The organism is Enterobacter sp. BIDMC 30 (assembly GCF_000534355.1).
GTDB lineage: Bacteria > Pseudomonadota > Gammaproteobacteria > Enterobacterales > Enterobacteriaceae > Enterobacter > Enterobacter ludwigii.
Genome location: NZ_KI973169.1, coordinates 1,773,501 through 1,831,171, shown reverse-complemented (window position 1 = coordinate 1,831,171; position 57,671 = coordinate 1,773,501). Strand labels below are relative to the sequence as shown.

Here is a 57,671-nt window from a genome sequence, read left to right as displayed (position 1 = left end):
CTTGGGCATGTCGATATGCTGGGCGCGCTGAATATTGCTTTTCTGCCATTCCTGTTTGTCTTCTTCGCCTCCGAGTTTTTCTCCACCATGGGAACAACGCTGGCGGTGGGCGGGGAAGCAGGGCTGCTGGATGAAGAAGGCAATATGCCAAACATTAACCGCCCGTTTATGGTGGACTCCATTGCCGCCGCGATTGGCCCGTGGGTAGGCATTCCTGCCGCCACGGCGCTGATTGAATCGTCCGCAGCCGCGGAAGCCGGCGGCAAAACCGGCATGACCGCGCTGGCCGCGGCGGTAATGTTCCTGCTGATGCTGCTGTTTACCCCTGTGGCGCTGATGATCCCGAAAGAAGCCACGGCGCCCGCCCTGATCCTCATCGGGCTGAATATGTTTAGCGGTCTACGTAAGGTTGATTTGGCGAACTTCACCGACGGCTTGCCGGTGTTGATGATGGTGATGATTACGCTGATTGCCAACAGTTTCGGGACCGGTATTGCGGGCGGGCTGCTGTTTTATATCGTTATCAAAGCGATAGCCGGGAAATGGCGCGATATCCCCGTCGGTCTTTGGATCCTCGCCATTCCCCTGGTGTATTACTTCGCCACGCTGGTGAAGCACTAACCCTCACGCCTCTTTTCCTTCGGGGTATAGCCGTAGTCGAAATGGCTATACCCCGCGCTGTAATACAGCGCCGCAGATTTCACGATATCATTGAGAATGGCACCGTTCACCTGCACACCCATCTGCTGCAGACGCTTTACACAGTTTTCCGTCTCTTTCACGTTGGTTTTACCAAAGCGGGCAACCAATAACGTGGTTGCGGCCACTCTGGCAATCAGCACCGCATCGGTCACGGCCAGCACCGGCGGTGTATCAACGATAACAACGTCATAGTGTGCGTTCATCCCCGACATCACCTCCTGGAAGCGTTCTCCCATGAGCAGCTCCACGGGACGTAACGGCTGGGGACCACAGGTCAGAACATCAAAGCCCGCCTTATCAACGCGCTGGATCGCCTCCTGCCACGCCACATTTCCCTCAAGGACAGCGGATAATCCGTGATGGTTGTTCAGCTTAAAGAGATTATGCACATAGCCTTTACGCATATCCGCATCGATAAAGAGCACCCGCTTTCCGGCCTGAGCCGCTATTGATGCCAGTGACGTGCTGACCAGCGTTTTGCCGCAATTCTGTGTGGGGCCCGTAATCACCACGATCTGGTTTGAGGCGTCCATCATCGTGAAGTGCAGGCTGGTACGCAGTCCGCGCATCGCTTCAACAAACATATCCGCTGGCCGGTCTGTGGGCAGGAAGGGGATATCCGAAGTTTTGTGTTTCCCGTGGGGCGCCAAAAAGTGCTTTCGGCGCAAATGCGTTTTTTTCCACAGCCAGACCGAGCGCGGCAGCGTCGCCAGAACCGGCATCCCCTGCTCTTCTATTTGCTCTGACGAGGTGATCCCTCGCCGACAGGCAGTACGAACCAACACCCAACCCATGGAGACCATCAGCCCTAGCAGCACACCAGGCAGAATAATAAGCGCTTTACGGGGCTTTATTGGCTCAGGTTGCGTAACCGCGGTATCAATGATCCGCACGTTGCCGATAGCGCTGGAGCGTGAAATGTTCAGTTCCTGTTGGCGTGTCAGCAGCTGCAGGTAAATGGTACGCCCGGACTCGACATCACGGCTAAGGCGCAACACTTCCTGCTGGGTAGAAGGCATAGATGAAACCCGGCTGTTCAGGCGCGCGCGTCCCTCTTCGAGCGTTTGTCGCTTCTCCCGTAATGCGCGATAGGTCGGGTGATCCTTTTTGAAAAGCTGAGAAACCTCTGCCTCACGAAAAGTCAGTTCGTTGAGCTGATTTTCCACGTTAACGACCTGATCCAGTACGGACTTCGCCTCAAGGGATAAGTCGACGGAATCGCGCTTCGCCCGATAGGCATTCAGTCGTGCTTCGGCCTCATCCAGTTCGTGACGGACCTTAGGCAACTGCTCCTGTAAAAACGCCAGACTTCGGGAATCCTGTGCCTCCTGGCGCGCAATATTCTGGCTGAGATAATTTTCAGCAATCGTATTGAGCACCACCGCTATCCTGTCCGGGTCTTCACCCGTCAGCGTCAGGGTGATCATACCGCTCTGTTTACCGGATTCCGCGACAAAGAGTCTCTTCTGCAGCGCGTTAATTGCCTCAAGCCTGGTGAAGGCATGAAGGGTAAATTGGGTCCCCGGCTCCGCGCTGAGCGAGGTCACCAGAAGCGTGATCCCGTCTTTCACCAGCCGTTTGCCAACCCTACCGTCAGCCTTAAGCGTCTCCCCTTCCAGGCGATACCGGCCCTGCCCCAGCACGGTCAGGACAACCGCTTGCGGTTTCCCCTCCTGCTGGGGCAGGTTAAGCTCACCTATCGTCATGTTGCCCGGTTTGCTGCCTCCTAGACGTTCCCAGAGGCGCCCCACAACCGGGAGAACGCGCTGTTTTACCTGATATGTCAGCCCCAGATTATCAACGGTTCCCCCCAGGATCATGCGCGATTTAAGCAGCAACAGTTCAGGTTCAGCGTCGGGTGAAAGGTCAGACCCAAACTGGCTTAAGCTTTTAAGCAACGAGTTGTCCTGCTTTGCTTCTATCTGTACCAGGGCATCCGCCTGGTAGACCGGCGTGGCGCTAAACGCGTAGAGCCCCGCGCACACCGTAAACAGGAGCGTGACCAGCCCGATTAGCATGCGGTGATCAATCATCTCAGCAAGTAGCTGCATAAGATCGATTTCATTACTGTGCGGTGCGGCAGCACCGTATTTGTCTGATGTATGAGAAGACATTAACGCTTCATTCCTTTTTGACCCACACGACGAGCCCATTCCTGACTGGCTTTTACCAGCTGCCCGAAAACATATTCAAACGCTTCACGACTTTTGCGGTAAGGATCGGGAATGTCCCTGTTTTCCAGCCATTGGCCAAACAGCAGCGATTTTCCGCGACATTCGGGCGACACAGCGGCAATAAAACGCAGGTGCTCCGGCTCCATCACCAGAATCAAATCGGAGGTTTGCAACATGCTGCGCGTCATCTTGCGTGCCACGTGCCCCTCCAGCGAAACGCCGTAACACCGGGCCACCTCCCGTGCAGTTGCATCCGCCGGGCGTCCTTCAAATCCGTAAATCCCAGCCGATGTCACGAGTCTGCCGGGCAGCTGTTGTCGCAACAGCCGCTCCCCCATCGGCGAACGGCAAATATTGCCGGTGCAAACCACTAAGATTGAGTTAAACATTATTGCGGCCATGAACGAATGAAGCGGACGGTTTCGGTCAGGTCATGGACACCGCTGATGGTGGGTACCAGCTGCGTGATCACGCGATTCCAGCGTGACAAGGGCGCGGTGGTGACGTAGACAATGTCATACGGTTCAAGCTGGAATTCCGTCCCCAGTACCATCGCGGAGGCATCCTTCGCATTGAGCTGATAGATATTGGCAATTTTGTCCGTCGCCCCTTTTTTCGCTACCGAGCGAATAACAAAAATCCCGGTTGCATCGGCCATATTCTGATCCAGCCCGCCTGCATTCCCCAGGGCTTCCGCCAGGGTCATTCCGCTACGATCCATCTTCAACGTGCTCTGCTTCACCACCTCGCCCATCACGAACACTTTTAAGGCATCGTTACGCGGAACAAAGAGGATATCGCCCGGATACAGCAGCTTATTCTGGCTTAAATCACCATGCTGCATCAGCGCATAGAGCGAAAGGCGCGCGTCCTGGCCATTATGCGTGAGGACCACGTTACGCCAGTCGGCATCCGCGGAAAGCCCACCTGCGGCGTTGACCGCGTCCATTACCGTCAACGGAATATTGGTTATCGGTTGCTGGCCTGATTTTGCCACCTCTCCTGTCACATAGGCTTTTTGTGAGCGGAAAGACGCCACGCTGACATCCACCTGCGGGCTCTCAATGACCTTCTCCAGTTGCGCGGTGATTGCTTCACGCACCTGCGCGACCGTTTTGCCTGCAACATGCAGTTTTCCGACGTAGGGATAGAAGAGCGTTCCATCCGCATTCACCCAGTTACCCGCGTCACTCGCGGTACGATACTGCCCTGCGGGCGTGGTTAATTCCGGATGATCCCAGACGGTGACCGTCAGGATGTCGCCGGTGCCTATGCGGTATTCCCAGTTTTTGACCTGCTCATCCAGAGTAGGATTTGCCTGAGATTTGAGGACAGGCGGTCGCAATTTTTCAACGAGCGCCGGGGTCAGGGGATAAATTTCCACGTGTTGATCGAGCTGATAATTCGCTTCTCCGTCAGCCATGACTTTTTTCCCGGTAATGCTGAGATCCTGACCTGGCGAAAATACGCAACCAGTTAACTGGCCGACTGAAAGAAATAAAAGTGAAAATAGCGTTGTATTTTTCATTTATATAAAAAGTTCTTTTATTGTTGTGTTTGTTGTTAAACAGATAAAAAATAAATTCATTTACATTAAAATTTTCAACGGGTTATTGTTTTAGCGGACGTATTACAAAAAACAGACAACGTTTCCCTTCATGGCGATAAAAAAGCAAAATCGTTCCCATTCTTTTGAAAAAAATGGAAAGAGATTGATGTCATACGGAGGCGATATTAAATGTTCTTACGTGGGAAAGCATGCGTTGAACAGTCCATTTGCGAAGTGAGAAGGTATTTTCAGAATTGATTAATGAAATAATAAATATTGGAAATATCAAATTCGGGAGATATTGACTGTAGTGATACTGCGCGCGTCATTACGACTACACAAAACCGTCCACTTTTGTTACATTTTTTTTCAAACACACCATGCTTTGGTACTTAAAATGGACTGTCTGCCTCGCGTTCCATGAACCCGCAGACGAAAAGTATCTGTAACGATATCACTGGAGAAAAAATGGCTAAGCGTAAATTGCTGCTTCTGGGTGTATTACTGTCTCTGGCGGGTTCCGCGTTTTCTGCCCCGCAAACCGCCGCTGCGCCATCAGGCATTAAAGCCTATGAGGAACAAGAGTTCATCGCTGATTTCACCAAATTCAAGATTGGCGACACCGCACCGGCGCAGTATCAAACGCCTGAGTACACCATTAAACAGTACCAGCTGCGTAACCTGCCGGCCCCGGATGCGGGTACCCACTGGACCTATATGGGCGAGAACTACGTCCTGATTGGCGATGCAGATGGCAAAATCTACAAAGCCTACAATGGAGATATCTTCTATCACCGCTAATGACATTTTAATCCGGCCCTGGCAGGAGAGCGATCGCCCCTTTTTGCGAACACTCTATCTCCACGCGCGGCGCGAGGCCTGGCCATGGCTGGACGGTTCCGAGTGGCAGCTTGAAGACTTTGACGCGGCAACCCGCGACGAAGTGATTTGGGTGGCCGTTCAGGACGGGCATCGACTGGGTTTTGCTTCGGTGTGGACGAACGACAATTTCCTGCACAATCTGTTTGTCGATCCGCAGTATCAAGGTCTGGGCGTCGGTCATTCGCTCCTTGAACAGGTGCAAAACGCGTTCACCAGTACGGGTTCGCTGAAGTGTCTGGTAAAGAATGACCGGGCTGTTGCCTTTTACCAGCGCCATGGCTGGCATATTGAAGCGAAGGGTGACTCGCCGGAAGGTGAGTACTTTTTAATGCATTACGTACAGCGTTAAACGCGGGTGACGCTTCGCTGAGCCGGCCTACAACACGTTATTTCCGTAGGCCGGGTCAGGCGCAAACGCCGCCCGGCAATTCAGACTAAAGCACTCACACCGCGCGAAACGCAATTTCACTCGGGATGACTTCGCCCTGCCAGTAAAGCTGCGCCGCAACGCGCCCCGCCAGCTGTCGATACATCTCTGCAAATTCACTGTCCGGACGGCTGACGACCGTCGGCTTCCCGCTGTCCAGATCTTCACGCAGCGAGATGTGCAGCGGCATCTGCCCAAGCAGTTGGGTGTGATACTGCGCAGCCAGTTTTTCTGCCCCACCGGTGCCAAAGATAGGCTCATGGTGTCCGCAGTTGCTGCAGATATGCATACTCATGTTCTCGACAATACCCAGCACCGGCACGTCCACTTTCTCGAACATCACGATGCCTTTTTTGGCGTCGATCAGCGCGATATCCTGCGGGGTGGTCACCACGACCGCTCCCGTGACCGGAATGTTTTGCGCCAGCGTCAGCTGAATGTCACCGGTGCCCGGCGGCATATCCAGCACCAGATAATCCAGATCGGGCCACATTGTCTCCTGCAGCATCTGCATCAGCGCTTTGCTGGCCATCGGGCCACGCCACACCATGGCGTTATCGTCAGTCACCAGATAACCAATGGAGTTGGTTGCCAGACCGTGGGCCATGATCGGTGCCATGTGCGTGCCATCCGGCGAGGTTGGGCGCTGGTTTTCCGCGCCCAGCATGTTAGGCACAGACGGTCCGTAAATATCGGCGTCCAGAATACCGACTTTCGCCCCTTCGGCTGCCAGCGCGAGCGCCAGGTTTACCGCCGTGGAGGATTTACCCACCCCACCCTTGCCTGAACTGACGGCAATGATGTTTTTCACGCCGTTCACGCCCGGGTGGTTTTTCACACGCTTGAGGGTGGCGATGCTGTGGGTCAGCTTCCAGTCAATGGCTTTCGCGCCGGTAATGCGCAACAGCTCAGAGCTGGTTTGCTCTTTCAGCGCGTCAAACGCGCTGGTCCAGACGAAGGGCATCTGCAACTCGATGTGCAGCGTATCGTCCAGCCATGCGACATGGTGTAACGCTTTCAGCGTGGTGAGATTGTGCTTCAGGGTTGGATGCTGAAAGTTAGCCAGCGTCCCGGCGACCATTGCTCTTAAGGCTTCCGGTGATTTGGCCTGGGATTGAGAACTCATCCCGACTCCTTTGTTCTTGTGAATAAGACCTTAGATGAACAAGTTTACCTGAAAGGCCGTGGTTTGTGCTTACTTAATAATGCCCCTTTTGGTAATATCAAAAACCCTTTTCACAGTTAAAAGAAGTAATGCCTACTATGACTCAAGTCGCGAAGAAAATTCTGGTAACGTGCGCACTGCCGTACGCCAACGGCTCAATCCACCTCGGCCACATGCTGGAGCATATCCAGGCTGATGTCTGGGTCCGTTACCAGCGAATGCGCGGCCACGAGGTTAACTTCATCTGTGCGGACGATGCCCACGGCACGCCGATCATGCTGAAAGCGCAGCAGTTGGGGATCTCCCCAGAGCAGATGATTGCCGAAATGAGTCAGGAGCATCAGACCGATTTTGCGGGCTTTGACATCAGCTATGACAACTATCACTCCACGCACAGCGACGAAAACCGTGAGCTGTCGGAGCTGATCTACTCTCGCCTGAAAGAGAACGGTTTTATTAAAAACCGCACCATCTCTCAGCTGTACGATCCGGAAAAAGGCATGTTCCTGCCGGACCGCTTTGTCAAAGGTACCTGCCCGAAATGTAAATCACCGGATCAGTATGGCGATAACTGCGAAGTGTGCGGCGCAACCTACAGCCCGACCGAGCTTATCGATCCGAAATCTGTTGTTTCGGGTGCCACACCGGTAATGCGTGATTCCGAGCACTTCTTCTTCGACCTGCCGTCCTTCAGCGAAATGCTGCAGGCGTGGACCCGCAGCGGCGCGCTGCAGGAGCAAGTCGCGAATAAAATGCAGGAGTGGTTCGAATCCGGTCTGCAGCAGTGGGATATCTCCCGCGATGCACCGTACTTCGGTTTCGAAATTCCGAACGCACCGGGTAAATACTTCTACGTCTGGCTGGATGCGCCAATCGGGTACATGGGTTCCTTCAAGAACCTGTGCGACAAGCGCGGCGACACCGTCAGCTTTGACGAATACTGGAAGAAAGATTCCGACGCCGAGCTGTATCACTTTATCGGCAAAGACATTGTTTACTTCCACAGCCTGTTCTGGCCGGCGATGCTGGAAGGCAGTAACTTCCGTAAACCAACCAACCTGTTTGTGCACGGCTATGTGACGGTCAACGGCGCGAAGATGTCCAAATCTCGCGGTACGTTCATTAAAGCCAGCACCTGGCTGAACCACTTCGACGCGGACAGCCTGCGTTATTACTACACGGCGAAGCTCTCTTCCCGCATCGACGATATCGACCTGAACCTGGAAGATTTCGTGCAGCGCGTGAACGCCGACATCGTCAACAAAGTCGTGAACCTGGCTTCCCGTAACGCAGGCTTTATCGCCAAGCGTTTCGACGGCGTGCTGTCTGCCGAACTGGCCGATCCTGAGCTGTACAAAACCTTCACCGACGCCGCCGCGGCGGTTGGCGAAGCCTGGGAAAGCCGTGAGTTCGGTAAAGCAATTCGTGAAATCATGGCGCTGGCTGACGTGGCTAACCGCTACGTTGACGAGCAGGCTCCGTGGGTTGTCGCGAAACAGGAAGGCCGCGACGCCGACCTGCAGGCGATCTGCACCATGGGCCTGAACATGTTCCGCGTGCTGATGACCTGGCTGAAGCCGGTACTGCCACAGCTGGCCTCCCGCGCTGAAGCGTTCCTCAACACCGAGCTGACCTGGGATGCTATCCAGCAGCCGCTGCTCGGTCACAAGGTGAATACCTTCAAGGCGCTGTACAACCGCATCGAGATGAAGCAGGTAGAATCCCTGGTGGAAGCGTCTAAAGAAGAGGTGAAGGCTGCCGCTGCGCCGGTGACCGGCCCGCTGGCAGACGATCCGATTCAGGAGACCATTACCTTTGATGATTTCGCCAAGGTCGATCTGCGTGTCGCACTGATTGAAAACGCGGAATTTGTCGAAGGCTCGGACAAACTGCTGCGCCTGACGCTGGATCTGGGCGGTGAGAAGCGTAACGTCTTCTCCGGAATCCGTTCTGCCTATCCTGATCCGCAGGTGCTGATTGGCCGTCAGACCGTGATGGTCGCCAACCTGGCACCGCGCAAAATGCGCTTCGGCATCTCGGAAGGCATGGTGATGGCGGCAGGTCCTGGCGGGAAAGATATCTTCCTGTTAAGCCCTGATGAAGGCGCCAAACCAGGTCAGCAGGTGAAATAATAAAAAAGCCGGAGATAATCTCCGGCTTTTTTTTGCCTCTTCATCCTTCACGCCCCGGTACCACTCACGGCTTAGCGTGATGCACCCGGTGAGTCAGTCCGCGTAAAAAATAACGCAAAAACTGGTCGCCGCACTCGCGGTAGTTCTTATGGTCCGGCGCACGCATCATGGCGGTGATCTCCGGCATCGACACGCGGTGCTTCTGCTCTGTCATAATCGCCAGAATGTCGTCTGTTTTCAGTGAAAACGCGATACGCAGCTTTTTCAGCACCGTGTTGTTATTCACCCGACGCTCAAGCGCCAGTTCTGGTGCTGAGTCATCTTTCCCGCGCTTGTCGTAGATGAGGCCGTTCAGGAAGCCAGACAGGATAATGTCAGGGCAGCGAACAAACCCCTCTTCATCCTCTTTTGTCATCCAGGTGTCGAAACCGGCAGAGGTGGACTCCATGCCAGCAAGCGCAAGAATGCGCACCATATCGTTATTGTTTGCTTTCAGGGTGTAGCGCAGGCTACGGAGAATATCATTACTGAGCATGGGTGCCTTTAACTTAACTGTCGATGATGCAATGGGGCGCAGTGTACCAGTTTTACAGGCCGATCGCCTCTTTCAAACTCTTAAGGTAGCGGCGACTGACGGGGACGGTTTGCCCGGCACGCAGCACCAGCTCTGCCTGTCCGTTGTCTTCCAGCCGGATCTCTTTCAGGTGCGCCATGTTCACCAGATACTGGCGATGGCAACGAACGAGCGGCGTTCGGCTCTCCAGCGTCCGCAGCGTCAGCTCGGTAAAGCCTTCGTTCCCCTCCGCGCTGGTAACAAATACGCCGCTCAAACGGCTGCTGACAAACGCCACATCGTCCATCTGCAGAAGGTAAATCCGACTGTGGCCGGTGCACGGGATAAACTTCAGCGGCTGCTGGTTTTCCGGCAACAGCGTGACATCCTGCACGGTGCGCTCCTGGCGCAAACGGCTGAGGGTCTTTTCAAGACGCTTCTCTTCAATCGGTTTCAGTAAATAATCGAATGCGTGCTCCTCAAAGGCTTTGACGGCGTATTCATCGAAGGCGGTCAAAAACACAATGTAGGGGCGATGCTCCGGGTCGAGCATTCCGACCATCTCCAGGCCGCTAATTCGGGGCATCTGAATGTCGAGGAACAGCACGTCCGGGCGCAGTTTGTGCACGGCGCCAATGGCCTCAATGGCGTTTGCGCACTCCCCCACAATCTCAATGTCAGGCTGCTCCTGCAACAGAACGCGCAGGTTTTCCCGTGCTAACGGCTCATCATCCACAATCAGCACTCTTAGCATGCGTTTTCCTCCAGCGGCAGTCGTAACGTAATACGGGTGAATCGGTCGGGCTCGCAGGCCACGGTAATGCCACAGTCATCACCAAAGTGCGCGCGCAGGCGTTTATCCACCAGGCTCATCCCTAATCCGCCTGAGGTGGAAGGCACGTAAAGCCCGGCGTTATCTTCAATATCCAGCACCAGATGATGGTTAAAGCGGCTGGCGGAAATGGTGATCTCCCCAATCCCCAACAGCTGTGACGTACCGTGTTTTATGGCGTTTTCCACAATAGGCTGCAGGGTAAAGGCCGGAAGATGCTGATACGCCAGCTCATCCGGGACGGATAACGAGACCTGCAGACGAGTCTGGAAGCGAGCCTGCTCAATCTGCAGATAGGCATTAACGTGTTCTATTTCATCGGCCAGGGTCACAATCTCGGACGGACGTTTAAGGTTTTTGCGGAAAAACGTCGACAGGAACTGAACCAGCTGCGCGGCCTGATCGCTGTCGCGGCGGATCACCGCTTTGAGCGTATTAAGCGCATTGAACAGGAAATGCGGATTCACCTGAGCGTGCAGGAGTTTAATTTCGGATTGCGTCAGCAACGCTTTCTGACGCTCATACTGCCCGGCGAGGATCTGCGCGGAGAGTAGCTGAGCGATGCCCTCTCCCAGCGTACGGTTGATAGAGCTGAACAGACGGTTTTTCGCTTCATAAAGCTTGATGGTGCCCATTACCCGCTGGTTTTCCCCGCGCAGCGGAATGACCAGCGTGGAGCCCAGTTTACACTGCGGGTGCAGCGAACAGCGGTAAGGAACTTCGTTGCCGTCGGCATACACCACTTCGCCGGTTTCAATGGCGCGCAGCGTATAGGCGGAGGAGATCGATTTCCCGGGCAGATGGTGGTCGTCGCCCGTGCCGGTAAAAGCCAGCAACCGTTCACGGTCGGTTATCGCCACCGCGCCGATATCCAGCTCCTTATAAAGCACCTGCGCCACCTTCATGCTGTTCTCTTCGTTAAAGCCCTGACGCAGGATCCCCTCCGTCGAGGCGGCGACCTTCAGGGCCGTCGCGGAAAACGCCGAGGTGTACTTCTCAAACATGGCGCGCTTGTCGAGCAAAATACGCATAAACAGCGCAGCACCGACGGTATTCGTCACCATCATCGGGGCGGCGATATTGCTCACCAGATGGAGCGCATCGTCAAACGGCCGGGCAATCAGCAAGATGATGGCCATTTGCGCCATTTCAGCGACAAAGGTGATCGCCCCGGCGGTGAGCGGGCTAAAGACTTTATCCGGACGACCGCGCTTAATCATGTAGCTGTGAACCAGTCCGCCGAGCAGCCCTTCGACGATCGTTGAGATCATACAGCTTAGCGCCGTCATGCCGCCCATCGAATACCGATGCAGGCCACCGGTTAACCCGACCAGCCCACCGACCACAGGGCCGCCAAGCAGCCCTCCCATCACGGCACCGATGGCTCGCGTATTGGCAATGGAGTCTTCGATATGGAGACCAAAATAGGTTCCCATAATGCAGAAAATAGAGAAGGTCACGTAGCAGAGCAGCTTGTGCGGCAGGCGTACGGTAACTTGCATCAGCGGAATGAACAGACGCGTTTTACTCATCAACCAGGCGATGACAAGAAACACGCACATCTGCTGAAGCAACAGCAGCACCAGATTAAACTCGTACATACTCAAAACCGCACACCCTCAAAACGCGTAACATACACTGCTGGCGGTAAACTTTCTTTGAAGCGCGGCAAAAAAGCTGCAATTCGTGCCCGGCATCACACCTTTTGCCGAACCTAACGCCTGCTTCGCATTATTCGTGCAAAAAACAACCATTTCTTCCTGGTTCAGTAAACAGGGACTACAGTTAAGCTGGGGACGCGTAAGCCAGGGGGCGAATATGGCGCTTTACACAATCGGTGAAGTGGCACTCCTTTGTGATATCAATCCCGTCACGCTACGGGCATGGCAGCGACGGTATGGATTACTCAAACCGCAGAGAACGGACGGAGGCCATCGTCTCTTCAACGATGCCGATATCGACCGGATCCGCGAGATCAAAAGCTGGATCGATAACGGTGTGCAGGTTGGCAAAGTGAAATCCCTGCTCAGCCATGACGATCCTGACACGCAGCTTCTCTGGCGCGAACAACAGGAAACGTTGCTGCGCCTTCTGCAGGCGGGCAATCTGCAGCGCTTGCGTGCATGGATAAAAGAGCAAGGGCGCGATTATCCCGCGCAAACGCTGATCACGCATCTTTTCATCCCGCTCCGTCGACGCCTGCAGTGCCAGCAGACCACCCTGCAGGCGCTGCTGAGTATGCTCGACGGCGTCCTGATCAACTATATTGCCGTCTGCCTTGCCTCGGCGAAGAACAAGCACGGAAAAGACGCGCTGGTGGTCGGCTGGAACGTGCACGATACTACTCGTCTGTGGCTGGAGGCCTGGATTGCCACCCAGAATGGCTGGCGCGTTGACGTCCTTGTGCACTCGCTGGCGCAATTTCGCCCTGAATTGTTCGACGGCCAGACCCTGCTGGTCTGGTGCGGAGAAGTGCCTTCCGCCTCGCAGCAACAGCTGATGACGGAATGGCGTGAACATGGCTACCCGGTTTACTCGCTTGGCCCGGAAGAGCCGTAACGGCATTTAATGGTTCATTAACAGCTGCGCTTCACCGTATAATTGTTCCGTTAACAACAGGAGCACATGATGAAGGCAACCAAACTGGCCGTAATTACCCTTTTTGTTCTGATGGCCGTAAGCGGTATCGGTGGCGTGATGCTGGCCGGGTATTCGTTTATTGTTCGTGGCGGTGTCGGCTGAGATACTGCGCCAGACGCTCAAAAACGCGATCGACGACGATTGCCGCCAGCGCGACCAGCAACGCCCCCTGCACAATATAGGCCGTATTGAACCCGCTTAAGCCGATGATAATCGGCGTTCCCAGGGTATTGGCTCCCACCGTCGACGCAATGGTCGCCGTCCCGATATTGATGATCACCGACGTACGGATCCCCGCAAGGATGACCGGTGCCGCCAGGGGGAGTTCAACTTTGCGCAGCCGCTCTGCGCGACTCATCCCCATCCCTTCAGCAACGCTCAGTACCGACGCAGGTACCGCCGCAATACCGGCCAGTGTACCCTGCAGAATGGGCAACACACCGTATAAAATCAGCGCAATGATGGCAGGTTGCTGACCAAAGCCCATCACCGGCACTGCAATCGCCAGCACCGCCACCGGCGGAAACGTTTGGCCAATCGCCGCAATGGTCTCCACCAGCGGGCGAAACTCCCGGCCCGCGGGGCGCGTGACCGCGATGCCCGCCCCCACGCCCAGTACAATAGCGACGGCACTTGAGAGCACCACCAGCCAGAGATGGGCCAGGGCGAGATTAATAAAACTCTCCTGCTGATACACCGGGCGCGGCAAGTCGGGGAAGAGCGTGCTAAACAGCGCCGCGCTGTGCGGCATCAGAAACAGCAAAGCGACAAAGAGCACGACCAGCCAGAACAGCGGATCACGAAGTGCCTTCACGTGTCACCTCCCCTGCCAGCAGATCGCGAAAATGCAGGGTGCCACTTGGCGCGCCCCGGGCATCCGCAACGGGCAACACTTCACACTGACGGGCAACAAACGCCGAAAGCGCATCCCGCAAGCTCATCTGTTCCTGCAGAGGCTCGCCACGCACCGTCGCGTCCTGTCGACGCATATAGTCGCTGACCGTACGCAGCGAGAGCAGCCTGACGCCCAGCTCGCTGCGGCCAAAAAACTCACGCACAAAATCGTTTTTCGGCCAGGTCAGCAGCTCAAGCGGCGTCCCCTGCTGCACCACCTCGCCATGGTCCATCAGCACCAGATGGTCAGCCAGACGCAGCGCCTCATCGATATCGTGCGTCACAAGAATGATTGTTCGCCCCAGAATGCGATGAATGCGGGTCATTTCCGCCTGCAGTGCGGCGCGCGTGACCGGATCCAGCGCGCCGAAGGGTTCATCCATCAGTAACACCTGCGGATTGGCCGCCAGCGCACGCGCCACGCCCACCCGCTGCTGCTGGCCTCCGGAAAGCTGGTGCGGGTAGCGGTCACGCAGCGCAGGTTCTAACCCGAGCAGAGACATCAGTTCATCAACCCGGTCGGCAGTTTTTGCCCGCGACCATTTCTCCAGCTGTAGCACGGTGGCGATGTTCTGCGCGACCGTCCAGTGCGGAAACAGGCCGATAGACTGGATGGCATACCCCATACGACGACGCAGTTCCAGCACAGGCAGGCTGCGGATCTCCTCTCCGGCAAAGCGGATCAGACCGCTGTCGTGCTCAACCAGGCGGTTAATCATCTTCAGGGTGGTGGATTTTCCCGATCCCGATGTGCCAATCAGCACGGAAAATGCGCCCTCGGCAAAATTCAGGTTGAGATGGCTTGCCGCCGGACGACCCGCAAAGGTTTTACTGACATCGTGAAATTCAATCATTGGCTCTTCTCCTGAGCAGCGCGAGCCATAAGGCAAACAGCGCGTCGATGACAACCGCCAGCGCAATCGTGGGCACCACGCCCAATAACACCAGGTCCAGGGCGCTACTCAACAGCCCCTGGAAAACCAGCGCGCCAAAGCCGCCCGCGCCAATCAGCGCCGCAATCACCGCCATACCAACGGTTTGCACCGCCACCACCCGCAGGCTGCGCAGCAGCAGGGGCAAAGCCAGCGGCAGCTGGATCTTCCAGAAACATTGTCTCGCGCTCATCCCCATTGCATGGGCACTTTCCAGCACGTCCGGCGCGACCTGGCTCAGCCCGGCCACCACGCCGCGCACCAGCGGCAGCAGCGCATAGAGCACCAGCGCGATAAGGGCTGGCGTTAAACCGGTTCCGGCGATCCCCATCGTTCCCAGCACCGGGAACGACTTCACCAGCCCGGCCAGCGGAGCAATCAACAGGCCAAACAGAGCGACGGACGGGATGGTCTGAATCACATTCAGTACGGCAAACACCCCACCCTGACGTGAAGGGTGGCGATAGCACCACATACCCAGCGGTATGCCGAGCAGTAAGGCCGGGATCAGGGTGCCGAAGAGGATCGTGAGGTGTTGCGCCAGGGCGTCATTAAACACCTCCTGACGGTTGGCGTACTCTTTTAACAGCGAGAGATTATTCAGCTCACCGCTAAACAGCAGCAGCAATGGAATACACCATATCTGGGCATTGAGTATCCAGCGCCAGACGGATGTTGATATAAGACGGCGAATAGCATCGCTGCAGGCCAGCAGACACAGCGCCAGCCAGAGCCACAAACCGCTACCCACAGAAGTTCTTGCCAGCGGATTTTCCGCCGAGGTCATGTGCGTTGCTGCAAGTCCGCCTCCCCAGAATAAGACGATAAACAGCCCTTCACAAAGGAGCAGCGTCAGCCACTGGGCCGTGCGTCCTTGCCAGAGCGACAACGCAACCCATGCGCCCAGCGCCGCCACCAGCAACCACGGCGTAAATGACCAGACCTGCCAGAGCGAGCGACTCTCCCCCGACATCAGGCGATTCGGGGCCACATTCACAAACGGTAACGCGACCGCCGCGATGGCCACACAGGCCAACAGCAGCAGTACGCGGTTATGACATTTTATTGGCACAGCCCTGTCCTGTTACTTCACAAGCCCTTGTTGTTTCAGGAAATCGGCGGCCACTTTTTTGGCATCCAGTCCCTCAACGGCAATGCTGGCATTCAGCTGTTGCAGCGTTTTTGCATCCAGCTTTTCGAAGACCGGTTTGAGCCATTCAGCAATATCCGGGTACGCTTTAAGTACCGCTTCCCGCACGACAGGTGCCGGGGCGTAAATCGGCTGGACGCCTTTTGGATCGGTTAAGGTTTGCAGGCCAAGCGCCGCGACCGGGCCGTCGGTGCCGTAAGCCATCGCCGCATTAACGCCCGACGTTTGCTGCGCAGCGGCTTTGATGGTCACCGCGGTATCACCGCCCGCCAGAGAGAGCAGCTGGGCCTGATCCAGTTTGAAATCATAGGCTTTTTCAAACGCCGGCAGTGCATCCGGACGCTCAATAAACTCAGCGGAAGCCGCAAGCTTAAAGTCACCCTTCTCTTTCAGGTAGCGACTCAAATCCGCAAGCGAGGTCAGCTTTCCTTTCTCCGCCACGTCCTTGCGCACCGCGATGGTCCAGGTATTGTTGGCCGGCGCCGGCGTCAGCCAGACCAGCTTATTTTGCTCAGCGTCGAGTTTTTTGACTTTTTCATACCCGGCTTTGGCATTTTTCCACGCCGGATCGTTTTCATCTTTGAAGAAGAACGCGCCGTTGCCGGTGTATTCCGGGTAGATATCCAGCTCGCCGGAGGTAATCGCGCCGCGTACCACAGGCGTGGTTCCCAGCTGGACTTTATTGACGGTTTTAACACCGTGGCTTTCCAGTACCTGCAGAATAATGTTACCGAGCAACGCACCTTCGGTATCTATCTTGGAACCCACTTTTACCGGTTCTGCCGCCTGTAATGGCAGACTCAGCGCCGCCAGTAACACCGCTGAACCCAACATCCCCTTTGCAATCGTCATTCCACTGTCCTCATTTTTTTGCTGCCTTTTTCAGAGGCTTGAGAGAAAAGCGTAGCTTAAAACGGCGGAATTAACCGTCAAAATGCCTTTTTAACATAAGGTAAGACGCATCCCCCGCAAAGCGGGGGATGCAAGGGAGGGAAATGTCAGAGCAGCTCGAACTCGCCTTTATTAACGCGGGCGGAATCGACCCCGATAAAGACGTTAAACTTGCCGGGCTCCGCATCATATTTCATCTGCTGGTTCCAGAACTTCAGCGCATCCACGTCGATGGGGAAGCTGATGGTTTTGGTTTCGCCCGGCTTCAGGTTGACCTTCTCGAAGCCACGCAGCTGTTTCACCGGACGGCTCATGGAGGCGGTCACATCCTGGACGTACATCTGAATGACCGTTGCCCCTTCGCGTTTACCGGTGTTGCTCACCTCGACGCTTGCGGTAACTTTGCCGTCACGCTTCAGGGTCGGCGCAGACATTTTGACGTCAGAAACCTTGAAGGTGGTGTAGCTCAGACCGTAACCAAACGGATACAGCGGGCCGTTCGCTTCATCGAAGTAACGGGAGGTGTACTTATTCGGTTTGTCGGCGTTGTACGGACGGCCGGTATTCAGGTGGCTGTAGTAAACCGGGATCTGCCCGACCGAGCGCGGGAAGGACATTGGCAGCTTGCCTGACGGGTTGTAATCGCCAAACAGCACGTCGGCAATCGCGTTACCGCCTTCAGTACCGGCGAACCAGGTTTCCAGGATCGCGTCGGCCTGCTGGTCTTCTTTGACCAGCGCCAGCGGACGACCGTTCATCAGCACCAGCACCAGCGGCTTGCCGGTCGCCTTCAGAGCGGCAATCAGATCGCGCTGGCTTTGCGGAATGGTGATGTCGGTACGGCTGGAGGCCTCATGCGCCATCCCCTGCGCTTCACCCACTACCGCGACAACCACGTCAGATTGCTTAGCGGTGTTCACCGCTTCATCAATCATCTCTTTCGGCGAACGCGGATCGACCTTCACCGCCTCTTCGTACTGATTGAGGAAGGTGACAATGTCTTTATCGTTGGTGACGTTCGCCCCTTTGGCGTAAACCACTTTCGCGTTCTCACCCACGGCGTTCTTGATACCGGTCAGCACCGTGACGGACTGATCGGCCACCCCCGCTGCAGACCAGCTCCCCATCACGTCGCGCTTGCTGTCAGCCAGCGGGCCCACCACGGCAATGGTGCCGGATTTCTTCAGCGGCAGCGTGTCGAGGCGGTTTTTCAGCAGCACCAGGCTTTCGCGTGCCACATCGCGGGCCTCTTTGCGGTGCAGACGGCTTTCCGCGTTGGTGTCTACCGGGTCAGAATCTTTCGGCCCCAGGTGGCTGTACGGGTCGTTAAACAGCCCCATATCATATTTCACGTTCAGCACGTGGCGCGTGGCGTCATCCAGCTCCGCCATGGTCACCTTACCGCTCTTCACCAGCCCCGGCAGGTATTTACTGTAGTACTCGTCGCTCATGCTCATGTTGATGCCGGACTTGAGCGCCACGCGTACCGCATCTTCCGGATCGGAGGCGGTACCGTGCTTAATGAGCTCTTTAATGGCGCCGTGGTCAGAGACGGTGATGCCCTTAAAGCCCCACTGGTCACGCAGAACGTCTTTCAGCAGCCACGAATCGGAGGTCGCCGGCGTGCCGTTGAGGGAGTTCAGCGCCACCATCACCGCGCCGCTGCCGGCATCCAGCCCCGCTTTGTACGGTGGCATGTAGTCGTTGAACAGCCGCTGCGGGCTCATATCCACGGTGTTGTACTCTTTACCCCCTTCCACGGCGCCATAGGCCGCGAAGTGTTTGACGCTGGTCATCACCGCGTAGCGATCTGCCGGGCTCTTGCCCTGCATCGCTTCCACCATGGTTTTCCCCATCGTGGCTGTTAAATAGGTATCTTCACCGAACCCTTCTGAGCCGCGGCCCCAGCGCGGATCGCGGGAGACGTCCACCATCGGTGCCCAGGTCATATTCAGGCCATCATCCGCCGCTTCATAGGCAGAAACGCGCCCCACGGTTTTCACCGCATCAAGGTTAAAGGACGATGCCAGACCAAGGCTAATCGGGAAGACGGTACGCTGACCGTGCACCACGTCATAGGCGAAGAACAGCGGAATTTTCAGGCGGCTGAGTTCCATCACCTGATCCTGCATTTTGCGGATATCCGGGCGGGTGACGGTGTTAAAAATAGCCCCGACCTGCCCGTCTTTGATCATCTCGCGGATGGCCTCTTTCGGGTTATCCGGGCCGACGCTGATAAGACGCAACTGGCCAATTTTCTCATCGACCGTCATTTTCTTGAGCAATTCCGTGACAAACGCGTCCCGGGCTTCAGGCGTGAGCGGGTGATTGCCAAACAAATCCTCTGCCAGCGCAGGTTGCAGCGCCAGGCTGACGGCGACACCTACAGAACATAGCCATTTCATGTCGTTTTACTCTCTCATCAATAACCGCCGGAAGAACTCGGCCAGACCGTGCGAAAAGCGCAGTGTGCCACAAACCCTCAGATCGTTGCAGGGTTATTCTCTGATTTTTCTCGTGAATACTCGACCGCTTAACAGTTAATCGCGCTATGCTTTACAGCGAGAAATTTGCCCCACCACAAGGAGTGGAAGATGTCTTCTGTTCGAACTCACGATAACACGACGTTTATTAACGAACTGTCGCGCCTGGTTGGCTCCTCTCACCTGCTTACCGACCCGGCAAAAACCGCCCGCTACCGTAAGGGCTTTCGTTCCGGTCAGGGCGAGGCGCTGGCGGTGGTGTTTCCCGGCACGCTGCTTGAACTCTGGCGCGTCCTGAGCGCCTGCGTGGCCGCCGACAAAATTATTCTCATGCAGGCGGCTAACACGGGCCTGACTGAAGGCTCAACGCCGAACGGCAACGATTACGATCGTGACATCGTGATCATCAGCACCCTGCGTCTCGACAAACTGCATCTGCTGGATAAAGGCGAGCAGGTGCTCGCGTTCCCTGGCACGACGCTCTACTCCCTTGAAAAAGCGCTTAAGCCGCTGGGACGCGAACCGCATTCGGTCATTGGCTCATCCTGTATTGGCGCCTCCGTGATCGGCGGGATCTGCAATAACTCCGGCGGTTCGCTGGTGCAGCGCGGCCCGGCTTACACCGAGATGTCACTTTTTGCCCGTATCGACGAAAACGGCAAGCTGACCCTGGTCAACCATCTGGGCATTGATCTTGGCGTTACGCCGGAGCAGATCCTGAGTAAGCTCGACGACGATCGGGTGAAAGATGAAGACGTCCAGCACGACGGTCGTCATGCTCACGACCACGATTACATCACCCGCGTGCGGGACATCGAAGCGGATACCCCGGCACGTTACAACGCCGACCCTGACCGCCTGTTTGAATCTTCGGGCTGTGCGGGCAAGCTGGCTGTTTTTGCCGTGCGCCTCGACACCTTCCCGGCCGAGAAAAAACAGCAGGTGTTCTACATCGGCACCAATCAGCCGGACGTGCTGACCGAGATCCGTCGTCATATTCTGGGCGAGTTCGCTCACCTGCCGGTGGCGGGCGAGTACATGCACCGTGATATTTATGACATCGCGGAACGCTACGGCAAAGATACGTTCCTGATGATCGACAAGCTCGGCACCGATAAAATGCCGTTCTTCTTCACCATTAAGGGCCGTACCGACGCGATGCTGGAAAAAGTGCCGCTGTTTAAACCCCACTTTACCGACCGCTTTATGCAGAAACTGGGCAACGTCTTCCCGTCACATCTGCCGGAGCGGATGAAAACCTGGCGCGATAAGTACGAGCATCACCTGCTGCTGAAAATGGCCGGGGACGGAATTGCCGAAGCGCAAACCTGGCTTAGTGAATTCTTCAAAACTGCCGAAGGCGATTTCTTTGCCTGTACCCCTGAAGAGGGCAGCAAAGCCTTCCTGCACCGTTTCGCCGCTGCGGGTGCCGCCATTCGTTATCAGGCGGTGCATTCAGACGAGGTGGAAGACATTCTGGCGCTGGATATCGCCCTTCGCCGCAACGATACCGAGTGGTTTGAACACCTGCCGCCGGAAATCGACAGCAAGCTGGTCCACAAGCTCTATTACGGCCACTTTATGTGCTACGTCTTCCACCAGGATTACATCGTTAAGAAAGGGGTCGATGCGCACGCGCTGAAAGAGCAGATGCTCGCGCTGCTGCACGCGCGAGGCGCACAATATCCTGCGGAACATAACGTGGGGCATCTTTATAAGGCTCCTGACGCACTTAAGCAGTTTTATCGCGAGAATGACCCCACAAACAGCATGAACCCCGGCATTGGTAAAACAACGCGGAATAAATACTGGAAAGAGAGTCCTGACGCGGAGCAGCCCGTGACGCAAGCGTCTGATTAATTCCCACAGCCAAATTTGAGAGATTGTTAAGCGCGCCTTAATCGTACTAGAGTAGCGTTCTGTCGCCGGAGAAACGTTTCTCCGGCATCTGTTACGAGGAGCAGGCACATCATGTCGGCTGTTGATATTTTATCCGAAACCGAAGTGGAAGTGCGCGATGCCCTTCCCGACGATGTGCATGCTATCGCCGCTATCTACGCCTGGCATGTGCTTCACGGGCGCGCATCCTTTGAAGAAGTTCCCCCCACCATTGATGAAATGCGTCAGCGAATGAAAAGCGTAGACGAGAACGGCTTACCGTGGCTTGTCGCGCTGTATCGCGGCATCGTCGTAGGCTACTGCTACGCGACACCTTACCGTCCGCGCCATGCCTATCGTTACACTCTGGAAGAGTCGATTTACGTGGATGCGAGTACTACCGGTCGTGGTTTTGGCTCCGTCCTGATGGATGCGCTGATCGCCCGCTGCGAGCAAGGACCGTGGCGGCAGATGATTGCCGTTGTGGGGGATGGCAACAACAATGCCGGCTCGTTACGGCTGCATAAGAAATACGGCTTCGAAATCGTCGGTCAGTTACGCAGCGTCGGGTATAAGAAAGGTGACTGGCGGGATACGGTGATCATGCAGCGCTCACTCAATGACGGAGACTGGACGCTGCCGGAGTAAGGCGCAGCGAGGTCTGTTGCCCTCTCCCGCGGGAGAGGGCGAAAACACAGTCATTAGCAATCCGGCTCAGTCGTTCTGGGCGGTTGCCATCTGCTCTGCTTTCTGCTTTTTGTAGGTCAACGCCGCGGCCGGTACCGGCTGCACTTTCCCCGTCTCAATCCAGGTACGCAGTCGGCTTGCATCCGCGAAGTGGGTGTATTTACCAAAGGCATCCATCACCACCAGCGCCACCGGTTTACCGTTGAATACGGTACGCATCACCAGGCAGTGTCCCGCCGCGTTAGTAAACCCGGTTTTCGTTAACTGAATATTCCAGTTATCCCGGTACACCAGATGGTTAGTATTACGGAACGGCAGCGAATAGGCCGGGTTAGCAAAGGTCGCCATCTCTTCACGGGTCGTACTGAGCTGACCAATCAGCGGGTACTGTTTGCTGGCAATCAGCAGTTTTGTCAGGTCGCGGGCCGTGGAGACGTTGTGAATCGACAGGCCAGTCGGCTCGACGTAACGGGTATTGGTCATCCCCAGCGATTTGGCTTTTGCGTTCATCGCACGAATAAATGCGTCGTAGCCACCCGGATAGTGGTGGGCCAGGCTCGCCGCTGCGCGGTTTTCAGAAGACATCAGCGCCAGCAGCAGCATATTTTTACGGCTGATTTCGCTGTTCAGTCGCACGCGGGAGTAGATCCCTTTCATCTCCGGCGTATGGCTGATATCCACTTTCAGTTTTTCGTCCAGCGGCAGATGTGCATCAAGCACCACCATCGCGGTCATTAATTTGGTAATCGAAGCGATCGGGCGTACCAGATCCGGATGGCTGGCGTAAATCACCTTATTGGTGTTGAGATCAACAATCATCGCACTGCCGGAAGCGATTTGCGGCTGGGCAGCAGCGGTGGTCACGGCGGGCGTTTTGGCGATCGCTGGCGCGGCAGCGGACGCTCCCAGCAACAGGGCCAGGCTAAGTAAAGAGACTCGGAATTTCAGCATGGTGAGACTTCTGATAATTATTCACGCACGTTATGACGTACACCGCCTGTGTCGATGGAGAAACGCAGGCTGGCTTCGGCATCATAGCGGTCACCGGGCTTTGTCGCCAGAGGATAATCGTGAACAGATGCTGCATTGCTGGCATTTACGCCAGCAATGCAGTGAGCCTAGAAGAGACGGTATCCATAACCCCACAGAATAACCGTCAGAGCCAGTAGCGCTTCCAGCACCAGCACGCCGATGGCGAGCGTTGAACTGGAGAAGCTCAGGCCCTCTTCTTTATTGATATTAAGGAAGGTTGGTACCCCCAGATACAGCAGATAACCGGTGTAAAAGAGGGCAATAGTACCGATCAGCGCGCACAACCAGACCAGTGGGTACAGCGCCACAATACCGCTTAAGAACAGCGGCGTCGCGACATACCCGGCGAAAACCATACAGTGTGCCAGCGATGGACGTTGCGGATAGTTACGCGCCATCCAGTGAATGACACGCCCCATGACAGCCACACCCGCCAGCATCAGGCCATAAAAGAGAATGGCCAGTGAAAGACCAGTAAACCAGGAAAGCTGAACCACGGTGCCATCACCAAAGTTCCAGCCGATTTGTGTTGTGCCAATAAACGCGCAGATTACAGGCACCGCCGCCATCAGCAGCACATGATGCGTGTAATGATGCGAGACCGTTTCGTTCTCCGTTTTGATGACATGCATTTCACGATCGGGATGGGAGAAAAGTCCCCAGACATGGTTCATAACGCCCCCTTGTTGTCGGCCCGTCAGCGATATCTTAAGTATAATGCAGGCCTGAGATTATTTTATGTACAGTGGGAAATTTCCGTTGATTGCCCCGTTATTGATTCATGGGGTATATGATTAACCGAGGCATAATAAGGGAGATGACATTGACGTAATGGATATCAACAGTCTTATTGAACACTATGGATACGCTGCACTGGTCGTTGGCAGCGTGGCGGAAGGAGAAACCATCACGCTGCTCGGCGGGGTGGCCGCGCATCAGGGGTTACTCAAATTCCCACTCGTTGTTGCCGCAGTCGCACTCGGCGGGATGATTGGCGATCAGCTGCTCTACTTTCTGGGACTGCGCTTTGGCCCCACGCTTTTGAAGCGCTTTTCAAAGCACCGCAAGAAAATTCACCGTGCCCAACGGCTTATCCAGCGTCACCCTTACCTGTTCGTGATTGGCACCCGTTTTATGTACGGCTTTCGGATTATCGGCCCAATACTGATTGGCGCCAGCCATTTACCGCCGAAAATTTTCCTGCCGCTGAACATCCTTGGCGCGATTGCCTGGGCCCTGATCTTTACCACGCTCGGTTATGTGGGTGGAGAAGTGATTGGTCCGTGGCTGCATAATGTTGACCAGCATCTGAAGCACTGGGCATGGGTTATCCTGATTGTCGTGGTGGTAATTGCGGTCCGGCTGTGGCTGAAGCATCGGGAAAAGACGCGGGATGAAGAGTAAGTGCAATGGCGCCCTCTCGCACAAAGAGAGGGCGAAAAGTTTCTACCCGGCGGGCTTAAATTGCGGATTTGCCAGCATAAAACCGCCGTCGACAATAAATGATTGCCCGGTAGCATAGCTGGCGTCACCGTCACACAGCCACGCCACCAGGCTGGCAATCTCTTTGGTATGCCCCGGCCGCGCGAGCGGGATCGCGGGCATCGAACCGGCCTTCACTTCACTGTCGTCCATATCATTCATTGGCGTGGCAATGGCACCTGGCGCAACGGCATTCACCAGGATGTTATGCTCGACCAGCTCCAGCGCCATGGATTTGGTTAATCCGCCCAGGGCATGCTTGGCCGCCGTATACGCACTGGCATCCGGTAAAGGCGTGTGTTCATGCACCGAGGTAATGTTCACAATTCGCCCCCCTTCTCCCTGCTTCACCATCTGACGCGCAGCGATCTGTGAACAGAGAAACGCGCCATCCACGTCAACGGTAAAAATCCCCCGCCACTCCTCAAACGGCATGTCGAGAAACGGCGCTTTGGTCATCGCCCCGGCATTGTTGACCAGCACGTCCAGCCGACCAAAGCGCGTAATTAACGTTTCAATGGCCTGCGCCCCCTGCGGGAGAGTGCTTAAATCAAGTTGAACCGCCTCTGCACGCCGCCCCTTCGCCTCGACTTCGCGGCAGGTTTCCAGCGCACCTTTTTCGTCAGAATGCCAGGTGACGCCGATATCAAACCCTCGTTCAGCCAGCATCAAGGCCGTGGTTTTCCCAATCCCGGAATCCGATGCGGTAACAATCGCGACTTTGGTCATACTCACCTCCAGAAAAGCTGCAAAGAGGTAAGTATAGATAATCGCGCTTTTTAGCCCTGATGATAGCCGCCCCCCAGCGCCGAGGTCAGCTGCAGCGTGGCGTCAACGTACTGGCCTTTGAGCATCACCCCGGTGAGCTGCTCCCTGAGGGCCGGTATTCTGGCCTCACTCACGCGGGAGCCGGCGATAATGCCGGCGCGAAAGCGGGCCTGAGCCAGTGCAACAACGCGGGCAGCCTCTTTTTCGACACGCTGCTGGTGCTGGTTTTTGGCGGTCAGTGTTTCGACTTCGCTGGCCGTGCGCGCCACCTGATTCACCGCATCCACCACCGCTTTGTTATAACGCGCGACGGAGAGATTGTTCTGCGCCTGGGCAATATCCAGTTCGGCGTTTAGCCTGCCGCTGTCGAAAATGGGCAGCGTCAGACCGGCGGTAACGCCCATCTGCTGCGCAGAAGAGCGGAACAAATCGCTCAGGTGCAGGGCATCCTGCTGTAAGAAAGCCATCAGATTCACATCGGGATAGAAGGCTGCTCTGGCGGCCTCAACGTCACTCATGGAGGCCTCGATATACCAGCGAGCCTCCTGCAAATCCGGTCGACGTGCCAGCAGTTCATACCCCAGCGTAGCCGGGAGCGAGGCTTCTACCGTGGGTAAGGCGTGGCGTGTAAGCGTCACTGAGGGGGTGTTCGTCAGGGCGCTCAGACGCGCCTCAACGGCTTTCATTTTTCCGTTCACTTCTGCCAGTTGCTCGTCAGTTTTGCTGGCGTTGATGTCGGTCTCGACGCCCTCAACGGAAGAGGTGATCCCATGCTGATACAGTTCGCGGTCGGCTGCAATAATCGTGTCCTGCTGGTGTTTAATCTCCGTGAGAACATCCCCCACCGCAGCCTGGGTTTGCCACGCCCAGTAAAGACGCGCCACGCTGCTGGCAAGCAGTTGCCGGGTTTGCTCAAGCTCCGCTTTTTGCGCGTTTACCCGGCCAATTCGGGCTTCAACCCGTGCACGATTTTTCCCCCACAAATCGAGATCCCAGCCCGCGCTCAGACCAAAAGTACCGTTGGTGTACCACGGTCCGGTGGTTCCCGCCGCCGGATCGGTTATCGCAAAGGGCCCCATCAACCCTTCGGCCGACATTTTTTGCCGTTCAGCATCCGCTGAGAAATCAATTTCCGGCCCCCCGGCGGCCAGGGTGGCTTTTGCCTGCGCTTCCGCCAGCGTGATGCGCTGACGGGCAATTTGCATATCCGGCGCATCGTTCAGCGCCTTCGCAATCAGCGAATTGAGTTCAGGATCGTTATACGTTTTCCACCATGCATCTTTCGGCCACGCGGTATGGCTCAGCGTAGTATTCACCGCAGCCGTTGTTGATTGCATATTTACAGGGGAAACCGAGGCATGTTCCGGCGCGCAGGCCACCAGAATAAAAACCAGGGGAATACTCAGAGATAAAGGTTTCATTACGCCATTCACGCGAAAAATAAAGGCGCAACTTACGCCAGACGTCGCTCTTTTTTTTAGTAACGCGTGGCAACCCGTAATTTGTCATACATTTTCATATTCGGAAAATTATTCATCATAAGAATGAATTAAATGAGTGAATTCATCTTCATTATAAATTCACTGCTACACTTACTTTCGACAAACAGACGCAGGAGAAGCGAATGAAAATATTACTGTGGGTTATTTTAATTATATTTCTGATAGGGCTGCTGGTGGTGACCGGTGTATTCAAGATGATTTTCTGATTTCATTGCCCGGCTCAGCGCCGGGCACATTCCGTTACCTGGACTGAATCACCCGTGCAATATCAGCGGAAGTCTGCAGCGTGCGGATCTCCTGAAATAACCCCAGCGCTTCACTGTACTCTTTGCGTAAATAACTGAGCCACTGCTTAATTCGCGCGACGTGATATAACCCGGTATCACCCTGTTTTTCGAGGCGGCTGTATTTTTTCAGTAGCGTGACCACATCAGCCCACGGCATACGTGGTTCGTTATATTTAATCACCCGGCTGAGGTTTGGTACGTTAAGCGCGCCGCGGCCAATCATCACCGCATCGCAGCCAGTCTCTTTCAGGCACGCCTGCGCGCTTTCGTAATCCCAGATTTCCCCGTTGGCAATAACGGGAATGGTGAGTCTTTTGCGGATCTCGCCAATCGCCTGCCAGTTAATACGTTCGGCTTTATAGCCATCTTCTTTGGTGCGGCCATGCACCACCAGCTCAGTGGCCCCGGCCTGCTGCACGGCATCGGCAATCTCAAATTGCCGCGCGTCGCTGTCCCATCCCAGACGCACCTTTACCGTCACCGGCAGATGCGACGGTACAGCCTCACGCATGGCTTTTGCGCCACGGTAAATCAGCTCCGGATCTTTCAGCAAGGTGGCGCCGCCGCCGCTGCCATTCACCAGTTTTGATGGGCAACCGCAGTTGAGGTCAACCCCAAAGGAACCAAGCTCTACGGCACGGGCCGCGTTCTCCGCCAGCCATTCGGGATACTGACCCAGTAGCTGAATGCGCACCAGCGTGCCGGAAGAGGTGCGGCTTTGATGATGCAGTTCCGGGCAAAGGCGATAGAATGATTTTACTGGCAACAACATATCGACCACGCGCAAAAACTCCGTCACGCAGAGATCGTAGTCGTTCACCTCGGTCAGAAGCTCGCGCACGAGGGAGTCGAGCACGCCTTCCATTGGGGCCAGTAAAACACGCATAGCAGTACCTGTGAAAAAAGACGCGCTATAGTAGCCGCTCTCCCGGCATGAGGAAAGCCCGGTGGTTGACCCGGTGAGGTTATACCAGACGTTCCATTTCGGAATGTCTGGTATGCTCAAAATTCATGATGTGATCCGTGGCACATTTTTAGGTTTAATTGTATGATGAATGCGTTTCATCAAGGACTTTCACCATGAGAAAATCATTGAACATTATCTGGCAATATCTTCGCGCATTCGTCCTGATTTACGCCTGCCTGTATGCCGGAATCTTTATCGCATCCCTGCTTCCCATCACCATTCCCGGCAGCATCATCGGAATGTTGATCCTCTTTGTTTTGCTGGCATTGCAAATTCTGCCTGCCAGATGGGTTAACCCTGGCTGCTTTGTCCTTATTCGCTATATGGCGCTGCTGTTCGTGCCTATCGGCGTCGGGGTTATGCAGTATTTTGATTTGCTCCAGGCGCAGTTCGGACCCATTGTGGTCTCCTGCGCGGTCAGTACGCTGGTGGTTTTCCTGGTAGTAAGCTGGAGTTCGCATCTGGTGCATGGCGAACGTAAAGTGGTTGGGCAGAAAGGAACAAAACAATGATGGCCAATATCTGGTGGTCGCTGCCGTTAACGCTGGCAGTGTTCTTCGCCGCACGCAAACTCGCCGCGCGTTTCAAAATGCCGTTGCTTAATCCGCTGCTGGTGGCGATGGTGGTGATTATCCCGTTCCTTCTTCTCACCGGCATTCCTTATGAACGCTACTTTGCCGGCAGCAAAATTTTGAACGACCTTCTGCAGCCCGCCGTGGTGGCGCTGGCCTTTCCTTTATATGAGCAATTGCACCAGATCCGCGCCCGCTGGAAATCCATCATTACCATCTGTTTTGTCGGGAGCCTGGTAGCGATGATCACCGGCACCTCGGTGGCGCTGTTGATGGGCGCGTCTCCGCAAATTGCGGCCTCTATTCTGCCTAAGTCGGTCACCACGCCTATCGCGATGGCCGTGGGCGGCAGCCTGGGGGGGATTCCGGCCATCAGCGCCATGTGTGTGATATTCGTGGGGATCCTCGGCGCGGTCTTTGGACATACCCTGCTGAATGCGATGCGTATCCATACCAAAGCGGCACGAGGTCTGGCGATGGGTACCGCGTCGCACGCCCTGGGCACCGCGCGCTGCGCTGAACTGGATTATCAGGAAGGGGCGTTTAGCTCACTCGCACTGGTGATCTGCGGGATTATCACCTCCCTGCTCGCACCGTTTATTTTCCCGCTGATTGTGGCGGTCATGGGTTAAAATTTGCGATGCGTCGCGCAAATTTCATTTTGTTTTCATAAGTTGCATACATAATGAGAAGTGGATCACATATAAAGCCCCAGCGGCTCCGTAAACTACCGATCCATTAACCTTTATGAGGCAAACGCCATGCATCCACGTTTTCAAGCTGCTTTCGCCCAGCTTGCAGAGAATGTGCAATCAGCTCTGGCCCCGATTCTGGCGGATGAGCATTTCCCGGCCCTGCTGACGGCTGAACACGTCACGGCACTGAAAGAAGCCACAGGGCTGGACGACGACGCGCTGGCCTTCGCGCTGCTGCCGCTGGCGGCAGCCTGCGCCCGCGCCGATCTCTCTCATTTCAACGTCGGTGCGATTGCACGCGGCGTAAGTGGAACCTGGTACTTCGGTGGCAACATGGAGTTCCTGGGCGCGACCATGCAGCAGACCGTTCACGCGGAACAAAGCGCCATCAGCCACGCCTGGCTGCGCGGTGAACAAGCGCTGAGCGCCATTACCGTTAACTACACCCCTTGCGGCCACTGCCGCCAGTTCATGAACGAGCTGAACAGCGGGCTGGAGTTACGCATCAATCTGCCAGGCCGTGCGCCGCATACCCTCGGGGATTACCTGCCTGACGCGTTTGGTCCGAAAGATCTCGACATCAAAACGCTGCTGATGGATGAACAGGATCACGGTTTTGCCCTTTCCGGCGATGCGCTGAGCGAAGCCGCGATTCGTGCGGCGAACAAGAGTCACACGCCATACAGTCACTCCCCAAGCGGTGTGGCGCTGCAGTGTCGTGATGGTCGCATCTTCACCGGAAGCTATGCCGAAAACGCCGCCTTTAACCCGACGCTGCCACCGCTTCAGGGCGCCCTGAATTTGCTGAGCCTCAATGGCTATGACTACCCGGACATTCAGCGCGCTATTCTGGCAGAGAAAGCCGACGCGCCGTTGATCCAGTGGGATGCCACCGCCGCAACGCTGAAAGCGCTCGGCTGCTCAACTATTGACCGTGTTTTGCTTGCGTAATGCCTCCGGCGGGCAGAAATGCCCGCCGCTTTGCTGAAAAACCCCTCAGTTGATTCGCTGTTTCTTGCGCTAACCAGGCGGGTAAAGTAGCCTGAGTTAAATTTCACCTTCGGTACGAGCCATCTGCATGTTAAAGCGCGCTTTTTACAGCCTGTCTGTCCTGGTCGGCATACTGCTGTTGATCGTGCTGGGTCTTGATCGCTGGATGAGCTGGAAAACGGCTCCGTATATCTTTGACGACCTGCAGGACCTGCCCTATCGTCAGGTCGGCGTTGTGCTGGGTACCGCCAAGTATTACCGCACCGGGGTGATTAATCAGTATTACCGTTACCGCATTCAGGGCGCGCTGAACGCGTATAACAGCGGCAAAGTGAATTACCTGCTGCTGAGCGGCGATAATGCGCTGCAAAGCTATAACGAACCGGTCACCATGCGCAAAGACCTGATTGCCGCCGGCGTCGATCCGGCCGATATCGTGCTCGACTACGCCGGGTTCCGTACTCTGGATTCCATCGTGCGTACGCGCAAGGTGTTCGACACCAACGATTTCATCATCATCACCCAACGCTTCCACTGCGAACGGGCGCTGTTTATCGCGCTGCATATGGGTATTCAGGCGCAGTGCTACGCCGTGCCGTCGCCAAAAGATATGCTGAGCGTCCGCGTACGTGAGTTTGGCGCGCGTTTTGGCGCTCTGGCCGATCTGTACATCTTCAAACGTGAACCACGCTTTTTAGGCCCGCTGGTACCCATTCCGGCGATGCATGAAGTGCCAGAAGATGCGCAGGGCTACCCGGCCGTCACGCCAGAACAACTGCTTGATATGCAGAAAAAAGAGAAAAAATAGCCTCGCCTTTATACTTTCTTTATACCGGGCGTAACGCTTTTTATCCCGCCTTTACGCCGCCCCTTTTAAGCTGAGTTCACTGCCGCTACGGCTTCATTGAAGAATGACTATGAACTCAATAATGAATGCGTTTTTCCTGAAAAATATCCGCCCCTATTTTAACTTCCCGGGTTTATCACTCCCGACGGCACTCAATGCTGGCCTCTGGCTTGATGACAAACTTGATGCCATGCAGCACAACGTCTCGCTGGAAGTGGCGGATTACCTGGAACGTTACCCGCAGACAAAACATATTGACGTTTACCTGAACGACATCAATGGCATTATGCGCGGCAAGCGGCTCTCGGTGGAAAGCATGCTGAATCTGGAAAAAGGCTGTTACTTCCCCCTCTCCGTCTACTCCATGGACCAAAAAGGCAAAATAGCCGCCCCGCTTGATGATGAGCCCGACCGGCTCTGCGTTCCCGTCGGCGGTTCCCTGCGCCCCTGTTCGCAAGACCCTCAGCATAACGCGCAGATCCTGCTGACCATGAAAGAGAGCGACGGCAAACCGTGCCCGCTTGAGCCAAGGGTGATATTGCAAAACGTTCTGGCTCGTTTCCATCAGCACGGGCTCTTCCCGGTGATTGCCCCGGAAATTGAGTTTTACCTGACCGGACGCGGCACGCAGGATCCACAAAATCAGGGCTGCTTTCATATGGATACCTCAACGGCACACGCGGCGCTGTTTGACGAGCTGGAGCAGCTGGCGCACCTGCAGCGTATCCCCCTGACCGGGATCGTGGCCGAGGCCGAATCTGGCCAGTTCGAGTTAAACCTGAAGCATAGCCATCGCGTCGTTGAAGTCTGCGATAACGTGCTGGCCCTGCGACGCCTGACCCGCTACGTTGCGGAGAAACAGGGTCTGCAGGCCAGCTTTATGGCCAAACCGTTCAGCCAGCAGTCCGGCAGCGGTTTGCACTTCCATTTCAGCCTGAACGATATTCATGGCGAAAACGTATTCGCATCTCCGGTGGAAGCGCTGAACAGCATGATGCGCCTCTGCATCGCTGGCCAGCTGGCGCTGATGCCCGCCTCCATCGCCATTCTCGCCCCTGGCGTTAACGCATTCCGCCGCCTGCGTAAAAACCTCACGGAACCGCTATTTAACTCCTGGGGCTATAATACCCGCTCCGCCGCGCTGCGTATTCCCTGCTCCGATGACCATAACCGGCGTATTGAGTACCGGCTGGCCGGGGCTGATGCTAACCCGTATCTGGTGGCGGCAACGCTTCTGAGCGGAATGCTGTACGGGCTGGAAAATTTTGACGAGCAGGATTTACCTGAACCTCAGCAGGACGGGCCGGATCTGCCGCTGTTTCAGCAGGAGGCGATCGAGACATTTGCACGCTGTCAGTATCTTACCGACAGCCTGGGAGAGGCTTTTTCTCAACAGTGGGTTGCCTGCAAGCTCTCTGAGCTCGACTGGTTCGAGAGCATTGTCACCCGGGAGGAGTCGAGTCTGGCGTGAAGCACAAAAAAGCCCGCTCGATGAGCGGGCCAGGTAATGCCAGAGGCGATTATTTTTTACGCGCGTATTTGAGTGAATCCAGGGCGACCGCAAAGATGATGATGCCGCCTTTGATGATGTACTGCCAGTACGGGTTCACACCGATGTAGGTCAGACCGTAGTTGATTACGGTAAAGATGATGACACCGGTTACCACGCCGAACACGGTACCCACGCCGCCACTAAAGGAGACGCCGCCGACCACACAGGCTGCGATCGCATCCAGTTCGTACATGAAGCCCAGGTTGTTCGTTGCAGAGCCGATACGGCCCGCTTCCAGCATTCCACCAAAGGCGTAGAACACACCTGACAGGGCATAGATCATCAGCAGGTTCAGGGCAACGTTGACGCCGGACACTTTCGCCGCTTCCGGGTTACCGCCGATAGCGAAGATGTTTTTACCGAAGCGGGTTTTGTTCCACAGGATCCAGACAAAAGCGACGGCAATCAGGGCGTAGAAGGTAATGTACGACAGGCGGAAACTGCCCAGCGCGATAAACCCTTGCGTAAAGGTCGAGAACCCGCTGTCGAAGCCAGAGATTGGTGACGCCCCTACGAAGTCGTAGTACAGGGAGTTGATACCGTAAACGATGATCATCGTACCTAAGGTAGTGATAAATGGCGTCACGTTCAGGTAAGCGATAATGATGCCGTTAATCAGACCAATCACTGCGCCGATCGCACAGACAATCAGGATCACCACGAAAATGGGCATGGTCGCCATTTCCGGGAACACCTTGTTGGCGTTTTCCATCGACTGCAGCAGCGTTGCCGCGATAACCGCCGCGAGGCCAACCTGACGTCCCGCTGACAGGTCAGTCCCCTGCGTCACGATAAGTCCCGCCACGCCCAGCGCGATAATAATACGTACGGAGGACTGGGTCAGGATGTTACTGAGGTTCAACAGGCTTAAGAACGTAGGGTCCTGGAAAATGATGATAGCCAGCAGTACTAAAAGAACAACGTAAATACCGCCTTCTTTCAGGTAAGTGAGAAAACTTTTTTTATTTAACGCACTCATGAGGAGCCCCTGATCTTAAAGGTGCAAAGACGCAAGACGCAAAATTTCGTTTTGCGTTGTCGTTTTGGTGTCAACAATACCGGCAACGAGACCATTGCTCATAACCAGAATACGATCTGTGATCCCTAACAATTCCGGCATTTCGGAAGAAATAATAATGATCCCTTTATTCTTTTTCGCCAGCTCGGCAATCAGCTGATAAATCTCAAACTTCGCGCCGACGTCAATACCGCGGGTCGGTTCATCCAGCATCAGGATTTCTGGCTGGGTTAATAACCAACGCCCAATAATGACCTTCTGCTGGTTACCGCCTGACAGCGAACCAATTTGCGTGCGGTGACCTGGCGTTTTGACGCGCATGGAGTCAATCACCCACTGGGTATCGCTCTTCATGCGGGAGTTATCCAGCAGCCCGACTTTGTTTTTATAGTTGCGAATATTGGAAATTAACGAGTTAAAGTTAATATCCAGATACGCATAAATACCGGTCGAACGACGCTCTTCCGTGACCAGCGCAAAACCATTATTAATGGCTTCGTTAGCGCTGTGGTTATTGATTTTCTTACCGTGCAGCGTGATGGTGCCCGCGGCTTTCTCACGAATACCGAACAGGGTTTCGACAATATCAGTACGTTTTGCCCCGACCAGACCTGCGATACCGAGAATTTCGCCCTTATGCAGGTCAAAAGAGACGTCGCGAATAGACGGCTGACGCAGCGAGGTGAGATTGCGAACCTCAAGGATCACTTCACCCGGCTTGTTCTCTTTGTCCGGGAAGCGCTGGTTCAGAGAGCGCCCCACCATCATGGCGATGATCTTGTCCATATCCAGCCCTTCGAGAGGCTGGGTGGCAATCCACTGGCCATCGCGCAGGATGGTAATCTCATCACACAGCTGGAAGATCTCTTCCATTTTGTGAGAGATATAAACAATGCCGCAGCCGCGGTCTTTGAGCTTACGAATAATGGTAAAAAGGTGGTTAACCTCTTTTTCCGTTAATGACGATGTCGGTTCGTCCATGATGACGATTTTCGCATCATAGGAGAACGCTTTGGCAATTTCGATCATCTGCATTTGGGATACGGATAACGTTCCCACGCGGGCGCGCGGATCGATATCAATATCCAGTTCATCGAAAATCGCTTTGGTGTCGCGATACATTTTATCCTGATCGACAAAGACACCTTTGGTCGGATAACGGCCCAGCCACATGTTATCCATAACAGAACGCTGCAGCACCAGGTTTAATTCCTGGTGAACCATTGAGATACCGTTTTCCAGTGCTTCTTTTGCTGAATGGAAATCGATCTCTTTCCCCTGAAAAAGAATGCTGCCAGAATCTTTTTGATAGATCCCAAAAAGACATTTTAATAATGTTGATTTACCTGCGCCGTTCTCCCCCATTAATGCGTGAATAGAGTGAGGACGAACTTTTAAATTAACATTATCGAGTGCCTTAACCCCGGGAAATGACTTGTTGATAGCGCTCATTTCCAACAAGTATTCACCAGATGACTGAGTATTTGTGCTGACCATAATTATACCTTGTTGGCCTCGCATATCGCGTTATAAAAGGGCGCAACAAGTTGCGCCCAGTGAAGACAATTCAAATAACTTATTTACCGATAAACTCAGCCAGGTTGGACTGGTCTACGCCGACGTAAGGTACGCGAACGATTTTGTTTTCAATTTTCCAGGTCGTACCGTCTGCCGCACCTTTGCCATCGGCCAGGTTTTTCGCCAGATCGAAGGTTGCTTTCGCCTGGTTGTTGGCATCGTTCAGCACGGTACCGGCCATTGCACCGGATTTCACCAGGGCCAGAGCTTCTGGCAGTGCATCCACACCGAACACAGGAATGGCTGATTTGTTGTGCGCTTTCAGCGCTTCTACCGCACCCATAGCCATCGCATCGTTGTTGGCAATCACCACTTCGATTTTGTTAGCATTCGGGCCGGACAGCCACGCGTCCATCTTATCTTTCGCCTGAGCGGTATCCCACATCGCGGTATCTAATGCCAGCTGCTGGGTTTTCAGGCCCTTATCATTCAGCTCTTTGATAACGTAAGTGGTACGGGCTTCAGCATCCGGATGGCCTGGTTCGCCTTTCAGCAGCACGAACTGGATCTGGCCGTCTTTGTTCAGGTCCCAGTTCGGGTTCGCCGCCCAGTGTTTAGCGATCAGATCGCCCTGAATAATGCCGGACTCTTTGGAGTCAGTACCGACGTAAAACGCTTTGTCATAGCTGTCCAGCGCTTTACGGGAAGGTTCTTTGTTGAAGAAGACAATCGGCACATTCTGGCCGCGCGCTTTTTCAATGACCGTGCCTGCCGCAGCGGGGTCAACCAGGTTGATGGCCAGTGCCTTCACGCCTTTTGCCAGCAGAACGTCGATCTGGTCGTTCTGTTTGGACTGGTCGTTCTGGGAGTCATTCATCAGCAGCTGAACATCTGGCGCTGCTTTAGCATCTTTCTCGATAGCTTTACGGACAACAGACATGAAGTTGTCGTCGTATTTATAGATGGTCACACCAATACGGGTATCCGCAGCGTGCGCTGCTGCACCAAAAAGCATGCTTGCCATTACAGCAGACAGGGTCAACACCTTCTTATTCATGGTATCTCCGGTTTTTTTTATGCAGGGTAGTTCTTGTGAATAACGATCGGCAGGCAGGTGTTAATGAAACGTTACTGACAGCCGAAGTTCACTTATAAAATTTCTATCTTCCGTGTTCGGTAACGCTCCAGAAATGCGTTTTATTCGTTGTTTGCGGCACATTGGCTATGGTGAAAGTGATTAATCACTGTTACATAGCGTTTCAGCCCCTAAAACGCTGACATCATAGTCAGCGCCTTGTTAAGATACTGTGAATTTACTCACAGATTGAAAACGGTTACATCAGCTGATGTAATCAGTTAGTGATCGGAACCACAATTTGCCGGGCAGCGACAGAATGTCGACGCACTAAAGTCGGCATGAAACAGTGTGTTGCGCCCGGATCCAGCAGCCCTGCCGCCCCCTGTAACGCCAGCTCAGTGGCCAGTTTGGCCATAGAGGCAATGGGGTAACGCACGGTGGTCAGCTGCGGGTCGGTGTAACGGGCAATGGGAATATCATCAAAACCAATCAACGATAAATGCTGTGGCACCGCAATGCCGTTATCCTTCAGCGCAGTCAGCGCCCCGGCCGCCATGTTATCGTTATAGGCAAACACGGCAGACAGCTGCAGATTACGGCCCAGCAACTCCACCATCGCCGCCTCCCCGCCCTGCATATCCGGCGTTCCGGTTCCGACCCAGCTTTCAGACGGCGTAATACCCTGTTCTTTAAGGGCGTTTTGCCAGCCTTCGCGCCGCAGCTCATCATCTTCAATATGATGGCTGGAGGCCAAAAAACCGATCCGCTGATGCCCGTTGTTGATGAGCATTTTGGTGGCCATCATCGCCCCGCTGACGTTATCCAGCCCGACGCAGCGGTGGGCATACCCTGGCACAATACGGTTGATCAGCACCATGCCCGGGATTTGCTCCATAAACCCGGAAATCTCGTCATCGCTTAAGGCTTTTGAGTGCACAATCAGTGCGTTACAACGCTGGCGGATCAGCACTTCAATCGCATGACGTTCTTTTTCAGCCTCGTGATAGCTGTTGCCAATCAGCACGTATTTCTGATGCTGCTGAGCGACAACGTCTACCGCTTTAACCAGCGCACCGAAAAAGGCATCAGAGACATCCATCACCACCACGCCAATGGTATCGCTGACCTGCGTGGCAAGCGCCTGCGCATTGGCATTAGGGCGATAACCCAGCTGGGTCACGGCTTTCATTACGGTTTCGCGGGTGTCAGGGCTGACCAGCGCGCTGTTGTTCAGCACGCGTGAGACGGTAGCCACGGAAACACCCGCCTGACGGGCGACGTCACGAATGGTGATCATATTCACCATCCTTCAAAGGATTGCAGCAACTCACAGACACCCCCTGTGTTTAGCAAGGTGGCTATTTTGGCAGCGAGAGAAAGGGGACTACGTGAAGAAGCTCACACAGATGAAAACGTTTACATCCGTTTTGTTAATGATTGTGATCCAGATCGTTATCTGGATGTATTTCTCAATGATACCCCTGAAGCATGTGCGGTTAACTGACGCCACACCCACTCCAGCGGCCCCTGGCGGAAATAACGTAGCCAGAGAACAGAAAACGCCAGGTTAACCATCCAGACCGGGATAACAAACGCCAGCAGCGAAAGCCGGTCGAATTTCATAAACAGGCCAAACCGATAGAAAAGCGTGGTGCATATCAGCGTCTGCAGAATGTAATTGCTGAGGGCCATACGGCCTACGCAGGCAACGGCACTGACAATCCATGCGCGACACATTTGTGGCCAGAAGCCGTAAATGAGTGCCGCATAGCCAATCGTCTGGAAGGGCGCGCTCAGCTCGCGCGGGACCTGAAGCAGAAACGCACACCAGCGGTAGTTCCAGTGCAGATGCCACTGCATGATTACTGCCGGCAGATTAATCAGCACGCCGAGAAGAATTAACCCAGCTCCCGTCAGGCGATAGTGGCGAAGGGAAAACTCCCCTTTCAGCCAGCCGGTGCGCATCAGTGATGCCCCCATCAGCATCATCCCTGCCAGCTGCCAGCCATACTGCGCCCCCAGCGCCAGCAGGTTATCGCCAAGCATATCCGCACGGTTGCTTATCGCTTCCGTGCCTCCTTTCAGCTTCCAGTACTGCTCGTACTGAAGATTGGCGGCATCGGGGATCCATGAACGGTTTGCCGCATCACCGGAGATCATCCCCAGCAGTAACAGCACGCCAAGGCCCATGACGTAAAGCATCACGCCCGTGTTAAACAGGCTTTTTACGCTGTGCGCATCGCGAATGAGCCGCCAGCAAATCAGCCCGACTAAGCCATAGGCGAGAAGAATGTCGCCATCCCAGAAGAACAGCCCGTGGATAAAGCCGAGGATCACCAGCAATGTCAGACGCGACTGGATCCAGCGCGTGCCGCGCCTGAGCAGTAGCTGCAGGCCTGCGCCAAACAGCAGGGCAAACAGGGTGAGGAATTTGACCTGGGCAAAGAGATCGAGGATGGCCCACGTCCAGGCATCGCTGCGGGTGATGTCGCCATACCACGCAGGATTGAGATACGCCGCCTTCGGCAAGCCGAAGGCGCTGATGTTAAGCAGCAGGATACCGAGAATGGCGACGCCTCGAACAAAATCGAGCGTGACGTTTCGCTCCATGTAGCCTGCCCTGTCAGATTAGTTGTGGTGACGCACGGCGCGCAGAAACTCCTGGCGGGTGTTCTGGCTGGATTTAAACAGACCGCCCAGCGACGTCGTGGTGGTCGCACTGGTGGCATCACGCACGCCGCGCGCTTTCACACAGTAGTGAACGGCGTCGATAGATACTGCCACGTTATTGGTGCCCAGCAGCGTTTGCAGCGCGGTCAGGATCTGCTGCGTCAGACGCTCCTGCACCTGTGGACGCTGAGCAAAGAACTGCACGATGCGGTTGATCTTCGACAGACCAATCACCGTATCTTTAGGAATATAAGCCACGGTCGCTTTACCGTCGATGGTCACGAAGTGGTGTTCGCAGGTACTGGTTAACGTGATATCACGTACCGTTACCATCTCATCGACCTTCATCTTGTTTTCAATGACGGTGATTTTCGGGAAATTGGCGTAATCCAGGCCGGAGAAAATTTCGTCAACGTACATTTTTGCGATACGGTGCGGCGTCTCCATCAGACTGTCGTCGCTCAGATCGAGATTCAGCAGTTGCATGATCTCGGTCATATGCCCAGCAATCAGATGCTTACGGGTTTCATTGTCCAGTTCCTGAACGGGTGGACGCAGTGGCGTTTCAAGACCACGCGCAACCAGAGCTTCGTGAACCAGGGCTGCTTCTTTACTGAGTGATGGCATTCTTTTCTCCTGCAGGTGTGGCGTCTTTTGCCCTCGTTGTGGCAAAAGTGTGCGCTCATTGTGCGTGAGGCGGCGCACATAATCCAGTATTCACGACGATAATTATTGCAATTGCTGTTGCCTTTCGGCCTGACGATCCCAGACCAGTGCGCCGCCGATGAACAGCGCGACGCCCGCCAGCCCCAGCGCAGGCTCCAGTCGGTGCGTGAGCCACGTCGACAACGCCGACGTTACCGGGCCAATCAACTGACCGATGGCATAACCGGTAGTAAGCAGTCCCGCCATGTAGCGCGTATGGTCTGGTGCCAGCTCGCGCCCATAAAGTAAAGAGAGCTGAACGGCACACAAGAACCCGCCCCCAACGAGCAAACCGCCGGTCAGTAACCCGCCGATCCCCGGCAGCAGCCAGGCTGCCAGTACGCCGGCCCCCTGCAACCACAATACGATAGCCAGCCTGCGGTTTGAGGTTGAGGTGTGGCGTAAAACGATGCTGAGCGCAATGCCCGCCACGGCGGCAATACCGAATATCGGCCAGACAAACTGGGCAAACAGACTGCCGGGAAAACGCACGGCCGCCATTTGCGATAAAAAGGTCGCCGGAAGGATATAGCCAAACCCGGCCAGGCTGTAGCTCCAGACCAGGCGCTTTAAATTCTTCGTCAGGACGAGCGGTTCCGGTGCGCTGCCCGGCCGGTGAAGTTGCCCCGCACGCGGCAGATACCGGGCCACCAGTGCGATAAGCACCAGTGCCAGCACGCCGTAGATTTGCCATGCTGCGCCGGCGGAAAGCGCCTTAGCCTGGATATAGACGGCAAGCAGCCCGCTGAGCGCAATACCTGCACCCGGCCCGGCAAATACCGCGGCGCTGAGACCCGGTTTCCCCAGTTGTCCCAGCCGCTCGTTGGTCCAGGCGGCAATCAGCACCATCGACCAACCGCTCATGCAGCCAATCACAAAGCGCAGCAGGCCATGTACCACAGCGTTATCGGCCGCAGCGGAAAGCAGCGTCAGCGCAACCGCACCAAAAATACCCAACCAGAGGCGTGTTTCAACGAAGCGGTGCGCACGCATTGCATCCCATGCTCCCACCAGATAGCCCAGATAGTTCATCGCCGCCACCAGGCCCGCGCTGGTGAGCGTGAGTTGCCCGGCGGCAATCATTAGCGGCACCTGAGGGGTAAAAGCAAAGCGCCCTATCCCCATCGCTACCACCAGAACCACAAACCCACTGAGCGCGATACGCAGCGCCATGACCGCTCCAATTGTTAAAGAAAAGTTAATTTATGATGCCGCATCTTACCGTCCTGCGAAAGTGAAAGTTACTCACAGGTAAATGAAAACTCTGTATTATGGGCCGAGTGAATAGCAATTCGTATTAAGGAGCCCTGCATGGAACTGCTCGAAGAGCATCGTTGTTTTGAAGGTCGACAGCAGCGCTGGCGGCACGACTCCAGCGTACTGAACTGTGCCATGACGTTCAGCATTTTTTTGCCGCCAACTGAAACGGGCGTAAAGCCACCCGTGCTGTTCTGGCTGTCCGGTTTAACCTGTACCGACGAAAACTTCACCACCAAAGCGGGCGCACAGCGTATTGCGGCTGAACTGGGGATTGCGCTGGTCATGCCTGACACCAGCCCGCGTGGCGATGATGTCGCCGATGATGCCGGGTACGATCTGGGCAAAGGCGCCGGATTCTACCTGAACGCGACAGAGCAGCCCTGGGCACGTCATTACCGCATGTATGATTACATTCGTGACGAACTGCCTGCGCTGGTTCAGGCCGAATTTGAGGTAAGCGACCGCTGCGCCATTAGCGGACACTCCATGGGTGGACACGGCGCGTTGATAATGGCGCTGAAAAATCCGGGAAAATACACCAGCGTGTCGGCATTTGCTCCGATTGTGAACCCCATCCAGGTGCCATGGGGTCAGAAAGCCTTCACCCATTATCTGGGCAGTGACACGGATAAATGGCAGGCGTGGGACAGCTGTGCGCTGATGCTGGCCAGCAACACGGGGGACGCCATCCCGACGCTGATCGATCAGGGCGATGCGGATCAGTTCCTCGCCGGTCAGCTACAACCTGCGGTTCTGGCCGAAGCGGCACGCCAGAAGGACTGGCCGCTGACGCTGCGTATCCAGCCAGGGTATGACCACAGCTATTACTTTATGGCGTCATTTATTGAAGATCATCTCCGCTTCCATGCGGCGCATCTGTTTAAGTAAGTTCCTCCCTTCTTGCCCGGTGGCGCTCCGTCTGCCGGGTCTCAAAACCCTATCCCTTTGAATAAAAGCCAGTTTCATTAACCAACACCAAAACACAAATGATTTCGATTATCATTTGTGTTTACAATTTCACATTCTTTTGTACAATTCCAGGCTCTTCTCCATCACAAAGAGTTCTTACAAGACAAATACATACAATTCTCAGGGTTACCCGATGGAGTGTTTTTCTTTTTGATATGGAATGTTCAAATGACAATACCACGCGTTACGTTACTGGCTGTTGCCATCAGCGCCGCCATGCTCTCCCCTCTTGCTCACGCAGCCGACCCGGATACCGTGGTGGTGACCGCCACGGGTTTTGAGCAAAAAATCCAGAATGCCCCGGCCTCTATCTCCGTCATTTCAAAGCAGCAGATTGAAGACAAGGCTTACCGCGATGTGACCGATGCGCTAAAAGATGTCCCGGGCGTCGTCGTGACGGGCGGCGGAAGCAGCAGCGATATCAGCATTCGCGGCATGGCGTCCCAGTACACCTTGTTCCTGGTCAATGGTAAGCGCGTCAGCACACGCAGCACGCGTCCGAACAGCGATAACTCGGGCATTGAGCAAGGCTGGCTACCGCCGCTGGAGTCTATCGAGCGCATCGAAGTGATCCGCGGGCCCATGTCATCGCTCTATGGCTCAGATGCAATGGGCGGCGTAATCAACATCATTACCAAAAAAGTCTCGAATACCAAAGCCTGGACCGGATCTTTACACGGCGATGCCACGTTCCAGGAGAACCATGATTCCGGGGATATCTTCCAGACCAACGCCTACGCTTCCGGCCCGTTAATTGACGGACTGCTCGGTGCAAAAGTGACAGGCCTGCTCTCACGTCGCGCGGAAGATCAGATCCTGAACGGTTTCAATGAGCAGAAAATGCGTAACGGCGGGATCACGCTGAATTTTACCCCGGACGAGCAGAACGATTTTGACCTCGATTTTGCCCGCGAACTTCAGGACCGAAACAGCACGCCGGGCAAGTCGAAAGCGACTGAAACCTGCCGCGGGACAACCTGCACGCCAAACAGCAAAAGCGAAACCCGCTACGAACATACGACCTATTCCCTTACCCACAGCGGTTACTACAGCGACTTCAACACCACCAGCTACATCCAGCAGGAAGAGACCAATAACCCGGTTCGCGAAATGCGTTCGTATAACACCACTTTCAACAACCAGAACCAGATCTTCCTCGGCGACCATACCCTGACCCTCGGTGGTCAGTATCGCTATGAGAAGCTGCGTGACAACGGTAACCAGCTTGAGGCGGCGGACGGGCTCAACAAACTGACGCGCTGGAGCTGGGCGCTGTTTGCTGAAGATGAGTGGGCGATGACCGATAGCTTCACGGCGACCGGTGGTCTGCGTATGGATAAAGACCAGAACTATGGCACCAACTGGACGCCTCGCGGTTATGGGGTGTGGCACCTTGCAGAACAGTGGACGTTAAAAGGGGGCGTTTCTGCCGGCTACCGTGCACCGGATCTGCGTCAGTCCTCCGCCAGCTGGGGTCAGGCAACGGGCGGCGGTCGGCTGGATGGCATGATCGTGGGTAACCCGGACCTCAAGCCGGAGAAGAGCCTGAGCGAAGAGATCGCCCTGCTCTGGGATAACAATGACAGTCTTAACGCCGGCGTTACGCTGTTCAATACCGACTTCAAAAACAAAATCACTGAAGTACGTCGCTGTAACAGCAGTGCCGACCCTGCCTGTACGATTGGCGGTCATGCCTACGATTTTGTCAGCGACCGGGTCAACGTCGATAAAGCCAACATGCGCGGTGTGGAATCCACTTTCGGCTGGAAAATCACCCAGGATGTTAACTGGACGGCTAACTACACCTATACCGAATCCGAGCAGAAGAGCGGTCAGTTCTCTGGTAAGCCTCTGAATAAAATGCCTAAGCATATGTTCAACACCACGCTGGACTGGCAGGCCACGCAGGATGTGGGCTTCTGGAGCCGTCTGAACTTCCGCGGCAAATCTTCTGAGTATCTCAGCCGGACCTCAATGTCACAGGGCACACCGTCTTACACGCAGGTTGATGTGGGTCTGCGTTATAACGCCAACAAGAACCTGCTGGTAACCGCAGGCGTGTATAACGTGCTGGATAAACAGATTGATTACGAGACTTACGATACCGTACTTGATGGCCGCCGTTACACTGTCGGCATGACCTACAGCTTCTGATCGCCAATAAAAAAGCCCGCTCAACCGAGCGGGCTAAAAGAGAGGAAGTGCGGTTATTGTTTTACGCGTCCCGGAAATTCCATTTCACTGTAGCGAACAAAGCGCGTCCCCTTCGTCAGTTTGTAACCAAACCAGATTATCAGGAACAGCGGAATACCGATGTAGGTCGCCGTTACACCACCCCAGTCGATACGGTCCGCAAGGAACGCTTCATAGTTCTGTCCCAGCGTAATAATCAGGCACAGAATGAAGGCGAAAATAGGCCCCAGAGGGAAGAACCCTGAGCGATACGGCAGGTCATTGATGTCATGACCTTGCATAACGTAACCGCGACGGAAGCGATAGTGGCTGATAGCAATCCCGAGCCAGGCAATAAAGCCCGTCATACCGGACGTATTGAGCAGCCACAGATACACCGTCTGGTTACCAAACATGGAGGTCAGGAAGCACAGACCGGCAATTACCGTTGTGGCATACAAGGCGTTACGCGGTACGCCGCCACGGGACAGCTTAGAAAAGATGCGTGGCGCTTTGCCGTCGCATGCCAGGGTGTAGAGCATACGGGTAGACGCATACATGCCGGAGTTACCCGCTGAGAGCACGGCGGTCAGGATAACGGCGTTCATCACCGCCGCGGCGGAGAGCAGACCGGCATGCTGGAAGACCAGCGTGAACGGGCTAACGCTGATGTCTTTCACATCATTGCGCAGCAGGCTTGGATCGGTGTAAGGAATGATCAGGCTGATAATCAAAATCGCAAACACATAGAACAGCAGGATACGCCAGAATACCTGACGCACCGCGCGTGGAATGTTCTTCTCCGGGTTCTCGGATTCACCGGCAGCAATCCCGATCAGCTCGGTTCCCTGGAAGGAGAAGCCGACAATCATCGCCACGCCAATCATGGCCGAGAATCCACCCGCAAATGGCGCATCGCCAATGCTCCAGTTACTCCATCCTGCAGGTTGAGCGCCTTTGAAAATACCAACGATCATCGCCACACCGACGACGATAAAGATGATGACGGTTGCCACTTTGATCAAAGAGAACCAGTATTCCGCTTCGCCAAAACCACGCACGGAGATGTAGTTGAGCAGGAAGATCACCGCCAGGAACAGCGCACTCCAGATCCAGCCTGGCGTGTCCGGGAACCACCAGTTCATCACCAATTGTGCGGCGACCAGGTCAACGGCGATAGTAACGGCCCAGTTGTACCAGTAGTTCCAGCCCAGCGCAAAGCCGAAGCCTTCTTCAACGTATTTTTGACCGTAAGTCGAAAACGAACCGGATACCGGCATGTACGCCGCCAGTTCGCCCAGACTGGTCATCAGGAAGTACACCATCAGGCCAATCAGGATATAAGAGAAAAGTGCCCCACCCGGGCCGGCTGCCGAAATTGTTGCGCCAGAGGCAACAAAAAGACCTGTACCGATTGAACCGCCGATAGCGATCATCGTCAGGTGACGCGCCTTAAGTTCGCGACGTAGCGCGGGCGCTTCTGTGGTTTTAATTTCTGAAACCATGTGAAAATGCTGTCCCTTCAACAAATGAGGCGCGATTGTAGCAGACGATAGGCGTTCCTTCCGGCAGAAATGCTCAGTTATAAGAGAGCTTCATGACTCGGCCAGGATTATAAGTAAAGCACGCATCTGCATCTCCCCTCTCCCAACGGAGAGAGGAGCCGCATTGCGGGTTTACATGTCGCAATAGCGCAGAAAACGCTGCAGCGAGCTGGAAAGGTGTTTCTGACGATGATGAATGCACCACAGCGTGCGCACCAGTTTAGGCAACGGGAGCGGTATTTCGACCAGCGTACCGGCCTCAAGCTGTTCAGCAATCACCCGCCGGGAGAGACAGCTGATGCCCAGCCCATGACGGACCGCGTGTTTGATGGCTTCCGAGTTGCCCAGCTCCATACTCAGCCGGAAATGCGGCAGGTGGGAGAGCAGCAGGTAATCGACAATTTCACGGGTACCGGAGCCCTGTTCCCGGAGGATCCACTGCGCCTGAGCCAGCCGTTCCAGCGTCACTTCACCCTGTAATAAAGAAGAGGCTGGCGAGGCGAACACCACCAGCTCATCTTCCAGCCAGGGTTCAGCAATGATATCGACGTTGTGACACGGCCCTTCAATCAAACCGATGTCCACGCGGAAATCGATCACCGCATTGATGACATCCTGGCTATTGCCAACGCTCATCTCCAGCGGCAGGGTCGGGAAATCCCGGCGATAGCGGGCAATCACTTCCGGCAGAATGTAATTGCCGATCGTACTGCTGGCGTAAACGCGGATGGCCCCGTTCTCTTCGCGGAACAATTGTTCGATTTCTGTCGCCTGCTCCAGCAATGCCAGCGCGCGCGGGTACAGCAGGCGGCCATGTTCATTGACGACCAGCCGTTTCCCCACTCTGTCGAAAAGCTGAACCCCCAGTTGCCCTTCCAGATCGGTCAGGGCCGCGCTGACCGCGGACTGGGACAACGCCAGCATTTGCGAGGCCTGCGTCGTCGACCCGCTTTTCAGCACTTCGGCAAAAACTTCCAGCTGACGCAACGTAATGTGCATGGTCACTTACCACTTATATAGATTGATTATAAGTATATAATCAATTTTATTTTTAAGCCACAACGCCGTAACCTTTTAGCCAGATAAAGGAGAAGGTTATGTCAGAACACACCTTACAGCATCAACGTACATTGTGGCACTTCGTGCCGGGTCTTGCGCTCAGCGCGGTGGTAACTGGCGTAGCGTTATGGGGCGGCAGCATTCCGGCCGTCGCCGGGGCAGGTTTTAGTGCCTTAACGCTGGCAATATTGCTCGGCATGGTGGTGGGAAATACCGTTTACCCCCATATCTGGAAGTCCTGTGATGGCGGGGTTATTTTCGCCAAACAGCATCTGCTGCGCCTCGGGATTATCCTTTACGGCTTCCGCCTGACCTTTTCACAGATTGCGGATGTCGGCGTCAGCGGGATCGCTATAGACGTCCTGACCCTGACCAGCACCTTTTTACTGGCCTGCTTTATCGGCCAGAAAGTGTTTGGGCTGGATAAACAAACCAGCTGGCTGATTGGTGCCGGCAGCAGCATCTGCGGGGCCGCCGCGGTACTGGCAACCGAACCTGTCGTTAAGGCAGAATCCAGCAAAGTGACGGTTGCCGTCGCGACCGTGGTTATTTTCGGTACGCTGGCGATTTTCCTCTACCCGGCCATGTACCCGCTGGTTGCGCACTGGTTTAGCCCGGAGACCTACGGCATTTATATTGGTTCAACCATGCATGAAGTGGCTCAGGTGGTGGCGGCGGGTCACGCCATTAATCCGGATGCGGAAAATGCCGCGGTCATTGCCAAAATGCTGCGCGTCATGATGCTGGCTCCGTTCCTGATTATCCTGGCCGCTCGCGTAAAACAACTCGCGCCGGCAGGCAGCAGCCAGAAGAGTAAAATCACCATTCCGTGGTTTGCGATTCTTTTCATCGTGGTGGCGGTATTTAACTCCTTCCACCTGCTGCCGAAAGCCGTGGTGGATATGCTGGTCACGCTGGATACCGTCCTGCTGGCGATGGCGATGGCGGCGCTCGGGGTCACAACACACGTTAGCGCGCTGAAAAAAGCAGGTGCAAAACCGCTGCTGATGGCGCTGGTACTCTTCATCTGGCTGATCGTTGGCGGCGGTGCGATTAACCTCGCGGTACATAACCTGATGGTATAAACCACTTCATCCTTCTCCTGTTAACCCGCTATCATACGTATTTCGGGTTAACAGGAGTCCCTTTATGAAATATGTTGGAGCGCACGTCAGCGCTGCAGGTGGCCTTGCGAATGCCGCCATTCGCGCCGCCGAAATTGAGGCGACCGCTTTCGCCCTGTTCACCAAGAACCAGCGCCAGTGGCGCGCCGCCCCGCTCACCTCTGAAGTGATTGATGATTTCAAAGCCGCCTGTGAGAAATACCACTACGGGCCGGGTCAAATCCTTCCCCACGACAGCTATCTCATTAACCTCGGCCATCCCGTGCAGGAGGCGCTGGAGAAATCCCGCGAGGCTTTTCTTGATGAAGTGCAGCGCTGCGAGCAGCTTGGGCTGACGCTGTTGAACTTCCATCCGGGAAGTCATCTGATGCAGATTGACGAAGATGCCTGTCTGGCGCGCATTGCCGAATCCATCAACATCACGCTGGATAAAACCCAGGGCGTGACGGCGGTCATCGAGAACACCGCCGGCCAGGGCAGTAACCTCGGCTTTAAGTTCGAACATCTGGCGGCCATTATTGACGGCGTGGAGGATAAATCCCGCGTGGGCGTATGTATTGATACCTGCCATGCCTTTGCCGCGGGTTACGATCTGCGAACGCTTGATGAGACGAAAAAGACCTTCGATGAGTTTGAACGCATTGTGGGCTTCAAGTATCTGCGCGGAATGCATTTGAACGATGCGAAAAGCGCGTTTGGCAGCCGCGTGGACCGCCATCACAGCCTCGGTGAAGGCAATATCGGCCACGATGCGTTTCGCTTTATTATGCAGGATGCCCGTTTCGACGGTATCCCGATGGTGCTGGAAACCATTAATCCGGACATCTGGGCAGAAGAGATTGCCTGGCTGAAGGCACAGCAAACCGCTGAACAGGCGGCATAAAAAAAGCCGGGTCGCATAAGCACCCGGCTTTTTTATTGTTTTACCGCTTACGCCGCTTTCGCGACCCCTTCCGCTTCCGGACGTTTCAGCACCGCGTAAGAGAGACCTGCCACCAGCGTACCGGCCACAATCGCCAGCAGATAACCCAGCACTGGCGTGATTGCACCTGGGATCAGCAGCACGAACAGACCGCCATGTGGTGCCATCAGTTTCGCGCCAACCGCCATGGAGATAGCACCGGTTACCGCGCCCCCCACGATACAGCATGGCAGCACGCGCATTGGGTCACGCGCCGCGAACGGAATTGCCCCTTCGGTGATAAAGCACAGGCCAAGTACCAGGGCGGCTTTCCCCCCTTCCTGCTGCGCTTTGTCGAATTTACGACGTGCAATGATGGTTGCCAGGCCAAGAGCCAATGGTGGCACCATACCGGCCGCCATAATCGCTGCCATTGGCGCGTAGGTCTGGGTACTCAGCAGGCCAACACCGAATGCGTATGCTGCTTTGTTCACCGGGCCACCCATGTCGGTACACATCATGCCACCGAGAATAGCTCCCAGCAGTACCGCATTCGCGGTGCCCATGGTTTGCAGCCAGTGGGTCAGACCCGCCAGGATACCCGCTACAGGTTTACCGATGAGGTAAATCATCGCCAGGCCCACCACCAGGCTGGAAATCAACGGGATGATCAGAATCGGTTTCAGCGCTTCCATACTCTGCGGCAGTTTCAGCTTCGAGCTGATAAGCTTCGCAACGTAACCCGCCAGGAAACCGGCAATGATACCGCCGATAAAGCCAGAACCGGTGCTCACCGCCAGCATACCGCCGATAAGACCCGGCGTCAGGCCCGGACGGTCAGCGATGGAGAAGGCGATAAAGCCTGCCAGCACCGGCACCATCAGGGCAAACGCGGAACCACCACCAATCTGCATCAGGGCAGCAGCCAGCGTGCCTTCTTCTTTAAACGCGGTAATACCAAACGCGAACGAGAGGGCAATACACAGACCGCCCGCCACCACCATCGGCAGCATATAAGACACACCGGTCAGTAGATGGCGATAGGCGCCAGCTGACTCTTTCTTACCTTCCGTCGCAGTTTGCGTGGACCCCGTTGCCTGATACGGCTTCGCTTCCACCAGCGCTTTATCAAACTCCTGAGCGGTCTTTTTCAGCGCCAGGCCCGTTGACGTGCGGTACATCGGCTTACCGGCAAATTTCGCCAGGTCCACTTCGATGTCAGCCGCAACCATCACCAGATCGGCTTCAGCCACCTCTTCAGGGGTGATTGCGTTGCCCGCACCAACGGATCCACGTGTTTCAACTTTTACCCACCAGCCGCGTTTTTTCGCTTCGGTTTCAATGGCTTCAGCCGCCATAAAGGTATGAGCCACGCCCGTCGGGCAGGCCGTGATCGCCACGATACGTTTTGGTCCGGTCGCGGCAACCGGCGCCGCGACCGGTGCGCTGTAAACAGACGCATGACCTTTCGCTTCGCTCAGGAACAGTTCCGGGTGTGCCACCGCGCGATTGATGTCGCCCAGCCACACTTTTTTGCCATTCAGCGCACTGTCAGCGGGAATTTTATCACCCAGAACAATCACCATTTCGGCGTCGCCCGGGTTATCCGTCATCTCGAGATGTGCTTTGTTCGCCGCCGCTCCCAGCAAGGTCTTCGCCATATAGGCGCGAGCCTGTCCGAGACCGGAGTCAATGATCAGCAGCGTTTTCATTATTCCTCTCCTGCTGTTAGTTAAAAGGTTTTAAGTCAACGCGCGCCATCATCGCGGCTAACTGGGTACGATCGGTAATACCGACATTGCTCTGGCTAACGGCCAGGGCAGCAACGGCGGTGGCAAGACGTAAAGTATGTTCACTGGATTCACGCATCAGCAGGCCATAAATCAGACCGCCAACCATTGAATCCCCTGCGCCAACGGTGCTGACAACGTCAACCGATGGCGGTTTGGCGATCCATTCGCCAGAAGCGTTAACCCACAGCGCCCCTTCTGCACCAAGAGAGATAACCACGTGAGCGATACCCTGCTCGCGCAGCGCATGGGCAGCGTCAATCACATCTTTTAATTCTGGCAGCTTACGACCAGCCCAGATCTCCAGTTCGCGGCGATTCGGCTTCACCAGCCACGGCGAGGCTTTCAGGCCGGCGACCAGCGCGTCACGGCTGCTGTCAAAAATAATGCATGGGCACTGGCTTCGCAGACGCGTCATCCAGTCGGTGAACGCTTCCGGGCTCACGCCGGACGGCAGGCTGCCGCTGACGCAGACCATGTCGAACTGACCAAGCCAGGTCAGAGAGTCGTTCACGAAGCGCTCCCAGTCTGACGGAGTCACCTCGAAGCCTGAGAAGTTCAGATCGGTCACTTCGCCGTCTTTCTCCGTCAGCTTGACGTTGATACGGGTACGGCCCTGAACAACCTGAAAACGATTAGCAATCCCCAGTTCGCTGAACAGCTGCTGGAAACCATCCTGGTTATCTTTACCGAGGAATCCGCCCACGGTGACATCGATACCGAGATCCTTGAGCACTTTCGCGACGTTAATCCCTTTACCTGCAGCATGCAGGCCAGTGGTACGCACGAGGTTTACTTCGCCGCGCTCAATCTCCGGGCAAAACCCCACCAGGTCGTATGCCGGGTTCAGCGTAATAGTCGCAACACGTCTGCTCATTATGCGCCCTCCCCCAGACCTGCCGCGATGGCGTCGCCAATCGCTTTCAGCGCCTGTTCAGCATCAGCACCCTGTGCGGTAAAGCGCAGACGGTGACCTTTCTTCACGCCCAGCGCGACAACTTTCATCAGGCTACGGCCGTTGGCCGGTTTGCCCGTGCCATCAAGGTTAGTCACGGTAATCTCACTTTCGAATTGTTTAATGGTATTCACCAGCATGGTGCCAGGACGGGCATGCAGGCCGTGCTCGTTACGCACTACAAACTCAGCGGTCAGCACGTCATCAGTCAGCACATCATCGCTGGTCAGCAGCGCCAGCAGCGTGCTTGCGTCAGCGTTCAGCAGTTTTTCAGCCTTGTCATTCAGCAGCAGATCGCCAAGACGTTTTAGCGCGGAAACCGGCTGTTCATCGGTCATCGCGACGGTGACCAGCATCGCAGCGTGCGCGCCCTCAACGTCAAACGCGTTGGCCGCGCGGCTCACCGCGATAGCGCTACGCAGGTTGCCTTCAGCACTGTCGTTCAGCCAGATACCTTGTCCCAGGTTCAGCGGCTTCTCATTGATAACGCGCGTGATAAAGGACGCGTCTACCGCACCGGCTTCTTTCAGACGGCCTGCGTTCAGCGCCTGCAGCGTGACCAGATCGCTCGCCACAACATCCAGGGTCAATGTTTCATTATCCAGTTTCAGCGCTTCACTCTGTTTTTCGCCCATCAGCAACGCACGCAGCTCTTCCGCCGTCGTCGCGGACTTCAGCTGTTCAGCCACCGAATCATCGCTCAGCACATGCGTCAGCTGACGCAGCAGGCCCAGGTGCTCGTCACTGCTGGCAGCGATACCGATTGCCACGTAAGCAACCTGACCGTCGCCCCACACCACACCCTGAGGGAACTGATAAACCTGAACGCCGGTTTTCAGCACCTGATCGCGGGTGTCCGTTGTACCGTGCGGAATGGCGATGCCATTGCCGAGGAAAGTGGAGGTCTGCTGCTCGCGCGCCAGCATGCCGTTAACGTAGCCGTCCGCGACATTACCCGCCTGCACAAGGGCAGCGGCAACCTGGCGAATGGCCTCTTCTTTGTTCCCGGCCTGAGCGCCCGGGTGGATATCCTGAACAGATAACTGGAACATGGTTCTCCTCTCCTGCTGAACTTGAATCGTTTCAGCTTAAATGAGAAAAAATGCGCTAGCCTGCTCCGTTTGTTAAAACAAGATAGCGCTGAAACGTTTCAAAAAGTCTTGCGCTTTCTGCTTAACCTTGCAAGAAAAGTTACAAATGGCGATGCAGAATTTAGAGATACAGCACATTTCTTCTTCGCTCAGCTGAATCTTGCTGACGTTCAGCAAGTCAGTTTCAGCTAAGTTCAGCCCGCGACTGTTAATTGAAATGGCATTTTGATTTTTCGTGGCGAAATTGACCGCAGTACCTGTTTATTTTCTGACAAGCGTCGTACACTCCGCGTCTCTTTATGACTTGCTGATATTGAAAGTATGCATAACACCCCTGCCGCCGCCTCGCCAAAACCCTTTGATTTGACGTCCACGGCGTTTTTGATTGTTGCCTTCCTTACCGGCATTGCCGGGGCGTTACAGACGCCCACGCTGAGCCTGTTTCTGACCAATGAAGTCCACGCCCGTCCGGCAATGGTTGGCTTCTTTTTTACCGGCAGTGCCATCATCGGCATTCTGGTGAGTCAGTTTCTGGCGGGGCGTTCCGACAGAAAAGGCGATCGTAAAAGTCTGATCGTCTTTTGCTGCCTTCTCGGGGTGTTTGCCTGCGTGTTGTTTGCTTTTAACCGCAACTATTTCATCCTGCTGTTCGTGGGGGTGTTCCTGAGCAGCTTCGGTTCCACGGCGAACCCGCAGATGTTCGCCCTCGCCCGCGAGCACGCCGACCATACCGGTCGTGAAGCGGTGATGTTCAGCTCTATTCTGCGTGCCCAGGTGTCGCTGGCATGGGTCATTGGCCCGCCGCTGGCGTATGCCCTGGCGATGGGGTTTGGCTTTACGGTGATGTACCTGAGTGCGGCTGTCGCGTTTGTGGTGTGCGGCACCATGGTGTGGTTCTTCCTGCCGTCGATGCGCAAAGAGCCCAAAGTGGCTTCAGGCGTACTGGAAGCCCCGCGCCGTAACCGTCGTGATGCGCTGCTCCTGTTTGTTATCTGTACGTTGATGTGGGGAACAAACAGCCTTTATATTATCAACATGCCGCTGTTTATTATTGATGAGCTGCATCTCCCAGAGAAGCTGGCGGGCATTATGATGGGAACCGCGGCCGGGCTTGAGATCCCGACCATGCTGATCGCGGGCTATTACGCGAAGCGTTTCGGAAAGCGTTTTTTAATGCGCATTGCGGCTGTCGCAGGACTGCTGTTCTATATCGGTATGCTGACGGTGCACACGCCGGGGCTCTTACTGGCATTGCAGCTTCTCAACGCCATTTATATCGGCATACTCGCCGGGATTGGCATGCTCTATTTCCAGGACCTGATGCCAGGCCAGGCAGGTTCCGCTACCACCCTTTATACCAATACCACTCGCGTGGGCTGGATTATTGCAGGTTCAATGGCCGGCATCGTGGCCGAGATCTGGAGCTATCACACGGTATTCTGGATTGCGCTGGTGATGTGTACGCTGACAATAGCGTGTCTGGTGCGAATTAAGGACGTTTAAGGGGCGGTGAGCGCTTCCAGCTCAAGAAGGTAGGTGATCGCCTGCGTGCGCGTGCTGCCGCACATCTCCGCGGACGGCTGAAGGCCGGAACAGACTTTCGGGCGCAGCGGGGAACCAAAGATCATGCACAGGTTATTTTCAGCAAGCTGCACACAGCGGGTATTGGCAGGTTTGCCGTCCGGCATGCCAGGAATGGGGCTTGAAATGGACGGTGCGGTACAACACGCGCCACAATCGGGACGACAATCCATACAGGCTCTCTTTCGCTGAAGAACGCCCGCGCAGTCGGGCATTGCGCGCACAGTAACACCTTTTGTGTATTGATAGCAAAAGCCACGAATTCCGCTTGCCTGAAAGGCCGAGCACGAGTAATTTGGCGCGATATTTTTTACCACCCGTAAACAGGATTACTGCAATGCCAAGAGCGAACGAAATTAAGAAAGGTATGGTACTGAATTACAACGGCAAGCTGCTGATTGTGAAAGATATCGATATTCAGGCCCCGAGCGCCCGTGGTGCAGCAACGCTGTACAAAATGCGTTTCGCCGATGTGCGTACCGGTCTGAAAGTGGAAGAACGTTTTAAAGGTGACGATATCGTTGATACCGTGACCCTGACCCGCCGCTATGTTGATTTTTCCTACATTGATGGCAACGAATACGTGTTCATGGATAAAGAAGATTACACCCCGTATATCTTCACCAAAGATCAGATTGAAGAAGAACTCCTCTTTATTCCTGAAGGCGGGATGCCTGACATGCAGGTTCTGACCTGGGATGGCGTGCTGCTGGCGCTGGAACTGCCGCAGACCGTGGATCTGGAAATCGTGGAAACGGCTCCGGGCATCAAAGGTGCATCCGCAAGTGCCCGCAACAAACCAGCAACCCTGACGACCGGTCTGGTGGTGCAGGTGCCAGAATACCTCTCCGCGGGCGAGAAAATCCGCATCCATATTGAAGAAAAACGCTATATGGGTCGCGCAGACTAATGCGATATTCGCCCGGTGGCACAACGCCACCGGGCAACAGACGTTACAGCAGTTCCGGGTATTTCGTCATCTTCAGCGCCAGCTCAACGCCCCGCACTTCCGCCATGCCTTTCAGACGACCAATCGCCGAATAACCTGGGTTCGTTTTCTTACGCAGATCGTCCAGCATCTGGTGACCATGATCGGGACGGAACGGGATAGGACGAACGTCACCCGCGTGCTTACGACGTACCTCTTCCGCCAGAATCGCATCCACTACCGCGACCATATTCACATCGCCGCCCAGGTGCGCTGCTTCATGGAAGGTTTTTGGATTATCCTCACGACAGGTCGCACGCAGATGCGTGAAGTGAATACGATCGCCGAAGGTTTCAATCATCTGCACCAGATCGTTATCCGCACGCACGCCGTAAGAGCCGGTACACATGGTGAATCCGTTATAGATACTGTCCACGGTCTCTTTCAGCCACTGCATATCTTCAATCGTGGACACGATACGCGGTAAACCGAGAATAGGACGCGGAGGATCGTCCGGGTGCACGGCCAGGCGCACGCCCGCTTCTTCCGCTACCGGTACGATAGCGCGCAGGAAAAACGCCATGTTTTCACGCAGCTGGTTTTTATCGATATTCCCATATTCCGCCAGTCGCGCGCGGAACTGATCCAGCGTATAGCCCTCTTCAGCGCCCGGCAGGCCAGCAATAATATTGCGGGTCAGCTTTTCAATCTCGGCGTCACTGGCTGCGTTAAACCACGCGAGCGCCTGCTGCTGCTCTTCAGCCGTGTAATCGGCTTCTGCACCAGGGCGTTTCAGGATGTGCAGCTCAAATGCGGCAAAGGCAATCTGATCGAAACGTAATGCTTTTGAACCGTCCGGCAACGTGTACTCAAGATCGGTGCGCGTCCAGTCAAGAATGGGCATGAAGTTATAGCAAACAGTATCGATACCGCAGGCCGCCAGGTGACGAATGCTCTGCTGGTAGTTGGCAATCCAGGTCTGATAATCACCTGAATGGGTTTTGATATCTTCGTGAACCGGGATGCTTTCCACCACAGACCAGGTCAGGCCTTTTTCCGCCAGCAGCGCCTGACGCTTTTTGATTTCTTCAATCGGCCATACCTGACCATTAGGAATGTGATGCAGCGCCGTCACGACACCCGTTGCGCCAGCCTGACGCACATCATCAAGAGAAACCGGATCGTTCGGCCCGTACCAACGCCAGGTCTGTTCCATTGCCTCACCTCTAAAGTTGTTATACCAATATGGATGACTACGATGACGACTACCATACATGTTTACCGTAAAGGGTCAACACACCGCCACACATTGATTGATCAAACTCACACTTCACGGATATTTACGGCTCACCAATTTAATTTGCTGTCATATAACTTTACACTGGCGTTGTTAATTAATGGTTAATCAGGTGTGTATTTCATGAAGACAATTGCCTCCACCTCGCTTCCTGCCCATGTCCAGCTCCCTCGCTACGATCGTAAGCAGTTACGCTCTCGCATCGTCCATTTTGGCTTTGGCGCATTTCACCGCGCGCATCAGGCCTTGTTAACAAACCGGGTGCTGAATGAGAAAGGCGGCGACTGGGGTATTTGTGAGATTAGCCTCTTCAGCGGCGACGTGCTGATGAGCCAGTTGCGCGCACAGGATCATCTCTTCACCGTGCTGGAAAAAGGGGCGGAGGGAAACCAGCCGATTATCGTCGGTGCCGTCCATGAATGTCTGAACGCAAAACTGGATTCTCTGCCCGCCATCATTGAGAAATTTTGTGAACCTCAGGTCGCCATTGTGTCGCTCACCATCACAGAGAAAGGTTATTGCATCGATCCCGCCACCGGTAATCTGGATTTGCACAACTCCCGGATCGTTCACGATCTGGAGAACCCGTCTGAACCGCACTCCGCGCCCGGGATCCTGGTCGAGGCGCTTCACCGCCGCCGTGAACGCGGTTTGTCCGCTTTTACCGTCCTCTCCTGCGACAACATCCCTGATAACGGCCATGTGGTGAAAAACGCGGTACTGGGGATGGCCCAGAAACGCGACCCGGCGCTGGCAGAGTGGATTGATTCACATGTGAGCTTTCCGGGGACCATGGTCGATCGAATTGTCCCCGCCGCGACCGAGGCGTCGCTGGCAGAAATCACGCAGGAGCTTGGAGTAGAAGATCCTTGTGCTATCAGCTGCGAACCGTTTATTCAGTGGGTAGTGGAAGATAACTTTGTTGCCGGACGCCCGGCATGGGAAGTGGCTGGCGTACAAATGGTGCAGGACGTGCTGCCGTGGGAACAGATGAAATTGCGCATGCTCAACGGCAGCCACTCTTTCCTCGCGTATCTGGGCTACCTCGCCGGGTATGCGCACATTAACGAATGTATGGAAGACACCGCGTTTCGCGAAGCCGCACGTCGGTTAATGCTGAATGAGCAGGCTCCTACGCTGCGTATTAAGGATGTCGACCTCACGGCTTATGCCGACAGCCTGCTTGAACGCTTTGCCAATCCGGCACTGCAGCACCGGACCTGGCAAATTGCGATGGACGGAAGCCAGAAATTGCCGCAACGCATGCTGGATGGGATCCGCATCCATCTTGAACGTAAAACCGCGTGGTCGCTGCTGGCCCTGGGCGTTGCAGGCTGGATCCGCTA

Annotated in this window: 52 protein-coding genes (2 of these 52 cut by a window edge); 21 read left to right on the top strand and 31 right to left on the bottom strand. The window is 55.2% G+C overall.

Translation table 11 applies throughout. From position 1 onward, the window contains the following. A protein-coding gene (locus tag L466_RS13650) for an NCS2 family permease (RefSeq protein ID WP_032680607.1) crosses the window boundary here: on the top strand, positions 1-621 show its 3' end. It extends 723 nt beyond the left edge of the window; the window shows 621 of its 1,344 coding nt (coding positions 724-1,344); its start codon lies off the left edge, out of view; the stop codon is at positions 619-621. Here the strand turns inward: L466_RS13650 and L466_RS13655 are convergent. Genes L466_RS13655 through L466_RS13665 form a run of 3 tightly spaced genes read right to left on the bottom strand, consistent with a single transcriptional unit; the run spans position 618 to position 4,404 of the window. Beyond that, positions 618-2,816: a polysaccharide biosynthesis tyrosine autokinase gene (locus L466_RS13655; protein ID WP_032680606.1), complete on the bottom strand. Its 2,199-nt coding sequence runs from the start codon at positions 2,814-2,816 to the stop codon at positions 618-620. The genes L466_RS13650 and L466_RS13655 overlap by 4 nt on opposite strands. Continuing rightward, positions 2,816-3,265, bottom strand: a complete 450-nt coding sequence (locus L466_RS13660) for an arsenate reductase/protein-tyrosine-phosphatase family protein (protein WP_020883220.1) — start codon at positions 3,263-3,265, stop codon at positions 2,816-2,818. The genes L466_RS13655 and L466_RS13660 overlap by 1 nt, the downstream gene beginning before the upstream one ends. Continuing rightward, complete coding sequence (locus L466_RS13665; protein WP_032680605.1) at positions 3,265-4,404, bottom strand: polysaccharide export protein; 1,140 nt, start codon at positions 4,402-4,404, stop codon at positions 3,265-3,267. Before L466_RS13665 ends, L466_RS13660 begins: the two co-directional genes overlap by 1 nt. Before the next feature lie 489 nt (positions 4,405-4,893). Here L466_RS13665 and L466_RS13670 point away from each other — a divergent pair, with 489 nt between their 5' ends. Continuing rightward, positions 4,894-5,226, top strand: a complete 333-nt coding sequence (locus L466_RS13670) for an RcnB family protein (protein ID WP_008500887.1) — start codon at positions 4,894-4,896, stop codon at positions 5,224-5,226. Next, positions 5,201-5,656: a GNAT family N-acetyltransferase gene (locus L466_RS13675; protein WP_369797149.1), complete on the top strand. Its 456-nt coding sequence runs from the start codon at positions 5,201-5,203 to the stop codon at positions 5,654-5,656. Before L466_RS13670 ends, L466_RS13675 begins: the two co-directional genes overlap by 26 nt. 94 nt (positions 5,657-5,750) lie before the next feature. On the opposite strand, the gene apbC is transcribed toward L466_RS13675, so the two are convergent. Further along, on the bottom strand, positions 5,751-6,860 hold the full coding sequence (gene apbC, locus L466_RS13680) for an iron-sulfur cluster carrier protein ApbC (RefSeq protein ID WP_020883218.1): 1,110 nt from the start codon (positions 6,858-6,860) through the stop codon (positions 5,751-5,753). A gap of 137 nt (positions 6,861-6,997) precedes the next feature. Between apbC and metG the strand changes: the two genes are divergently transcribed. Then, positions 6,998-9,031, top strand: coding sequence for a methionine--tRNA ligase (metG, locus tag L466_RS13685; RefSeq protein WP_020883217.1), 2,034 nt, complete (start codon positions 6,998-7,000; stop codon positions 9,029-9,031). Between the two features lie 64 nt (positions 9,032-9,095). On the opposite strand, the gene L466_RS13690 is transcribed toward metG, so the two are convergent. The 3 genes from L466_RS13690 to L466_RS13700 are packed head-to-tail and all read right to left on the bottom strand — an operon-like array spanning position 9,096 to position 12,017. Then, on the bottom strand, positions 9,096-9,566 hold the full coding sequence (locus L466_RS13690; RefSeq protein WP_014170878.1) for a YehS family protein: 471 nt from the start codon (positions 9,564-9,566) through the stop codon (positions 9,096-9,098). Between the two features lie 52 nt (positions 9,567-9,618). Further along, a complete protein-coding gene (gene btsR, locus L466_RS13695) occupies positions 9,619-10,338 on the bottom strand; it encodes a two-component system response regulator BtsR (protein ID WP_020883216.1) in 720 nt (239 codons plus the stop codon). Then, the gene (locus tag L466_RS13700) at positions 10,332-12,017 is read right to left on the bottom strand and encodes a sensor histidine kinase (RefSeq protein WP_032680603.1); all 1,686 of its coding nucleotides are present in this window, start codon (positions 12,015-12,017) and stop codon (positions 10,332-10,334) included. The genes btsR and L466_RS13700 overlap by 7 nt, the downstream gene beginning before the upstream one ends. A gap of 217 nt (positions 12,018-12,234) precedes the next feature. On the opposite strand from L466_RS13700, the gene mlrA reads away from it, so the two are divergent. Both mlrA and L466_RS23055 read left to right on the top strand, forming a co-directional pair. Beyond that, complete coding sequence (gene mlrA, locus L466_RS13705; RefSeq protein WP_020883214.1) at positions 12,235-12,975, top strand: HTH-type transcriptional regulator MlrA; 741 nt, start codon at positions 12,235-12,237, stop codon at positions 12,973-12,975. A 69-nt stretch (positions 12,976-13,044) separates the two neighbouring features. Beyond that, the gene (locus L466_RS23055) at positions 13,045-13,158 is read left to right on the top strand and encodes a protein YohO (protein ID WP_010433613.1); all 114 of its coding nucleotides are present in this window, start codon (positions 13,045-13,047) and stop codon (positions 13,156-13,158) included. On the opposite strand, the gene L466_RS13710 is transcribed toward L466_RS23055, so the two are convergent. The 5 genes from L466_RS13710 to bglX form a co-directional block, all read right to left on the bottom strand. Next, positions 13,133-13,870, bottom strand: coding sequence for an ABC transporter permease (locus tag L466_RS13710; protein WP_032680602.1), 738 nt, complete (start codon positions 13,868-13,870; stop codon positions 13,133-13,135). The genes L466_RS23055 and L466_RS13710 overlap by 26 nt on opposite strands. Continuing rightward, on the bottom strand, positions 13,854-14,804 hold the full coding sequence (locus L466_RS13715) for an ABC transporter ATP-binding protein (RefSeq protein ID WP_032680601.1): 951 nt from the start codon (positions 14,802-14,804) through the stop codon (positions 13,854-13,856). The genes L466_RS13710 and L466_RS13715 overlap by 17 nt, the downstream gene beginning before the upstream one ends. Continuing rightward, positions 14,797-15,954, bottom strand: coding sequence for an ABC transporter permease (locus L466_RS13720; protein ID WP_032680599.1), 1,158 nt, complete (start codon positions 15,952-15,954; stop codon positions 14,797-14,799). The genes L466_RS13715 and L466_RS13720 overlap by 8 nt, the downstream gene beginning before the upstream one ends. A 12-nt stretch (positions 15,955-15,966) precedes the next feature. Continuing rightward, positions 15,967-16,884 (bottom strand): glycine betaine ABC transporter substrate-binding protein OsmF, encoded by a 918-nt coding sequence (locus tag L466_RS13725; protein WP_014170886.1) that lies wholly within the window; start codon positions 16,882-16,884, stop codon positions 15,967-15,969. 146 nt (positions 16,885-17,030) lie between these two features. Then, positions 17,031-19,328, bottom strand: coding sequence for a beta-glucosidase BglX (gene bglX / locus L466_RS13730; protein ID WP_032678566.1), 2,298 nt, complete (start codon positions 19,326-19,328; stop codon positions 17,031-17,033). Positions 19,329-19,517: 189 nt separating this feature from the next. Here bglX and dld point away from each other — a divergent pair, with 189 nt between their 5' ends. Continuing rightward, positions 19,518-21,266 carry a D-lactate dehydrogenase gene (dld, locus tag L466_RS13735; protein ID WP_032680598.1) on the top strand — a complete coding sequence of 583 codons (1,749 nt, stop codon included), beginning with the start codon at positions 19,518-19,520 and terminating at the stop codon, positions 21,264-21,266. Positions 21,267-21,377: 111 nt separating this feature from the next. Next, positions 21,378-21,932, top strand: coding sequence for a GNAT family N-acetyltransferase (locus L466_RS13740; RefSeq protein ID WP_032680597.1), 555 nt, complete (start codon positions 21,378-21,380; stop codon positions 21,930-21,932). Between the two features lie 66 nt (positions 21,933-21,998). Here the strand turns inward: L466_RS13740 and pbpG are convergent, their stop codons facing one another. Continuing rightward, positions 21,999-22,922, bottom strand: a complete 924-nt coding sequence (gene pbpG / locus L466_RS13745) for a D-alanyl-D-alanine endopeptidase (RefSeq protein ID WP_014170890.1) — start codon at positions 22,920-22,922, stop codon at positions 21,999-22,001. Between the two features lie 167 nt (positions 22,923-23,089). Next, positions 23,090-23,677 (bottom strand): Yip1 family protein, encoded by a 588-nt coding sequence (locus tag L466_RS13750; RefSeq protein WP_014170891.1) that lies wholly within the window; start codon positions 23,675-23,677, stop codon positions 23,090-23,092. A 157-nt stretch (positions 23,678-23,834) separates the two neighbouring features. On the opposite strand from L466_RS13750, the gene L466_RS13755 reads away from it, so the two are divergent. Further along, positions 23,835-24,407 (top strand): DedA family protein, encoded by a 573-nt coding sequence (locus tag L466_RS13755; RefSeq protein ID WP_020883206.1) that lies wholly within the window; start codon positions 23,835-23,837, stop codon positions 24,405-24,407. Between the two features lie 42 nt (positions 24,408-24,449). On the opposite strand, the gene L466_RS13760 is transcribed toward L466_RS13755, so the two are convergent. The 3 genes from L466_RS13760 to dusC all read right to left on the bottom strand — a co-directional run bounded on the left by L466_RS13760 (position 24,450) and on the right by dusC (position 27,928). After that, complete coding sequence (locus tag L466_RS13760) at positions 24,450-25,214, bottom strand: SDR family oxidoreductase (RefSeq protein WP_020883205.1); 765 nt, start codon at positions 25,212-25,214, stop codon at positions 24,450-24,452. A 50-nt stretch (positions 25,215-25,264) separates the two neighbouring features. After that, entirely contained in the window at positions 25,265-26,674 is a 1,410-nt protein-coding gene (gene mdtQ / locus L466_RS13765; RefSeq protein ID WP_032680595.1) for a multidrug resistance outer membrane protein MdtQ, read from the bottom strand. A 321-nt stretch (positions 26,675-26,995) separates the two neighbouring features. Continuing rightward, the gene (gene dusC / locus L466_RS13770) at positions 26,996-27,928 is read right to left on the bottom strand and encodes a tRNA dihydrouridine(16) synthase DusC (RefSeq protein ID WP_025203644.1); all 933 of its coding nucleotides are present in this window, start codon (positions 27,926-27,928) and stop codon (positions 26,996-26,998) included. Between the two features lie 194 nt (positions 27,929-28,122). Between dusC and L466_RS13775 the strand changes: the two genes are divergently transcribed. The 5 genes from L466_RS13775 (at position 28,123) to L466_RS13795 (ending at position 32,584) form a co-directional block, all read left to right on the top strand. After that, positions 28,123-28,521, top strand: a complete 399-nt coding sequence (locus L466_RS13775) for a CidA/LrgA family protein (RefSeq protein ID WP_020883202.1) — start codon at positions 28,123-28,125, stop codon at positions 28,519-28,521. Further along, on the top strand, positions 28,518-29,213 hold the full coding sequence (locus L466_RS13780; protein WP_014170901.1) for a CidB/LrgB family autolysis modulator: 696 nt from the start codon (positions 28,518-28,520) through the stop codon (positions 29,211-29,213). The genes L466_RS13775 and L466_RS13780 overlap by 4 nt, the downstream gene beginning before the upstream one ends. A gap of 129 nt (positions 29,214-29,342) precedes the next feature. Further along, positions 29,343-30,227 (top strand): cytidine deaminase, encoded by an 885-nt coding sequence (cdd, locus tag L466_RS13785; RefSeq protein ID WP_020883200.1) that lies wholly within the window; start codon positions 29,343-29,345, stop codon positions 30,225-30,227. Between the two features lie 127 nt (positions 30,228-30,354). Further along, a complete protein-coding gene (gene sanA / locus L466_RS13790) occupies positions 30,355-31,074 on the top strand; it encodes an outer membrane permeability protein SanA (RefSeq protein ID WP_014170903.1) in 720 nt (239 codons plus the stop codon). Between the two features lie 121 nt (positions 31,075-31,195). After that, positions 31,196-32,584: a glutamine synthetase family protein gene (locus L466_RS13795; RefSeq protein ID WP_032680593.1), complete on the top strand. Its 1,389-nt coding sequence runs from the start codon at positions 31,196-31,198 to the stop codon at positions 32,582-32,584. Between the two features lie 49 nt (positions 32,585-32,633). Here L466_RS13795 and mglC read toward each other — a convergent pair whose 3' ends face one another. The 7 genes from mglC to L466_RS13830 all read right to left on the bottom strand — a co-directional run bounded on the left by mglC (position 32,634) and on the right by L466_RS13830 (position 40,827). After that, a complete protein-coding gene (gene mglC / locus L466_RS13800) occupies positions 32,634-33,644 on the bottom strand; it encodes a galactose/methyl galactoside ABC transporter permease MglC (RefSeq protein WP_014170905.1) in 1,011 nt (336 codons plus the stop codon). A gap of 15 nt (positions 33,645-33,659) precedes the next feature. Next, positions 33,660-35,180 (bottom strand): galactose/methyl galactoside ABC transporter ATP-binding protein MglA, encoded by a 1,521-nt coding sequence (mglA, locus tag L466_RS13805; RefSeq protein WP_020883197.1) that lies wholly within the window; start codon positions 35,178-35,180, stop codon positions 33,660-33,662. Positions 35,181-35,259: 79 nt separating this feature from the next. Then, the gene (gene mglB / locus L466_RS13810) at positions 35,260-36,258 is read right to left on the bottom strand and encodes a galactose/glucose ABC transporter substrate-binding protein MglB (protein ID WP_014170907.1); all 999 of its coding nucleotides are present in this window, start codon (positions 36,256-36,258) and stop codon (positions 35,260-35,262) included. A 295-nt stretch (positions 36,259-36,553) separates the two neighbouring features. After that, entirely contained in the window at positions 36,554-37,576 is a 1,023-nt protein-coding gene (galS, locus tag L466_RS13815; protein WP_020883196.1) for an HTH-type transcriptional regulator GalS, read from the bottom strand. Positions 37,577-37,731: 155 nt separating this feature from the next. Beyond that, positions 37,732-38,889 (bottom strand): DUF418 domain-containing protein YeiB, encoded by a 1,158-nt coding sequence (gene yeiB, locus L466_RS13820; protein WP_032680592.1) that lies wholly within the window; start codon positions 38,887-38,889, stop codon positions 37,732-37,734. Between the two features lie 18 nt (positions 38,890-38,907). Then, positions 38,908-39,576 (bottom strand): GTP cyclohydrolase I FolE, encoded by a 669-nt coding sequence (folE, locus tag L466_RS13825; protein WP_020883194.1) that lies wholly within the window; start codon positions 39,574-39,576, stop codon positions 38,908-38,910. Between the two features lie 102 nt (positions 39,577-39,678). Beyond that, positions 39,679-40,827 (bottom strand): YbfB/YjiJ family MFS transporter, encoded by a 1,149-nt coding sequence (locus L466_RS13830; RefSeq protein WP_032678574.1) that lies wholly within the window; start codon positions 40,825-40,827, stop codon positions 39,679-39,681. 138 nt (positions 40,828-40,965) lie between these two features. Here L466_RS13830 and fghA point away from each other — a divergent pair, with 138 nt between their 5' ends. Both fghA and L466_RS13840 read left to right on the top strand, forming a co-directional pair. Beyond that, positions 40,966-41,802: an S-formylglutathione hydrolase gene (gene fghA, locus L466_RS13835; RefSeq protein ID WP_032680591.1), complete on the top strand. Its 837-nt coding sequence runs from the start codon at positions 40,966-40,968 to the stop codon at positions 41,800-41,802. Positions 41,803-42,051: 249 nt separating this feature from the next. Further along, on the top strand, positions 42,052-44,037 hold the full coding sequence (locus L466_RS13840; protein ID WP_032680589.1) for a ligand-gated channel protein: 1,986 nt from the start codon (positions 42,052-42,054) through the stop codon (positions 44,035-44,037). Between the two features lie 53 nt (positions 44,038-44,090). Here the strand turns inward: L466_RS13840 and L466_RS13845 are convergent, their stop codons facing one another. Together L466_RS13845 and yieE are read right to left on the bottom strand one after the other, a co-directional pair. Then, positions 44,091-45,560, bottom strand: coding sequence for an amino acid permease (locus L466_RS13845; RefSeq protein WP_020883191.1), 1,470 nt, complete (start codon positions 45,558-45,560; stop codon positions 44,091-44,093). 171 nt (positions 45,561-45,731) lie between these two features. Beyond that, a complete protein-coding gene (gene yieE / locus L466_RS13850; protein WP_014170915.1) occupies positions 45,732-46,598 on the bottom strand; it encodes a DNA-binding transcriptional regulator YeiE in 867 nt (288 codons plus the stop codon). 98 nt (positions 46,599-46,696) lie between these two features. Between yieE and L466_RS13855 the strand changes: the two genes are divergently transcribed. After that, on the top strand, positions 46,697-47,743 hold the full coding sequence (locus L466_RS13855; protein WP_032680588.1) for a YeiH family protein: 1,047 nt from the start codon (positions 46,697-46,699) through the stop codon (positions 47,741-47,743). Between the two features lie 64 nt (positions 47,744-47,807). Continuing rightward, on the top strand, positions 47,808-48,665 hold the full coding sequence (gene nfo / locus L466_RS13860) for a deoxyribonuclease IV (protein ID WP_014170917.1): 858 nt from the start codon (positions 47,808-47,810) through the stop codon (positions 48,663-48,665). Between the two features lie 47 nt (positions 48,666-48,712). On the opposite strand, the gene fruA is transcribed toward nfo, so the two are convergent. Genes fruA through fruB form a run of 3 tightly spaced genes read right to left on the bottom strand, consistent with a single transcriptional unit; the run spans position 48,713 to position 52,480 of the window. Next, the gene (gene fruA, locus L466_RS13865; protein WP_032680587.1) at positions 48,713-50,395 is read right to left on the bottom strand and encodes a PTS fructose transporter subunit IIBC; all 1,683 of its coding nucleotides are present in this window, start codon (positions 50,393-50,395) and stop codon (positions 48,713-48,715) included. A 16-nt stretch (positions 50,396-50,411) separates the two neighbouring features. Continuing rightward, positions 50,412-51,350, bottom strand: coding sequence for a 1-phosphofructokinase (fruK, locus tag L466_RS13870; protein WP_014170919.1), 939 nt, complete (start codon positions 51,348-51,350; stop codon positions 50,412-50,414). Further along, on the bottom strand, positions 51,350-52,480 hold the full coding sequence (gene fruB / locus L466_RS13875) for a fused PTS fructose transporter subunit IIA/HPr protein (RefSeq protein ID WP_014170920.1): 1,131 nt from the start codon (positions 52,478-52,480) through the stop codon (positions 51,350-51,352). Before fruB ends, fruK begins: the two co-directional genes overlap by 1 nt. A gap of 360 nt (positions 52,481-52,840) precedes the next feature. Here fruB and setB point away from each other — a divergent pair, with 360 nt between their 5' ends. Further along, positions 52,841-54,022 carry a sugar efflux transporter SetB gene (gene setB / locus L466_RS13880; protein WP_020883187.1) on the top strand — a complete coding sequence of 394 codons (1,182 nt, stop codon included), beginning with the start codon at positions 52,841-52,843 and terminating at the stop codon, positions 54,020-54,022. Here the strand turns inward: setB and L466_RS13885 are convergent. Then, positions 54,019-54,273: a zinc/iron-chelating domain-containing protein gene (locus L466_RS13885; protein WP_020883186.1), complete on the bottom strand. Its 255-nt coding sequence runs from the start codon at positions 54,271-54,273 to the stop codon at positions 54,019-54,021. The two genes, setB and L466_RS13885, sit on opposite strands and share 4 nt — an antisense overlap. A 164-nt stretch (positions 54,274-54,437) precedes the next feature. Between L466_RS13885 and yeiP the strand changes: the two genes are divergently transcribed. Next, entirely contained in the window at positions 54,438-55,010 is a 573-nt protein-coding gene (gene yeiP, locus L466_RS13890) for an elongation factor P-like protein YeiP (RefSeq protein WP_008500940.1), read from the top strand. Between the two features lie 43 nt (positions 55,011-55,053). Here yeiP and uxuA read toward each other — a convergent pair whose 3' ends face one another. Next, entirely contained in the window at positions 55,054-56,244 is a 1,191-nt protein-coding gene (uxuA, locus tag L466_RS13895) for a mannonate dehydratase (RefSeq protein WP_032678583.1), read from the bottom strand. A gap of 204 nt (positions 56,245-56,448) precedes the next feature. Between uxuA and L466_RS13900 the strand changes: the two genes are divergently transcribed. After that, on the top strand, positions 56,449-57,671 hold the 5' portion of the coding sequence (locus tag L466_RS13900; protein WP_032680586.1) for a mannitol dehydrogenase family protein. The gene runs 244 nt beyond the window's last position; only the first 1,223 of its 1,467 coding nucleotides appear in the window; the start codon lies at positions 56,449-56,451; the stop codon falls past the right edge of the window.

Coding starts and splice junctions, on each gene's coding strand:
- L466_RS13655 (WP_032680606.1), bottom strand. CDS start 2,816: ATGTCTTCTCATACATCAGACAAATACGGTGCTGCCGCACCGCACAGT.
- L466_RS13660 (WP_020883220.1), bottom strand. CDS start 3,265: ATGTTTAACTCAATCTTAGTGGTTTGCACCGGCAATATTTGCCGTTCG.
- L466_RS13665 (WP_032680605.1), bottom strand. CDS start 4,404: ATGAAAAATACAACGCTATTTTCACTTTTATTTCTTTCAGTCGGCCAG.
- L466_RS13670 (WP_008500887.1), top strand. CDS start 4,894: ATGGCTAAGCGTAAATTGCTGCTTCTGGGTGTATTACTGTCTCTGGCG.
- L466_RS13675 (WP_369797149.1), top strand. CDS start 5,201: ATGGAGATATCTTCTATCACCGCTAATGACATTTTAATCCGGCCCTGG.
- apbC (WP_020883218.1), bottom strand. CDS start 6,860: ATGAGTTCTCAATCCCAGGCCAAATCACCGGAAGCCTTAAGAGCAATG.
- metG (WP_020883217.1), top strand. CDS start 6,998: ATGACTCAAGTCGCGAAGAAAATTCTGGTAACGTGCGCACTGCCGTAC.
- L466_RS13690 (WP_014170878.1), bottom strand. CDS start 9,566: ATGCTCAGTAATGATATTCTCCGTAGCCTGCGCTACACCCTGAAAGCA.
- btsR (WP_020883216.1), bottom strand. CDS start 10,338: ATGCTAAGAGTGCTGATTGTGGATGATGAGCCGTTAGCACGGGAAAAC.
- L466_RS13700 (WP_032680603.1), bottom strand. CDS start 12,017: ATGTACGAGTTTAATCTGGTGCTGCTGTTGCTTCAGCAGATGTGCGTG.
- mlrA (WP_020883214.1), top strand. CDS start 12,235: ATGGCGCTTTACACAATCGGTGAAGTGGCACTCCTTTGTGATATCAAT.
- L466_RS23055 (WP_010433613.1), top strand. CDS start 13,045: ATGAAGGCAACCAAACTGGCCGTAATTACCCTTTTTGTTCTGATGGCC.
- L466_RS13715 (WP_032680601.1), bottom strand. CDS start 14,804: ATGATTGAATTTCACGATGTCAGTAAAACCTTTGCGGGTCGTCCGGCG.
- L466_RS13725 (WP_014170886.1), bottom strand. CDS start 16,884: ATGACGATTGCAAAGGGGATGTTGGGTTCAGCGGTGTTACTGGCGGCG.
- bglX (WP_032678566.1), bottom strand. CDS start 19,328: ATGAAATGGCTATGTTCTGTAGGTGTCGCCGTCAGCCTGGCGCTGCAA.
- dld (WP_032680598.1), top strand. CDS start 19,518: ATGTCTTCTGTTCGAACTCACGATAACACGACGTTTATTAACGAACTG.
- L466_RS13740 (WP_032680597.1), top strand. CDS start 21,378: ATGTCGGCTGTTGATATTTTATCCGAAACCGAAGTGGAAGTGCGCGAT.
- pbpG (WP_014170890.1), bottom strand. CDS start 22,922: ATGCTGAAATTCCGAGTCTCTTTACTTAGCCTGGCCCTGTTGCTGGGA.
- L466_RS13750 (WP_014170891.1), bottom strand. CDS start 23,677: ATGAACCATGTCTGGGGACTTTTCTCCCATCCCGATCGTGAAATGCAT.
- L466_RS13755 (WP_020883206.1), top strand. CDS start 23,835: ATGGATATCAACAGTCTTATTGAACACTATGGATACGCTGCACTGGTC.
- L466_RS13760 (WP_020883205.1), bottom strand. CDS start 25,214: ATGACCAAAGTCGCGATTGTTACCGCATCGGATTCCGGGATTGGGAAA.
- mdtQ (WP_032680595.1), bottom strand. CDS start 26,674: ATGAAACCTTTATCTCTGAGTATTCCCCTGGTTTTTATTCTGGTGGCC.
- dusC (WP_025203644.1), bottom strand. CDS start 27,928: ATGCGTGTTTTACTGGCCCCAATGGAAGGCGTGCTCGACTCCCTCGTG.
- L466_RS13775 (WP_020883202.1), top strand. CDS start 28,123: ATGAGAAAATCATTGAACATTATCTGGCAATATCTTCGCGCATTCGTC.
- L466_RS13780 (WP_014170901.1), top strand. CDS start 28,518: ATGATGGCCAATATCTGGTGGTCGCTGCCGTTAACGCTGGCAGTGTTC.
- cdd (WP_020883200.1), top strand. CDS start 29,343: ATGCATCCACGTTTTCAAGCTGCTTTCGCCCAGCTTGCAGAGAATGTG.
- sanA (WP_014170903.1), top strand. CDS start 30,355: ATGTTAAAGCGCGCTTTTTACAGCCTGTCTGTCCTGGTCGGCATACTG.
- L466_RS13795 (WP_032680593.1), top strand. CDS start 31,196: ATGAATGCGTTTTTCCTGAAAAATATCCGCCCCTATTTTAACTTCCCG.
- mglC (WP_014170905.1), bottom strand. CDS start 33,644: ATGAGTGCGTTAAATAAAAAAAGTTTTCTCACTTACCTGAAAGAAGGC.
- mglA (WP_020883197.1), bottom strand. CDS start 35,180: ATGGTCAGCACAAATACTCAGTCATCTGGTGAATACTTGTTGGAAATG.
- mglB (WP_014170907.1), bottom strand. CDS start 36,258: ATGAATAAGAAGGTGTTGACCCTGTCTGCTGTAATGGCAAGCATGCTT.
- galS (WP_020883196.1), bottom strand. CDS start 37,576: ATGATCACCATTCGTGACGTCGCCCGTCAGGCGGGTGTTTCCGTGGCT.
- yeiB (WP_032680592.1), bottom strand. CDS start 38,889: ATGGAGCGAAACGTCACGCTCGATTTTGTTCGAGGCGTCGCCATTCTC.
- folE (WP_020883194.1), bottom strand. CDS start 39,576: ATGCCATCACTCAGTAAAGAAGCAGCCCTGGTTCACGAAGCTCTGGTT.
- L466_RS13830 (WP_032678574.1), bottom strand. CDS start 40,827: ATGGCGCTGCGTATCGCGCTCAGTGGGTTTGTGGTTCTGGTGGTAGCG.
- fghA (WP_032680591.1), top strand. CDS start 40,966: ATGGAACTGCTCGAAGAGCATCGTTGTTTTGAAGGTCGACAGCAGCGC.
- L466_RS13840 (WP_032680589.1), top strand. CDS start 42,052: ATGACAATACCACGCGTTACGTTACTGGCTGTTGCCATCAGCGCCGCC.
- L466_RS13845 (WP_020883191.1), bottom strand. CDS start 45,560: ATGGTTTCAGAAATTAAAACCACAGAAGCGCCCGCGCTACGTCGCGAA.
- yieE (WP_014170915.1), bottom strand. CDS start 46,598: ATGCACATTACGTTGCGTCAGCTGGAAGTTTTTGCCGAAGTGCTGAAA.
- L466_RS13855 (WP_032680588.1), top strand. CDS start 46,697: ATGTCAGAACACACCTTACAGCATCAACGTACATTGTGGCACTTCGTG.
- nfo (WP_014170917.1), top strand. CDS start 47,808: ATGAAATATGTTGGAGCGCACGTCAGCGCTGCAGGTGGCCTTGCGAAT.
- fruA (WP_032680587.1), bottom strand. CDS start 50,395: ATGAAAACGCTGCTGATCATTGACTCCGGTCTCGGACAGGCTCGCGCC.
- fruK (WP_014170919.1), bottom strand. CDS start 51,350: ATGAGCAGACGTGTTGCGACTATTACGCTGAACCCGGCATACGACCTG.
- fruB (WP_014170920.1), bottom strand. CDS start 52,480: ATGTTCCAGTTATCTGTTCAGGATATCCACCCGGGCGCTCAGGCCGGG.
- setB (WP_020883187.1), top strand. CDS start 52,841: ATGCATAACACCCCTGCCGCCGCCTCGCCAAAACCCTTTGATTTGACG.
- L466_RS13885 (WP_020883186.1), bottom strand. CDS start 54,273: ATGGATTGTCGTCCCGATTGTGGCGCGTGTTGTACCGCACCGTCCATT.
- yeiP (WP_008500940.1), top strand. CDS start 54,438: ATGCCAAGAGCGAACGAAATTAAGAAAGGTATGGTACTGAATTACAAC.
- uxuA (WP_032678583.1), bottom strand. CDS start 56,244: ATGGAACAGACCTGGCGTTGGTACGGGCCGAACGATCCGGTTTCTCTT.